Origin of the sequence: Bradyrhizobium sp. CCBAU 45394 (assembly GCF_028128655.1) — a bacterium.
Taxonomy (GTDB): Bacteria; Pseudomonadota; Alphaproteobacteria; order Rhizobiales; family Xanthobacteraceae; genus Bradyrhizobium; species Bradyrhizobium diazoefficiens.
In genome coordinates this window covers 1-56,564 of record NZ_LBIX01000172.1, presented here as the reverse complement: position 1 = coordinate 56,564, position 56,564 = coordinate 1, and the positions used below count along the sequence as shown (strand labels likewise).

General features: G+C 65.1%; 53 protein-coding genes and 2 pseudogenes (1 of these 55 running past the window's edge). 26 read left to right on the top strand and 29 right to left on the bottom strand.

Annotated features, from left to right (window positions below; all coding sequences use genetic code 11):
* Positions 1-177, top strand: the final stretch of a protein-coding gene (locus WN73_RS29905) for a class I SAM-dependent methyltransferase (protein WP_028172247.1). It extends 507 nt beyond the left edge of the window; 177 of the gene's 684 nt are visible here — the last part of the coding sequence; the start codon falls outside the window, past its left edge; the stop codon is at positions 175-177.
* A 1-nt stretch (position 178) separates the two neighbouring features.
* Here the strand turns inward: WN73_RS29905 and WN73_RS29900 are convergent, their stop codons facing one another.
* A complete protein-coding gene (locus WN73_RS29900) occupies positions 179-1,624 on the bottom strand; it encodes a hypothetical protein (protein WP_271555858.1) in 1,446 nt (481 codons plus the stop codon).
* 336 nt (positions 1,625-1,960) lie between these two features.
* Between WN73_RS29900 and WN73_RS29895 the strand changes: the two genes are divergently transcribed.
* The 5 genes and pseudogenes from WN73_RS29895 (at position 1,961) to WN73_RS29875 (ending at position 12,025) form a co-directional block, all read left to right on the top strand.
* On the top strand, positions 1,961-4,714 hold the full coding sequence (locus tag WN73_RS29895) for a beta strand repeat-containing protein (RefSeq protein ID WP_028172249.1): 2,754 nt from the start codon (positions 1,961-1,963) through the stop codon (positions 4,712-4,714).
* 234 nt (positions 4,715-4,948) lie between these two features.
* Positions 4,949-5,344 carry a hypothetical protein gene (locus WN73_RS29890; RefSeq protein WP_028172250.1) on the top strand — a complete coding sequence of 132 codons (396 nt, stop codon included), beginning with the start codon at positions 4,949-4,951 and terminating at the stop codon, positions 5,342-5,344.
* Positions 5,345-5,498: 154 nt separating this feature from the next.
* Positions 5,499-7,157, top strand: a pseudogene (locus tag WN73_RS29885) (thiamine pyrophosphate-requiring protein); the annotation flags it as partial.
* Positions 7,158-7,263: 106 nt separating this feature from the next.
* On the top strand, positions 7,264-10,302 hold the full coding sequence (locus tag WN73_RS29880; RefSeq protein ID WP_039184107.1) for a GAF domain-containing protein: 3,039 nt from the start codon (positions 7,264-7,266) through the stop codon (positions 10,300-10,302).
* A 79-nt stretch (positions 10,303-10,381) separates the two neighbouring features.
* Positions 10,382-12,025 (top strand): alpha/beta hydrolase, encoded by a 1,644-nt coding sequence (locus WN73_RS29875; protein WP_074077125.1) that lies wholly within the window; start codon positions 10,382-10,384, stop codon positions 12,023-12,025.
* A 3-nt stretch (positions 12,026-12,028) separates the two neighbouring features.
* On the opposite strand, the gene WN73_RS29870 is transcribed toward WN73_RS29875, so the two are convergent.
* Together WN73_RS29870 and WN73_RS29865 are read right to left on the bottom strand one after the other, a co-directional pair.
* A complete protein-coding gene (locus WN73_RS29870; RefSeq protein ID WP_271555857.1) occupies positions 12,029-13,615 on the bottom strand; it encodes an MDR family MFS transporter in 1,587 nt (528 codons plus the stop codon).
* A gap of 151 nt (positions 13,616-13,766) precedes the next feature.
* The gene (locus WN73_RS29865; protein WP_011085887.1) at positions 13,767-14,282 is read right to left on the bottom strand and encodes a YcgN family cysteine cluster protein; all 516 of its coding nucleotides are present in this window, start codon (positions 14,280-14,282) and stop codon (positions 13,767-13,769) included.
* Positions 14,283-14,576: 294 nt separating this feature from the next.
* Here WN73_RS29865 and WN73_RS29860 point away from each other — a divergent pair, with 294 nt between their 5' ends.
* From WN73_RS29860 to WN73_RS29850, 3 genes are read left to right on the top strand one after another with little or no spacing between them, the layout of a single operon-like run.
* On the top strand, positions 14,577-16,862 hold the full coding sequence (locus tag WN73_RS29860; RefSeq protein ID WP_011085886.1) for a transglycosylase domain-containing protein: 2,286 nt from the start codon (positions 14,577-14,579) through the stop codon (positions 16,860-16,862).
* A gap of 9 nt (positions 16,863-16,871) precedes the next feature.
* Positions 16,872-17,450: a DUF1214 domain-containing protein gene (locus tag WN73_RS29855; RefSeq protein WP_011085885.1), complete on the top strand. Its 579-nt coding sequence runs from the start codon at positions 16,872-16,874 to the stop codon at positions 17,448-17,450.
* Positions 17,447-18,031 (top strand): DUF1254 domain-containing protein, encoded by a 585-nt coding sequence (locus WN73_RS29850; protein WP_011085884.1) that lies wholly within the window; start codon positions 17,447-17,449, stop codon positions 18,029-18,031. Before WN73_RS29855 ends, WN73_RS29850 begins: the two co-directional genes overlap by 4 nt.
* Before the next feature lie 325 nt (positions 18,032-18,356).
* Here WN73_RS29850 and WN73_RS29845 read toward each other — a convergent pair whose 3' ends face one another.
* The 5 genes from WN73_RS29845 to WN73_RS29825 form a co-directional block, all read right to left on the bottom strand.
* Complete coding sequence (locus WN73_RS29845) at positions 18,357-19,127, bottom strand: amino acid ABC transporter ATP-binding protein (RefSeq protein ID WP_271555852.1); 771 nt, start codon at positions 19,125-19,127, stop codon at positions 18,357-18,359.
* Positions 19,128-19,147: 20 nt separating this feature from the next.
* Positions 19,148-19,843: an amino acid ABC transporter permease gene (locus WN73_RS29840; protein ID WP_011085882.1), complete on the bottom strand. Its 696-nt coding sequence runs from the start codon at positions 19,841-19,843 to the stop codon at positions 19,148-19,150.
* Positions 19,840-20,634: an amino acid ABC transporter permease gene (locus WN73_RS29835; RefSeq protein WP_271555850.1), complete on the bottom strand. Its 795-nt coding sequence runs from the start codon at positions 20,632-20,634 to the stop codon at positions 19,840-19,842. Before WN73_RS29835 ends, WN73_RS29840 begins: the two co-directional genes overlap by 4 nt.
* Positions 20,635-20,704: 70 nt before the next feature.
* Positions 20,705-21,613 (bottom strand): amino acid ABC transporter substrate-binding protein, encoded by a 909-nt coding sequence (locus WN73_RS29830; RefSeq protein WP_271555848.1) that lies wholly within the window; start codon positions 21,611-21,613, stop codon positions 20,705-20,707.
* A gap of 19 nt (positions 21,614-21,632) precedes the next feature.
* Positions 21,633-22,793, bottom strand: a complete 1,161-nt coding sequence (locus WN73_RS29825; protein WP_271555846.1) for an aminotransferase class V-fold PLP-dependent enzyme — start codon at positions 22,791-22,793, stop codon at positions 21,633-21,635.
* 181 nt (positions 22,794-22,974) lie between these two features.
* Between WN73_RS29825 and WN73_RS29820 the strand changes: the two genes are divergently transcribed.
* Positions 22,975-23,775 (top strand): IclR family transcriptional regulator, encoded by an 801-nt coding sequence (locus tag WN73_RS29820; protein ID WP_011085878.1) that lies wholly within the window; start codon positions 22,975-22,977, stop codon positions 23,773-23,775.
* Here the strand turns inward: WN73_RS29820 and WN73_RS29815 are convergent.
* The 4 genes and pseudogenes from WN73_RS29815 to WN73_RS29800 form a co-directional block, all read right to left on the bottom strand.
* Positions 23,761-24,968, bottom strand: a pseudogene (locus WN73_RS29815) (MFS transporter). The gene WN73_RS29820 and the pseudogene WN73_RS29815 overlap by 15 nt on opposite strands.
* Positions 24,969-25,092: 124 nt before the next feature.
* A complete protein-coding gene (locus WN73_RS29810) occupies positions 25,093-26,463 on the bottom strand; it encodes an NAD(P)-binding domain-containing protein (RefSeq protein WP_271555843.1) in 1,371 nt (456 codons plus the stop codon).
* Between the two features lie 48 nt (positions 26,464-26,511).
* Positions 26,512-26,829, bottom strand: coding sequence for an ArsR/SmtB family transcription factor (locus WN73_RS29805; RefSeq protein ID WP_060911193.1), 318 nt, complete (start codon positions 26,827-26,829; stop codon positions 26,512-26,514).
* A 90-nt stretch (positions 26,830-26,919) separates the two neighbouring features.
* On the bottom strand, positions 26,920-27,120 hold the full coding sequence (locus WN73_RS29800; RefSeq protein ID WP_074077126.1) for a GDCCVxC domain-containing (seleno)protein: 201 nt from the start codon (positions 27,118-27,120) through the stop codon (positions 26,920-26,922).
* A gap of 156 nt (positions 27,121-27,276) precedes the next feature.
* On the opposite strand from WN73_RS29800, the gene WN73_RS29795 reads away from it, so the two are divergent.
* The 7 genes from WN73_RS29795 (at position 27,277) to arsC (ending at position 31,959) form a co-directional block, all read left to right on the top strand.
* Positions 27,277-27,603 carry an ArsR/SmtB family transcription factor gene (locus WN73_RS29795; protein WP_028172265.1) on the top strand — a complete coding sequence of 109 codons (327 nt, stop codon included), beginning with the start codon at positions 27,277-27,279 and terminating at the stop codon, positions 27,601-27,603.
* A 4-nt stretch (positions 27,604-27,607) separates the two neighbouring features.
* On the top strand, positions 27,608-28,882 hold the full coding sequence (locus WN73_RS29790) for an MFS transporter (RefSeq protein WP_271555840.1): 1,275 nt from the start codon (positions 27,608-27,610) through the stop codon (positions 28,880-28,882).
* Complete coding sequence (locus tag WN73_RS29785) at positions 28,879-29,421, top strand: hypothetical protein (RefSeq protein ID WP_060911191.1); 543 nt, start codon at positions 28,879-28,881, stop codon at positions 29,419-29,421. Before WN73_RS29790 ends, WN73_RS29785 begins: the two co-directional genes overlap by 4 nt.
* A 121-nt stretch (positions 29,422-29,542) precedes the next feature.
* A complete protein-coding gene (locus tag WN73_RS29780; protein ID WP_060911190.1) occupies positions 29,543-29,905 on the top strand; it encodes an ArsR/SmtB family transcription factor in 363 nt (120 codons plus the stop codon).
* Positions 29,898-30,425 carry an arsenate reductase ArsC gene (locus WN73_RS29775; RefSeq protein ID WP_271555837.1) on the top strand — a complete coding sequence of 176 codons (528 nt, stop codon included), beginning with the start codon at positions 29,898-29,900 and terminating at the stop codon, positions 30,423-30,425. Before WN73_RS29780 ends, WN73_RS29775 begins: the two co-directional genes overlap by 8 nt.
* Entirely contained in the window at positions 30,425-31,480 is a 1,056-nt protein-coding gene (gene arsB / locus WN73_RS29770) for an ACR3 family arsenite efflux transporter (protein WP_011085869.1), read from the top strand. The genes WN73_RS29775 and arsB overlap by 1 nt, the downstream gene beginning before the upstream one ends.
* 77 nt (positions 31,481-31,557) lie before the next feature.
* The gene (arsC, locus tag WN73_RS29765) at positions 31,558-31,959 is read left to right on the top strand and encodes an arsenate reductase (glutaredoxin) (RefSeq protein ID WP_011085868.1); all 402 of its coding nucleotides are present in this window, start codon (positions 31,558-31,560) and stop codon (positions 31,957-31,959) included.
* 61 nt (positions 31,960-32,020) lie between these two features.
* Here the strand turns inward: arsC and WN73_RS29760 are convergent, their stop codons facing one another.
* The 3 genes from WN73_RS29760 to WN73_RS29750 are packed head-to-tail and all read right to left on the bottom strand — an operon-like array spanning position 32,021 to position 33,427.
* Complete coding sequence (locus WN73_RS29760; RefSeq protein WP_271555833.1) at positions 32,021-32,908, bottom strand: DUF1259 domain-containing protein; 888 nt, start codon at positions 32,906-32,908, stop codon at positions 32,021-32,023.
* Between the two features lie 37 nt (positions 32,909-32,945).
* On the bottom strand, positions 32,946-33,179 hold the full coding sequence (locus WN73_RS29755; RefSeq protein ID WP_271555832.1) for a hypothetical protein: 234 nt from the start codon (positions 33,177-33,179) through the stop codon (positions 32,946-32,948).
* A 14-nt stretch (positions 33,180-33,193) separates the two neighbouring features.
* Complete coding sequence (locus WN73_RS29750) at positions 33,194-33,427, bottom strand: hypothetical protein (RefSeq protein ID WP_271555830.1); 234 nt, start codon at positions 33,425-33,427, stop codon at positions 33,194-33,196.
* Between the two features lie 233 nt (positions 33,428-33,660).
* On the opposite strand from WN73_RS29750, the gene WN73_RS29745 reads away from it, so the two are divergent.
* Positions 33,661-34,740, top strand: a complete 1,080-nt coding sequence (locus tag WN73_RS29745) for a Cj0069 family protein (RefSeq protein WP_161535767.1) — start codon at positions 33,661-33,663, stop codon at positions 34,738-34,740.
* Between the two features lie 53 nt (positions 34,741-34,793).
* On the opposite strand, the gene WN73_RS29740 is transcribed toward WN73_RS29745, so the two are convergent.
* From WN73_RS29740 to WN73_RS29730, 3 genes are all read right to left on the bottom strand, one after another.
* Positions 34,794-35,774, bottom strand: a complete 981-nt coding sequence (locus tag WN73_RS29740; protein WP_271555829.1) for a tripartite tricarboxylate transporter substrate binding protein — start codon at positions 35,772-35,774, stop codon at positions 34,794-34,796.
* A gap of 170 nt (positions 35,775-35,944) precedes the next feature.
* Entirely contained in the window at positions 35,945-36,937 is a 993-nt protein-coding gene (locus WN73_RS29735; protein ID WP_271555827.1) for a zinc-dependent alcohol dehydrogenase family protein, read from the bottom strand.
* Positions 36,938-37,259: 322 nt separating this feature from the next.
* A complete protein-coding gene (locus WN73_RS29730; RefSeq protein ID WP_271555826.1) occupies positions 37,260-38,087 on the bottom strand; it encodes an MBL fold metallo-hydrolase in 828 nt (275 codons plus the stop codon).
* A gap of 93 nt (positions 38,088-38,180) precedes the next feature.
* On the opposite strand from WN73_RS29730, the gene WN73_RS29725 reads away from it, so the two are divergent.
* The gene (locus tag WN73_RS29725) at positions 38,181-39,053 is read left to right on the top strand and encodes a LysR family transcriptional regulator (RefSeq protein WP_271555824.1); all 873 of its coding nucleotides are present in this window, start codon (positions 38,181-38,183) and stop codon (positions 39,051-39,053) included.
* Here the strand turns inward: WN73_RS29725 and WN73_RS29720 are convergent.
* Entirely contained in the window at positions 39,037-39,798 is a 762-nt protein-coding gene (locus WN73_RS29720; protein ID WP_028172279.1) for a hypothetical protein, read from the bottom strand. The genes WN73_RS29725 and WN73_RS29720 overlap by 17 nt on opposite strands.
* Before the next feature lie 14 nt (positions 39,799-39,812).
* Positions 39,813-40,001 carry a hypothetical protein gene (locus tag WN73_RS29715; protein ID WP_028172280.1) on the bottom strand — a complete coding sequence of 63 codons (189 nt, stop codon included), beginning with the start codon at positions 39,999-40,001 and terminating at the stop codon, positions 39,813-39,815.
* 247 nt (positions 40,002-40,248) lie between these two features.
* Here WN73_RS29715 and WN73_RS29710 point away from each other — a divergent pair, with 247 nt between their 5' ends.
* Positions 40,249-41,226, top strand: a complete 978-nt coding sequence (locus WN73_RS29710) for a DUF2336 domain-containing protein (RefSeq protein WP_011085859.1) — start codon at positions 40,249-40,251, stop codon at positions 41,224-41,226.
* Here the strand turns inward: WN73_RS29710 and WN73_RS29705 are convergent, their stop codons facing one another.
* The 4 genes from WN73_RS29705 to WN73_RS29690 all read right to left on the bottom strand — a co-directional run bounded on the left by WN73_RS29705 (position 41,227) and on the right by WN73_RS29690 (position 44,628).
* A complete protein-coding gene (locus WN73_RS29705) occupies positions 41,227-41,571 on the bottom strand; it encodes a DUF1491 family protein (RefSeq protein ID WP_011085858.1) in 345 nt (114 codons plus the stop codon).
* 51 nt (positions 41,572-41,622) lie between these two features.
* On the bottom strand, positions 41,623-41,832 hold the full coding sequence (locus WN73_RS29700) for a hypothetical protein (RefSeq protein ID WP_028172283.1): 210 nt from the start codon (positions 41,830-41,832) through the stop codon (positions 41,623-41,625).
* 155 nt (positions 41,833-41,987) lie between these two features.
* Complete coding sequence (locus tag WN73_RS29695; protein ID WP_271555820.1) at positions 41,988-42,731, bottom strand: peptidoglycan-binding protein; 744 nt, start codon at positions 42,729-42,731, stop codon at positions 41,988-41,990.
* A complete protein-coding gene (locus WN73_RS29690) occupies positions 42,724-44,628 on the bottom strand; it encodes a PAS domain-containing sensor histidine kinase (RefSeq protein ID WP_083860042.1) in 1,905 nt (634 codons plus the stop codon). Before WN73_RS29690 ends, WN73_RS29695 begins: the two co-directional genes overlap by 8 nt.
* 389 nt (positions 44,629-45,017) lie before the next feature.
* On the opposite strand from WN73_RS29690, the gene WN73_RS29685 reads away from it, so the two are divergent.
* Together WN73_RS29685 and WN73_RS29680 are read left to right on the top strand one after the other, a co-directional pair.
* Positions 45,018-45,452: a DUF5330 domain-containing protein gene (locus tag WN73_RS29685; RefSeq protein ID WP_028172286.1), complete on the top strand. Its 435-nt coding sequence runs from the start codon at positions 45,018-45,020 to the stop codon at positions 45,450-45,452.
* Between the two features lie 68 nt (positions 45,453-45,520).
* Positions 45,521-45,949: a SufE family protein gene (locus WN73_RS29680; protein ID WP_011085853.1), complete on the top strand. Its 429-nt coding sequence runs from the start codon at positions 45,521-45,523 to the stop codon at positions 45,947-45,949.
* Positions 45,950-46,083: 134 nt separating this feature from the next.
* Here the strand turns inward: WN73_RS29680 and WN73_RS29675 are convergent, their stop codons facing one another.
* Both WN73_RS29675 and WN73_RS29670 read right to left on the bottom strand, forming a co-directional pair.
* Complete coding sequence (locus WN73_RS29675; protein ID WP_028172287.1) at positions 46,084-46,500, bottom strand: MucR family transcriptional regulator; 417 nt, start codon at positions 46,498-46,500, stop codon at positions 46,084-46,086.
* A gap of 157 nt (positions 46,501-46,657) precedes the next feature.
* The gene (locus WN73_RS29670; RefSeq protein ID WP_161535776.1) at positions 46,658-47,521 is read right to left on the bottom strand and encodes a DUF308 domain-containing protein; all 864 of its coding nucleotides are present in this window, start codon (positions 47,519-47,521) and stop codon (positions 46,658-46,660) included.
* A gap of 307 nt (positions 47,522-47,828) precedes the next feature.
* On the opposite strand from WN73_RS29670, the gene WN73_RS29665 reads away from it, so the two are divergent.
* Together WN73_RS29665 and WN73_RS29660 are read left to right on the top strand one after the other, a co-directional pair.
* The gene (locus tag WN73_RS29665) at positions 47,829-49,478 is read left to right on the top strand and encodes a glycosyltransferase family 39 protein (RefSeq protein ID WP_271555809.1); all 1,650 of its coding nucleotides are present in this window, start codon (positions 47,829-47,831) and stop codon (positions 49,476-49,478) included.
* A gap of 183 nt (positions 49,479-49,661) precedes the next feature.
* Positions 49,662-50,441, top strand: a complete 780-nt coding sequence (locus WN73_RS29660) for a class II aldolase/adducin family protein (protein ID WP_011085849.1) — start codon at positions 49,662-49,664, stop codon at positions 50,439-50,441.
* 302 nt (positions 50,442-50,743) lie between these two features.
* On the opposite strand, the gene WN73_RS29655 is transcribed toward WN73_RS29660, so the two are convergent.
* The 3 genes from WN73_RS29655 to WN73_RS29645 form a co-directional block, all read right to left on the bottom strand.
* On the bottom strand, positions 50,744-52,138 hold the full coding sequence (locus tag WN73_RS29655) for a M20/M25/M40 family metallo-hydrolase (protein WP_011085848.1): 1,395 nt from the start codon (positions 52,136-52,138) through the stop codon (positions 50,744-50,746).
* 54 nt (positions 52,139-52,192) lie between these two features.
* Positions 52,193-53,521 (bottom strand): glycosyltransferase family 87 protein, encoded by a 1,329-nt coding sequence (locus WN73_RS29650; protein ID WP_271555806.1) that lies wholly within the window; start codon positions 53,519-53,521, stop codon positions 52,193-52,195.
* Positions 53,522-53,653: 132 nt separating this feature from the next.
* Entirely contained in the window at positions 53,654-55,273 is a 1,620-nt protein-coding gene (locus WN73_RS29645) for a helicase HerA-like domain-containing protein (protein ID WP_271555804.1), read from the bottom strand.
* 347 nt (positions 55,274-55,620) lie between these two features.
* Here WN73_RS29645 and WN73_RS29640 point away from each other — a divergent pair, with 347 nt between their 5' ends.
* Complete coding sequence (locus WN73_RS29640) at positions 55,621-55,986, top strand: hypothetical protein (RefSeq protein WP_011085845.1); 366 nt, start codon at positions 55,621-55,623, stop codon at positions 55,984-55,986.
* Positions 55,987-56,010: 24 nt separating this feature from the next.
* Complete coding sequence (locus tag WN73_RS29635) at positions 56,011-56,418, top strand: DUF4332 domain-containing protein (protein WP_011085844.1); 408 nt, start codon at positions 56,011-56,013, stop codon at positions 56,416-56,418.
* The last annotated feature ends 146 nt before the right edge of the window (positions 56,419-56,564 follow it).

Sequence of the window (56,564 nt, the reverse complement as noted above, 5' to 3'; positions counted from 1 at the left end):
GCCGTCTTGCTCAGCGCCGGCACGACCCGAAAGTTGATGGCTGCGGACGGTCTACGCGAGATCGGCTCGCGCCATTTCCTGCTGCTCCCTTGGGACACCAAACCGGCGCGGCGCCTGGAAGGTGCCCTGAGCGGCGTGTCGCTCGGAGGCCAATACGCGGCCTTCGGGACCGCTTGACTTATCTCAGCGGCGCATCTCGCCGCTTGTGCACGACCGCCACATCGTCGCTGTAGACGCGCTGCCACTGAGGCAGCCGGTCGAGCATCGCGACCGCCGGCGTCCGCGGTGCGAGCAGCGTGGCGCCGATCTTGTATTCATCGAGCAACTTGAGAAGATCTCCGAGGTCGACCAGCGCTACGGCGCGATTGTAGCGGTCGATGAACGGTCCCCCGTACAGTTCGCCGCGACCATCGATAAAGGTGGGAATGCCGGCGAAGATCAAATAGCCGCCGAAGGAATAGTCGTTGAGCACGGGCCCCGCCTTGGCGAGGTCGGCCTGAGCGATGGCAGCCTGAGGTGTGATGATCGGAGCCGGCCGGATGTCATGCGCCAGGGCCGCCGCGCTCACCGCGATCAACCCGGCGAACGCGGCCAGAGTCAGGCCGCGCGACGAGCCGGCCGCATCGTCGCCGGTCGGTCCGCCGAACTTCCGACCCAGCGGAGCCGCGAGGTAAAGCGGCGCCAGCATGGCCAGCAGATCCGCATTGCGTATCTGCGCCAAAGCGAAATGGAGCAGGCCGATCACCACCAGGGCCCGCACGAGCGGCAGCGTCACGCCGCGCGAGAGCGCAAAGATGCCGGCCAGCAGCAGCAGCTCGAAGCCGCCGATGCGGCTGAAATCCTGCGGCCGCCATTCCGAGATCCAGGCGAGCGCGGGGCCGAGGCCGAGTGTCGTCAGCGGCATCAGCAGCGGTTCCGGCCCGTAGGGCGTCAGGCAAGACGCAGCGAGCGCGAGCGCCGCGAATGGCAGCCATCGCAACAGCACGTGCGACCATCCGCTTCGCCCCTCACGCAGCAGCGCCTCGAGCACCGCCGGGCCGATCAGCCCAAGCGCCAGCACCACGCTGCCGTGCAGATTGGCCCACAGAACCAGCAGCGGCAGGGCCCAGTAGGGCGGAGGCCCCCCACGATCCATACAGCGCACCAGGGCAGCCGCCCAAGTCACCATCACCGGCAGCACGAGGACGTGTGGCCGCGCCAGCATATGCGGCGCCGACAGGATGACGGCCGCGATCACCATGAGCAGCGTCAGGGTTGGCGAGAGCTCGCGCAGCAGGAAGAACGTCAGCAGGCCAAAGGCGAGCGCGATCGCCGCAGCGGCGACGACGACGACGCCCGGCCAGCCGGACAGCGCATAGACTCCGGCGTAGACCATCTCCGAGAGCCATTCGAAGGTGATCCAGGGCGCGCCGTGCTTCGAAAAGGAGAAAGGGTCGCTCGCCGGCAGGGCGCCATGCGCCATGATCCAGCGCCCGACCTCGATGTGAGAATAGCTGTCGGGATCATTGAGCAGCCGCTGTCCGAGGATCAGCACCGTGGCATAGACGCCAAGGCTCACCAGCCAGGGGAGCGCCGCACGCGCCGAAAACGGTTGAACCTCGCTGTGCACGACCTGCTCACTCATGGCGAGCGCAACTTAAGGCCCAAGCGTTAAATTCTTCTTTGGTGCTCACCGCGCTGGTCCAGCGCAGGGCGGGCTGGTTACGGTTTGTGAACCATGTTCTTGACGCTGGGCGGACGCATCCTACCGGCCGCGAAGATCCATCAGCCGGTAATGCGGCGGCTCTCCGGAAAATCAAGCTGTTCTCAAGACAAACAAAAGCCCTCCCGAAGGATTCCACCAAGCTGGAACTTGCATCTCGGCCTACAGCCGTCGTCCGTTCACCCCGGTGGCATCGCAAAACGCGTCATGATCCTGCCATACGGTTCGTTCCGACGATGACGCGAGCGAGAAGCGCACATGGCTGTCACAGCAAACTTTTCCGCCGGAATTCTCACCACCTTTGGCAACGGCCAGAACAACACAATCGCGTTGGGCCGCAATGCGGCCGGAACGATCGTTGTCAACGGCGGCGCGGTCGCGATCAAAGGCGGACCCGCGACGGTCGCCAACACCAAGTTGATACAGGCCTTCGGCCAAGACGGCAACGACACCATCACGATCGACGAGAGCAACGGCGCGATGCTTGCGGCGAATCTGTTCGGTGGCGCCGGCAACGATACGCTGACCGGCGGGTCCGGCGGCGACATGCTGTTCGGGCAGTCCGGCAACGACACGCTGCTCGGCAAAGGCGGCAACGATCTGTTGTTCGGTGGCGCCGGCAATGACGTGCTGATCGGCGGCGACGGCAACGACCAGATGTTCGGTGAGGCCGGCAACGACCGCATGATCTGGAATCCCGGCGACGACAGCGACCTGATGGAAGGCGGCGAAGGCATCGACACCGCCGAGGTGAACGGCGGCAACGGCAGCGAGACCTTCTCCATCACGGCCAACGGCACGCGCGTGCGCTTCGACCGCGTCGACCCGGCGCCGTTCTCGCTGGACATCGGCACCACCGAAAACCTCGTGGTCCATGCCGGTGGCGGCGACGACACCATCACCGCCAGCGGCAACCTCGCCGCGCTCATCACGCTGACGCTCGACGGCGGCGCCGGCAATGACACGATCCTCGGCGGCAACGGTGCCGACTACCTGCTGGGCGGCGACGGCAACGATTTCATCGACGGCAACCAGGGCAACGACACCGCCATGCTCGGCGCCGGCAACGATACCTTCCAGTGGGACCCGGGCGACGGCAGCGACAAGGTCGAAGGACAGGCCGGAGCCGACACCCTGTTGTTCAATGGCTCGAACATCGGCGAGAACATCGTTGTTTCCGCTGGAAATGACGGACGCACGCTGCTGACCCGCGATGTCGGCAACATCACGATGGACCTGAACGGCATCGAGACCGTCACGATCAATGCGCGCGGCGGCAGCGACAACATCGTTGTCAACAATCTCGCGGGAACCGATGTCAAACAGGTCAATGTCGATCTCGGATCGACCGGGACCGGGGACGGCGCGGCCGATACGGTGACGCTCGACGGCACGAGCGCAGCCGATACGATCCAGGTGTCCGGCTCGGGCACGTCAATTTCGGTCACAGGATTGCCCGCCGCTCTCGCCATTACCAACGCGGAAGGCGCAAACGACGCGCTCGTCATCGACGGCCTCGGCGGCAACGACACGATCTCGGCGGCGACGCTTGCCGCGGGGGTCGTGCACCTGACGATCGACGGCGGCGCCGGCAACGATACGATCGTTGGCAGCGCCGGCGACGACACGCTGATCGGCGGCGACGGCAATGATTCCGTCGTCGGCGGCCGCGGCAACGACCTCGTGCAGCTCGGCGCCGGCCGCGACGTGTTCCAGTGGAATCCGGGCGATGGCAGCGACACCATCGAAGGCGGCGCCGGTGTCGACACGCTGCAGTTCTCCGGTGCCAACGTCGCCGAGAACCTCATCATAACGGCGAACGGCGATCACGCCCTGCTCACGCGCGACGTCGGCAACATCACGATGGACCTGCACGGGGTCGAGCACGTCGATATCCACGCGCTGGGCGGCGCCGACCATATCGTGGTGGGCGACCTGACCGGGACGGATGTGACGCGGGTGAACATCGACCTCGGCGGATCGGCCGGAACGCCGGACGGCGCCATCGACACCGTCACGGTCGATGCGACCCAGGGTGCCGACACGTTCGGCGTCGCAGGCAATGCCGGCGGCGTGACGGTCTTCGGCCTCCACGCGGCCACCAACCTGGCCTCCATGGACGCAACCGATCAACTGACACTCAATGGCCTCGGCGGCGGCGACGTGATCGATGCGAGCGGGCTTGCGGCCGGCGTGCTGCAACTCACGATCAACGGCGGACTTGGCAACGACACCATCCGTGGCAGTCAGGGCGACGACTTGATCAATGGCGGCGACGGAAACGACGTCGCGCTGATGGGTGCGGGCAACGACACCTTCGTCTGGAATCCAGGCGACGACAACGACACGATCGAGGGCCAGGGCGGCACCGACACGCTGCTGTTCAACGGCGCCAACATCGCCGAAACCATCAACATCTTCGCGAATGGAGGGCGTGCCGAGCTCACGCGGGACGTCGCCTCGATCACGATGGACACGCACGGCGTCGAGACGATCGCGTTCAATGCCCGCGGCGGCGCCGACACGATCAATGTCGGCGACATGAGCGGCACCGACGTGACGGAGGTCAAGATCGATCTGGGCGGCGTTCCCGGCACCCCTGGCGGCGACGGCGCGGCCGACAAGATCGTGATCAACGGCACGGGCGGGGACGACGTCATCTCGCTTTCGCTCAACAGCAATGGCGCGCTGGTGATTGACGGTCTCGCAAGCCAGATCGTGATCGAGAACTTCGACTTCAACGACACCATCACCATCAACGGCCTCGGCGGCGACGACGTGATCGAGGCGTCGGGCGTCGGCCCCGGCGGGCCGCACCTCGTTTTCGACGGCGGCGCCGGCGACGACCTGCTCCTCGGCAGCGCGGGCAACGATACGCTGCTTGGCGGGCTCGGCGACGACGTGCTGATCGGCGGCGGCGGCGTCGACGTGCTGGACGGAGGGCCCGGCGACAACGTCGTGATTCAGTCGTTGCTCGCCCATGCGAGCATCCACTCGGGGACGCTGATCTGAGGCCGACGATCGCGGTCGCCCGGCGATCGTGTGTTTTGCCTGTCGGGCGCAGCCCGGATGGCGCGGAAGGCAATCGCGGGCCCGCGAATCGATGCGGTCGTGTCCCGGATTGGGCCGCTCACCATCTGGGCTACGGCGCTTTGACGGCCATGTGAGTCCTGATACTCTGCACGCCGTCGTGGCTCGGCGGGCCATGCCATCGATCGTTGAACCAGAGCTGCCGAGAGGATGCGGATGAGAAGCGTGACGCTCTTGGCTCTCGGCCTCATGCTTGTCGGCGCATGGTCGTACGACAGCGCGAGAGGCCAGACTTCGCTCGCGCCGCCGGTTTCGCTTGCTCCACCCAAGGAATCGCCGCCGCGGGCGAGCGCCAAGAATTCCCCGGCAGCGTCCGACAGGGTGTCGTCGACACCAGCGACTGGCGGCCTTCCACAATCGCCGAATCCTGCCGCTGACTATGACGGCTTTAGCGCCGTCGACGACAATGACACTCCGGAGCAGGCGACGCGCCCCATGACGTCGCGCGCAGCAAAGGGCTCCAAGCCCAATCCGGATACGGCGCAGCAATCGATCGATCAAGAAGATGAGGCGTTAAAACGTAAGCTGACGATCTGCAAAAGCTGCAAGTAGAGGCCACGGCACCGAAGCGCTGATGCAATGGCCTTGCGGGTCCGTGCGGCTGGACGCCGGCGCTGCATACCTGACCTACCGCCTCCTTCGCAGTCCCGCGCTTTACCCTTCCCCAAATTCCTGATCCTCTCTCCCTCAATCGGCCGGAGCAACCGGCCTCGCCAGGGAGAGAGACGCCATGAAGCTCGGCACCGCCATTGCGGAAATCATGAGGCGCGAGGGCATCGAGATCCTCTGCGGCTATCCGGTCAACCACCTGATCGAGCATGCGGCGAAGGCCGAGATCCGTCCCGTGATGGTGCGGCAGGAGCGCGTCGGGATCCACATGGCGGACGCGATCTCGCGGGTGACGTCGGGACGCACGATCGGCGCGTTCTGCATGCAGCATGGGCCGGGCGCGGAAAATGCAATGGGCGGAGTCGCGCAGTGCTTTGGCGAATCCGTGCCCGTGCTGGTGCTGCCGATGGGCTATCCGCGCCGGCTGGCGCACGTCGAGCCGAACTTCAATTCGAGCGAGGCGATGAAGCCGTTCGCGAAGTCCTCGGAGCCGATCATCCTCGCGGCGGAAGTCGCCAACATCTTCCGCCGCGCCTTCACGAAGCTCAAGAACGGCCGCGGCGGGCCCGTCATCGTCGAAATCCCCTCCGACATGTGGAACGAGGAGGTCCCGGAGCCGCTGAACTACACGCCGGTGCTGCGCACCCGCTACGGCGCCGATCCCGTGCATGTGAAGGGAGCGGCCGCCCTGCTCGTCAACGCCAAACGGCCGGTGATCTATGCCGGCCAGGGCGTGCACTATGCGCAGGCGTGGCCGCAACTGAAACAGCTCGCCGAGCGGCTCGCCATTCCCGTAACCACCAGCTTGGGAGGCAAGTCGTCGTTTCCGGAGACACATCCGCTCTCGCTCGGCTCCGGCGGTCTTGCGGTGCCGCGCGCGGTTCCGAAGTTCCTCAGCGAGGCCGACGTCATCTTCGGCATCGGCTGCTCCTTCACCGAGACCAGTTTTGGCGTCGCGATGCCGAAGGGCAAGACCATCATCCATTCCACGCTCGATCCGAACCATCTCAACAAGGATGTCGAGGCGAAGATCGGCCTCGTCGGCGATGCCGGCCTCGTGCTCGATGCGCTGCTGGAGGAGATCGGCAAGACCGTCACGAAGGATCGCGATGCCTCGGCCGTCGCGGCGGAGATCGCCGCCTCTCACAGGGAGTGGTTGGCAAAGTGGATGCCGAAACTCACCAGCAACGACGCGCCGCTGAGCCCCTATCGCGTGCTGTGGGACCTTCAGCACACCGTCGACATCAGCAACACCATCATCACGCATGATGCCGGCAGCCCGCGCGACCAGCTCTCGCCGTTCTGGAAGGCCGTGGAGCCCCTCTCCTATCTCGGCTGGGGCAAGACGACGCAGCTCGGCTACGGCCTTGGCCTCGCGATGGGCGCCAAGCTCGCAAAGCCCGACAAGCTCTGCATCAATGTCTGGGGCGATGCCGCGATCGGTTTCACCGGCATGGATTTCGAGACCGCTGTGCGCGAGCGCATCCCGATCATGTCGATCCTGCTCAACAATTTCTCCATGGCGATCGAGTTGAAGGTGATGCCGGTCTCGACCGAGAAATATCGCTCGACCGACATTTCCGGCGACTATGCCGCGATGGCGCGCGCCTTCGGCGGCTATGGCGAGCGCGTGACCAGACCAGAGGACATCATCCCGGCGATCCAGCGCGGCATCCAGAAGACAAAGGAAGGCGTGCCGGTGCTGCTGGAGTTCATCACCAGCAAGGAGACCGAGGTGTCGCGGCCGGGCACGTGAGGCAGCCCGGTCTCAGCGGCAGGGCCGCGGGCGCTGGCTCCGGCCGCAGGAGATGTGATAATCCGGCCGGGTGCGGCGCCCGTCGCGGCACCAGGCCGGATTGCGAATGACCACCCCTTCCAACGATGTCGCCAGGATCGACGAGCTCAAACGGCAATTGCAGTCGGCCGCGGCCGAGAATGCGCGGTTGCGCGATCGGGAAAGCGCCAGCGCCGAGATCTTGCGTACCATTGCGGCATCTCCCTCGGATGCCCGGCCGGTGTTCGCCGCGATCGCGTCCAGCTCGAAGCGCCTGCTCGGCGGTTTTTCGGCGACCGTGCTCCAGTTTATCGGCGACGAGCTGCATCTCGTGGCGTTCACGCCGACCAGCCCGGACGCGGACGAAGGGTTGAAGGCATCGTTCCCGCGCCGGATCGAGGATTTTCCGACCTTTGCCCTCGTTCGCGGCGGCGAGACGATCCAGTTTCCCGACAGCGAGGCCGAGCACGTCCCGGAGCTGAACCGCAATCTGGCGCGGCTGCGCGGCTTCCGCAGCGTGCTCTTCATGCCGCTGATGAACCGGGGCGCGGCGGTCGGCATGATCAGTGTCACACGCGCTGAGCCCGGCGCGTTCGCGCCCGATCTCGTACAGCTACTCCAGACCTTCGCCGACCAGGCCGTGATCGCGATCGAGAATGCGCGGCTGTTCAACGAGACGAAGGAAACGCTGGAGCGCCAGACCGCGACCGCCGACATCTTGAAGGTGATGGCCGGCTCGCCCTCGGACGTGCAGCCGGTGTTCGACGCCATCGCCGCCAACGCCAACCGGCTGATCGGCGGCTTCTCCACGGCGGTGCTGCGCTATCTCGACGGCGCCGCGCACCTTGCGGCGTTCACGCCGACCGATCCGGCCGGCGATCTCGTGCTCCAATCCTCGTTCCCGGTGCCGTTCGCACGGTTTCCGCCCTACCCGCTTGTGGCCAATGGTGCGGCGGCGCAATTGCCCGACACCGAGCTCGAGCCGGCCGCACGCGACATCGCGCGCGCCCGCGGCTACCGCAGCATGCTGTTCGCACCCCTGATGAGCGAGGGCGAGGCGATCGGCGTCATCATCGCCACGCGCCGGGAGACCGGCGCGTTCGGCGAGCACCATGTCAGGCTGCTCCAGACCTTCGCCGACCAGGCCGTGATCGCGATCGATAACGCGCGGCTGTTCAACGAGGTGCAGCAGCGCACGAATGAGCTCACCGAAGCGCTCGAGCAACAGACAGCGACGGCCGAAGTCCTGAGCGTCATCTCCAGCTCGGGCGGTGACCTCGTTCCGGTCTTCGATGCGATGCTCGCCAAGGCGATGCAGCTTTGCGGCGCCAATTTCGGCGTGCTCAACACTTTTGACGGCAAGTCGTTCCACAGCGCTGCGACCTACGGCTTGCCGCCCGCCTACGACGAATACCGGCGCATGCAGCCGCTCGAGTACGGTCCGGGCACGGCGCCGGCTCGCCTGCTGCTGGGCGAGCCGTATGTCGAGATCGACAATCTCGACGATACGGCGGCCTATCGAAGCGGCGACGCCAATCGCCGGGCATTGGTCGATCTCGGCGGCGCGCGCTGCCTGCTGACCGTGCCTCTGATCAAGGACGACCGCGTCGTCGGCAATGTGATGATCTTCAGGCAGGAGCAGCGCCGATTCACCGACAAGCAGATCAGGCTGCTCCAGCAGTTCGCCGCGCAGGCCGTGATCGCCATCGAGAATACCCGGTTGCTCCGCGAATTGCGCGGGAGCACCGAGGAATTGACCGAGGCGCTGAGACACCAGACCGGCAGCGCCAACATCCTGAAGGTGATCGCGTCCTCGCCGACCGATGTCGGACCGGCTCTGAAAGCGATCGTCGAGAGCGCCTGCGAGCTCTGCGATGCCTATGACGCCGCCGTAGCGCTGAAGGACGGCGACAGCTTGCGCTTCAGCGCCCACCATGGGCCGATTCCGATCAACCTCGAGAAATGGCCGATCAATCGCAACTGGACCGCGGGCCGTGCCTTCGTCGACCGGCTCCCCGTGCATGTCGCCGATCTCAGCGAGAGCGATGAGTTCCCGGAAGGACGCGCACACGCGCTGCGCATGGGCCACCGCAGCATTCTGAGCGTGCCTCTGTTGCAGGAGAACGAGAGCATCGGCGCGATCGTGCTCCGCCGCAACGAGGTGCATCCGTTCACCGACAAGCAGGTCGCTCTGCTGCAGACCTTTGCCGACCAGGCCGTGATCGCGATCGGCAATGTGCGGCTGTTCGAGCAAGTGCAGGCCCGCACCCGGGAGCTTGCAAAATCGCTCGACGACCTGCGCGCCGCGCAGGATCGCCTGGTGCAGACCGAGAAGCTTGCTTCGCTGGGCCAGCTCACGGCCGGCATCGCGCACGAGATCAAGAACCCGCTGAACTTCGTCAACAATTTCGCGGCAGTTTCCGCGGAGCTGATGGACGAGCTGAACCGGTCGCTTGCGGACACAAAGCTCACCGACACGACCCGCGAGGAGGTCGACGAACTGTCCGGAATGCTCAAGGGCAACCTGCAGAAGATCGTGCAGCACGGAAGGCGCGCCGATTCCATCGTCAAGAACATGCTGCTGCATTCGCGCGAGGGCGGCGGCGAGCATCGGCTGAGCGACATCAACGCGCTGGTCGAGGAGAGCCTCAACCTCGCCTATCACGGCGCGCGTGCCGAGAAGCCGCTCTTCGACGTGACGCTGAAGAGCGAGCTCGACCCGGCGGCAGGTTCGGCAGAGGTGTTTCCGCAGGAGATTTCCCGGGTGCTTTTGAACCTGATCTCGAACGGCTTCTATGCGGTGACCAAGCGCCAGATGGGCAGCGGCGCCGCCGGTTACGAGCCGGTGGTGATCGCCACGACGCGCGATCGCGGCGATAGCATCGAGATCCGCATCCGCGACAACGGCACCGGCATCGCGGACGAGGTGAAGGAGAAGATGTTCAATCCGTTCTTCACGACCAAGCCGGCCGGCGAAGGTACCGGTCTCGGGCTGTCGATGAGCCACGACATCATCGTGAAGCAGCACGGCGGCACGATCGACGTCACGACAGAGCCCGGCAAGTTCACGGAATTCACGATCCTGCTGCCGCGCAAGAGCAGCTTTGCGGAGAACAACAAGGAATAGCATCACCCCGGAGGATGTCTTGAAGAGTCTCGCGTGGTTCATTCGGCGACAACTCCTCTCGCTATCAGGTATCGGCCTCATGCTGGGCGCGCTGTTCTTCGCGGCCGCGCTGACGCCGACGCTGATCCCGCGCAGCTATCTCACGCAAGGTGCCCTCGCCGGTGGCTGCTTTGCGATCGGCTATTTCGCTGGAATCCTGTGGCGCCGGCTGTGGCATTATCTCGAACTGCCCGAGCCTTCGGCGCGGGCGCGATCGATCGCGAATGCGCTGGCCGCAGCAATCTGCCTGCTCATCGTCATCGTCTTCCTGTGGCGCGCCGCCGAATGGCAGAACTCGATCCGCACTGTGATGAAGATGGCGCCGGTGGAGACCGCCCATCCGCTCAAGGTCTGCGTCATCGCCCTGATCACGTTCGCAGTGCTGCTGGTGCTGGGGCGGCTGTTCGCGGTTGTCGTCCGCTTCCTCGCTGCGCGCGCGAGGCTCGTGATTCCGCGGAAGGTCGCCAACGTCCTCGGCGTGCTGGTCGCAGGCCTGCTGTTCTGGTCGATCGCCAGCAATGTCCTGATCCGCACGGCGTTCAACGCGCTCGACTCCTCCTTCCGCGAGCTCGACGCCTTGCAAGAGCCCGAGCGGCCGCAACCGGCCGCCCCGGATCAAACAGGAAGTTCTGCGTCGCTGGTGAGGTGGACGGAGCTCGGGCGCATGGGGCGCAGATTCATTGCCTCGGGTCCGACCGCAGCGGAGATCAGCGCCGTTACGGGAGGGCCTGCGCATGAACCCGTGCGCGTCTATGTGGGCCTCGCTAGCCGCGACACGGCGCAGGCGCGCGCCAAGCTTGCGCTCGAGGAGCTCAAGCGCCAACACGGCTTCGAGCGAAAGATTCTGATCGTCATTACACCGACCGGCACCGGCTGGATCGATCCGTCCGCGATGGACACGGTCGAATATCTCCACCATGGCGACGTCGCGAGCGTCGCGATGCAATATTCCTATCTCAACAGCCCGCTGTCATTGATGTTTCAGCCCGAGTACGGCGCGGAGGCGGCCCGCGCCCTGTTCGCGGAGATCTACGGCTACTGGACGAGCTTGCCGAAGGACAAGCGGCCAAGACTGTATCTGCACGGGCTCAGCCTCGGCGCCATGAACTCGGAAAGATCCGCGGAACTGTTCGAGACGATCGGCGATCCCATTGCCGGCGCGCTGTGGAGCGGGGCGCCGTTCGAGAGCCGCATCTGGCGCTCGGTCACCACGAACCGCAATCCGGGTACGCCGGCCTGGCTACCTGAGTTCCGCGACAGCCGCTTCGTCCGCTTCATGAACCAGAACGGACCTACGGTGCCAGCAGATGCGCCCTGGGGTCCGATGCGCGTCGTCTATCTGCAATATGCCAGCGACGCGATCACCTTCTTCGACTACCGCGATGCCTATCAGGCTCCAGCCTGGATGAGCGCACCGCGTGGACCCGACGTGTCGCCCGAGCTGCGATGGTATCCGATCGTGACGATGCTGCAGCTCGCGCTCGACATGGCGGTCGCGACCAATACGCCGATGGGCTTCGGCCATGTCTACGCGCCCGAGCACTACGTCGATGCCTGGGTGGCGGTCACCGATGTCCGTGATTGGTCTGCCGACGCGCTGGCGCAGCTCAGGGAGCAGCTTGCTGCGAAAGCGCGGAAGACCGGCGCAGGCAATGCCGACGATGATCCCGATCGCGGCGGCTAGCCGCTACTCCGCCATCTCCACCTGCTGCGTGACGGTCGGGCCGGCCAGCGGCCGCTCCTCCATCATGATCAGGCAGAGCGAGGCGGTGGTCATCAGCGCGGTCGCGGCGCCGAAGACGTAGCGGAACGCGTGCCGCATGTCGTCGGCGGGGATCGCGGGGATGCCGCCGGCCGCGTGATGCTCGCCCGCGAGCGGAATGTCGGTGCCGAGCGCGATCAGCAGGATGGCGGCGAAGGCCGCGACCGTGAACGAGGACATCAGCGAGCGGAAGAAGTTCATCGCGCCGGTGATGGTGCCGACCTGCGGACGCGCGACCGAATTCTGCAGCGAGACCACGCAGACCGGGAAGGTCGTGCCGAGCCCGAGCGCGAACGCGGCCATCAGCGTCAGCAGGCCCCAGAGCGGCAAGGTGGTGAGCGTCAGGCCCAGCGCGCAAATCGCGGCCCAGGACGTGCCGACAATGGCGACGCGCTTGTAGTGCTTGGCGCGCGCCATGGTGCGGCCGGCGATTGCTGCGCCGCAGGTCGAGACCGCCGCGAGCGGAATCAGCGCAAGCCCCGCCTCGCTGGCGCTGAGATGGTAGACCGACTCGTAATAGAGCGGGAGCTGCACGGTGAGGCCCGTGATCGCGCCGAGACCGCAGCCGCCGGCCGTCAGCGCAAACGGCGCCACCGATCCCGTCAGCAGCTTCAGCGGCAGGAACGGCTCTTCGGCGCGGCGCGCGTGCCAGACGAAGGTGACCGCGAGCGCGACAGCGCCGCCCACCATCGCAAGCACGGTCGGCGAGAGCCACGGATAGCGCGTGCCGCCCCAGGTCAGCACCAGCATGAAGACGACCGCGGAGGCCATCAGCAGAACGCCGCCGAGCCAGTCGACCTTGCGCTTGCGATGGAACACCGGAATCTTCTTCATCTTCGGCAGCAGCATCGCGATCGCCGCGGCGGCGAGCGGCAGATTGATCCAGAAGATCATCGACCAGTGCAGATGCTCGGCGAACACGCCTCCGATGACCGGGCCGAGGATGCCGCCCACCATCCAGACGCTGGAGAAATAGGCCTGGTACTGGCCGCGCTCGCGCGGGCTCACGACGTCGGAAATCACCGTCTGCACGACAGGCATGATGCCGCCGCCACCCAGTCCCTGGAGACCGCGCGCCAGGATCAGCATCGGCATGTTCGGCGCGATCGCGCACAGCACCGAGCCGGCGACGAACAGGCTGAGCGAGATGATGATCATGACGCGGCGGCCGTAGATGTCGCTCAGCGTGCCGAACACCGGTGCGACCGCGGTCGAGGCGAGCAGATAGGCCGTGATGACCCAGGACAGATTGGAGACGTCGTTGAACTGGCGTCCGATGGTCGGCAACGCGGTCGCAACGATGGTCTGGTCGAGGGCTGCCAGGAACATCGTCAGCATCAGGCTGATCACGATGGTGCGGACCTCGTCGGAGGTCAGCGGCACCGGCGGCGCGATGGACGGCGCGTCATCGACGCTGATGACCTCGCTCGGAAGGCGGGACAGCTCTTCGGCAATGTCGTCGGGCAACGCCTGGATGTCGGCAGAACTGCTCTGCCGGTCGAACTTGTTCATCTCGATCGGAAGCCGTGAGGCGGCGCAACGCCGCGAAGGATTCGTTCTATGCAGTCCAATGTAGACAGCAAAGTTCTTCCCAGGCAGGCACCGCGGCGCATGGGTGCATCCCGCCGCCGGGTCATCCCGAACACGTGATCCGTGCGGCGGATCAGTCCTTCGGACGTCGCTTCAGGCGTGCCCGTTTCGGCAGCAGGGCCGGCCATTGCACGATGTGGTCCTCGAGGTCCGCGTCCGGGATCTCCTCCTCGCTGCCCTCGACCCGGCCGCGCACGGAGACGCCCGCCTCATGCACGGTGTTGGGATCACCCGATACCAGCGGATGCCACCAATAGAGGTCGCGGCCCTCGGCGACGAGCTTGTAGCCGCAGCTCGGCGGCAGCCAGTTCAGGGTGCGGACATTAGCCGGGGTCAGGCGGACACAGTCCGGAACCTTGTCGGAACGATTCGGGTAGTCCTTGCAGCCGCAGGTCCCGGCATCGAGCAGCTTGCAGCCGACATGGGTGAAATAGATGTCGCCGGTGTCCTCATCCTCGAGCTTGTTCAGGCAGCAGCGGCCGCAGCCGTCGCACAGGCTCTCCCATTCAGCCCCCGACATCTCTTCCAACGTCTTGGTTTTCCAGAAGAATCCTTCCTGGCCTGAAGGTCGTTTGGGAGCTGCGGTCATGCGCCTCAACAAGAGTTCGAAAGAGCTACGGTTAACCCATCTAGGCCGTGTGCCTGCGATGCTGCAAGCAACGCCCCCGGGAGGCCCGTAATGACCCGGGGTCAATTAGGCCTGTTGTTCAAAATCGCGAGCCTGACCATTGGTTTATAGGCCCTGCTCGGCTAGAAGGAACAGCAAGTCCCCGAAGGACGCGAACCGGGCGCCTTGGGTTTGCCGCAACATTCCCTCAAGACGTCCCGATGCCGCCCCGGCCGGGTGCTTGAACGGTTTCGAACCGAGCCTCAAGGGTTCTAGGTGCGCCAGATCATACCACCGCATTGGAAGCAGAAGGTCCGGAATTTCTTCCTGGATCTCGATGCGCGCATCGACTCCTCGCTGTTCTCCTCGGCCAAGGGCATCCGCGAGCTCTACGAGCGCTACTCGACCTTCATGGACCGCTTCTATGTCGGGCGGTGGAAGCGCTGGGTGTTCATCGAGCCGCTGTCGGAAGCCGCGACTCTCGGGCTCGGCGGCCTCGTCGTGATGCTCACGCTCGCCATCCCCGCCTTCCGCGAGACCGCGGACGAGGACTGGCTGAAGAAATCCGACCTCGCGGTGACCTTCCTCGACCGCTACGGCAACCCGATCGGCAGCCGCGGCATCAAGCACAACGACTCGATCCCGCTGGAAGATTTTCCTGACGTGCTGATCAAGGCGACGCTGGCGACCGAGGACCGCCGCTTCTACGAGCATTTCGGCATCGACATCGCCGGCACCGCGCGCGCGCTCGTCACCAACGCCCAGGCCGGCGGCGTCCGCCAGGGCGGCTCCTCGATCACCCAGCAGCTCGCCAAGAACCTGTTCCTGAGCAATGAGCGCACCATCGAGCGCAAGGTCAACGAAGCCTTCCTCGCGGTCTGGCTGGAATGGCGCCTGACCAAGAACGAGATCCTCAAGCTCTATCTCGACCGCGCCTATATGGGCGGCGGCACGTTCGGCGTCGACGGCGCGGCGCATTTCTACTTCAACAAATCCGCGCGCGACGTGACGCTGGCGGAGGCTGCGATGCTCGCCGGCCTGTTCAAGGCGCCGACCAAATACGCCCCCCACATCAACCTGCCTGCCGCGCGCGCCCGCGCCAACGTCGTGCTCGACAACCTCGTCGATGCCGGCTTCATGACCGAGGGCCAGGTGTTCGGCGCCCGCCGCAACCCCGCCTTCGCGGTCGACCGCCGCGACGAGGCTTCGCCGAACTACTATCTCGACTACGCCTTCGACGAGATGCGCAAGCTGGTCGACACCTTCCCGAAGTCCTACACCGAGCGCGTCTTCGTGGTGCGCCTCGCCATCGACGCCAACGTGCAGAAGGCCGCGGAAGACGCGATCGAGAACCAGCTGCGCCAGTTCGGCCGCGACTATCACGCGACCCAGGCCGCGACCGTGGTGTCCGATCTCGACGGCGGCATCCGCGCCATGGTCGGCGGCCGTGACTACGGCGCCAGCCAGTTCAACCGCGCCACCGACGCCTATCGCCAGCCCGGCTCCTCGTTCAAGCCCTACGTCTACACCACCGCGCTTCTGAACGGCTTCACGCCGAACTCGATCGTGGTCGACGGCCCGGTCTGCATCGGCAATTGGTGTCCGCAGAACTATGGCCATTCCTATTCCGGCGCGGTGACGCTGACGCAGGCGATCACGCGCTCGATCAACGTGGTGCCGGTCAAGCTCTCGATCGCGATCGGGCAGAAGGAGCAGCCGAAGGCGCCGAACCCGGCCAAGATCGGCCGCGCCAAGATCGTCGAGGTCGCCCGCCGCTTCGGCCTCAAGGCACCGCTGCCCGACACGCCGTCGCTGCCGATCGGCTCGGACGAAGTCACCGTGCTCGAGCACGCGGTTGCTTACGCGACCTTCCCCAATCGCGGCAAGTCGGTGACGCCGCATTCGGTGCTGGAGGTGCGCACCGGCGCCGGTGATCTCGTCTGGCGCTGGGATCGCGACGGCCCGAAGCCGAAGCAGGCCATTCCGCCGAACATCGCCGCCGACATGGCCGGGATGATGAGCCACGTCGTCAGCGAAGGCACGGCGCGCCGCGCCGCGCTCGACGGCATTCCGACCGCGGGCAAAACCGGCACGACCAATGCGTATCGCGATGCCTGGTTCGTCGGCTACACCGGCAATTTCACCTGCGCGGTCTGGTACGGCAACGACGACTATTCGCCGACCAACCGCATGACCGGCGGCTCGCTGCCGGCGCAGACCTGGCACGACATCATGGTCGCGGCGCATCAGGGCGTCGAGGTCCGGGAAATCCCCGGCATCGGCATGGGCCAGAAGCTGCCGCCGCAGCCGATGGCCGCGCAAGCCAATGCCGCGCCGAAGGTGCTGGAGACCAAGCCCGGTCCGCCGCCCGTGCTGACCAAGCGCGGCGCCGACATCCTGGTGCGCGTCGAGAAGCTGCTGGATGAAGCGGCCAAGACCGCGAACAAGTCGGCCGCGAGCGACGGCAAGCCCGCCAGGCCGGCCTCATCGACAAGCGCGCTCGCCTTCCCGCAGAACTATGCGGAAGAGAATGCGAACGCATCCGCCCCGCGTAAGAACTGATCGAAACCCGTGCGGCTGATCCTGACCACATTGACTGCCCTCCTGCTCGCGACCGTGGTGGGCGTCGGCGCGACCTGGATGACGACGACGCGCGGCACCGAGATCGGCGCGCTGACCATCGGCCCCTGGACCGCGCGCCCGCGCACCGGCACCGCCGACGTCGACCCCTATTCGCGCGCCACCATCGTGCGCAACGGCGAGCTGCCGATCGGCACCGGCGACGGGGTCGCCTTCACCGCCACCGCCGACGACAAGAAGAAGGCGCTCGACGGCCGCTGCGATGTGATCGTCTCCGGCGTGACGCCGCCGGCGCGGTTCTGGACGCTGACGCTGTACGACCGCAAGGGGCATCTCGTCGCCAATTCGCTGCAGCGCTACGGCTTCACCAGCCAGGAGATCGTGCGGCAGTCCGACGGCACATTCGAGATCCGCATCGCCTCGCGCTCGCGCTCCGGCAACTGGCTGCCGACCGGCGGCATCGAGCGCTACGCCCTGATGCTGCGCCTCTACGACACCCCGGTCGGCGTTGCGACGCGCACCCAGCGCGATGCGCCGATGCCGACGATCTCGACGGTGGGCTGCTCATGATCCGGCTCGCCTTCACCATCGTTGCCGGCGTGGTGCTCGGCCTCGTCGTCCATCTCGTCAGCGTGCTGGCGCTGCCGCGCATCGCGACGCAGGACGCCTATTCGCGGCTGACGCCGATGACCAAGCTCAACGGCGTCACCCAGCTTCCCCTCGCTGATCCCAACACCTCGCCGATGCCGTTCATGGACCCGGCCTTTGCGCTGGCGATCTGCCGCTATGACCTGTCGGGCGGGCCGATCAAGCTCACCGTCCCCGTCAGCCAGGCCTACACCTCGGTGTCGTTCTACACCCGCAACGAGATCGCCTATTACGCCATCAACGACCGCTCGGCGGGCAAGAAGGTGATCGAGCTCGACCTGATGACCGAAGCGCAGCACAACGAGCTGCCCGAGGACGAGGAGATCACCGCGGCCGACCGCCTGATCATCGATTCCCCTGCTACCACCGGCCTGATCGTGATGAAGGCCCTGGCCGCCGAGCCCGGCCTGATGCCGCAGGCGCAAGCGACGCTTGCGGCCGCGACCTGCGCGCCGCAGACCGAGGTGCCGGCCAAGGCCGAGACGCCGCGCGGACGGCGCTGAGCACGATTGCTAAGGCACGCTCAAAACAAAAACTGAAAAAACAACCCCATGCACAGTAGCGGGGGCATTGAAACTGTTAGCTAATTTAAGCGACCCATCAGCAGCCGCGCGACCTCAGCCACGCGACCATTTTGCCGCCTTTGACTTGTCGGGCAAAACACTGGCAGAATGGCAAGATCGAAAGTTCGTAACACCCGCGCGGAGCAATCCGCCGCGGGTGTTTTCATTTCGGAGCCTAGAGTTGGATTTGGATGCCAGGCTCCCGCAAGCATACGAATTCGCAGTCGCGTGCCGCCATCTTCCTGAAACCTGACGCCGCTCCCGATCAATGAATGATCTGGCCGAGGAACGCCCTCGCCCGCTCCGTCCTCGGCGCGCGGAAGAAGGTTTCGGGATCCGCCTCCTCGACGATGGCGCCGCGATCCATGAAGACCACCCTGTCGGCGACTTCGCGGGCAAAGCCCATCTCGTGCGTGACGCACACCATGGTCATTCCGTCGCGCGCGAGCTCCACCATGGTGTCGAGCACCTCCTTGACCATCTCCGGATCGAGTGCGGAGGTTGGCTCGTCGAACAGCATGATCTTCGGCTGCATGCAGAGGGCGCGGGCAATGGCAACGCGCTGCTGCTGGCCGCCGGAGAGCTGTCCCGGATATTTGCTCGCCTGGTCGTGGATGCGTACCTTGCGCAAGACGCCGATCGCACGCTCATGCGCCGCCGCGCGCGACAGACCGCGCACCTTGATCGGGGCCAGCATGCAGTTCTCGACGACCGAGAGATGCGGAAACAGGTTAAAGCTCTGGAACACCATGCCGACCTCGCGGCGGACGTCGTTGATGTCGCTCATCCGGTCCGACAGCTCGATGCCGTCGACGACGATGCGGCCGCCGTCATGCTTCTCGATGTGGTTGATGCAACGGATCAGCGTCGACTTGCCCGAGCCCGAAGGTCCGCAAAGCACGATCTTCTCGCCTGCCCTCACGCTGAGATTGACGTCACTCAGGGCCGTGAAGCCGCCGAACCGCTTCACCACGTTTTCCACGGTGACGATGGCCGCGGGTCGGCCCGTCTCGTTCGCGGCAATCTCCCGAGCCATCTTCTTCTCCCTAAGGTTTCTCATCGGCGCACCCCGGCGATGGCATAGCGCTTGCGCAGCAATGCGACGCCTTGCGATGCCGCCGAACTGATGGCGAGGTAGACCACGACGACCACGAGATACATCTCGACGAGACGACCGTTGAGCTGCGCGAGCTTCGAGGCCGCGCCGAGCAGGTCGGTGAGCGAGAGCACGTAGACCAGCGAGGTATCCTGGAACAGGATGATGGTCTGGCTCAGGATGATCGGGCTCGCCACGCGGAGCACCTGCGGCAGGATCACGCTGCGATAGGTCTCGAAGGTGGACAGTGCGAGCGCCTGGCACGCCTCGAACTGTCCGCGGTTCACGGCGCGCAATCCGACGCGGATGATTTCCGAATAATAGGCCGCCTCGAACAGGCCGAAGGTGATGAAGGCGGTCCAGGTGGCGCCGATCGGAATCGGGCGACCGTTTCCGCTGAGGTGGCCGAGCACGATCGGCACCAGGAAGAAGAACCAGAACAGGACGAGGATCAAGGGGATCGAGCGGATCAGGGCGATGTAGCCGCGCACGACCTTCCCGATCACCGGCACCTCGAAGTGCTGCAACAGCGCAAGGCAGGTGCCCAGGATCATGCCGACCACGAAGGCCACCGCGGTCAGCGCCAGCGAAAACAGCAATCCGGACCAGAGATAGGGCCACGCCTGCAGAACAATCGAGAAATCGAGGCTGTTCATTTCACGACCTCCATCCCTGAGGGCAACGAGCCGGCCTGCCCGACGTCGTCGGCCAGGCTCGGCTCGATCGCATCCTCCGCACGCCCTGTGCCCGGAATGCGCACGGCCCTGTCGATCAGCGCCATCCCCTGATAGGCGATCAGCGCCAGCGCGAGATAGATCAGGGTCGCGGCGCCGAAAGCCGTGAAGGTCTGGAACGTCGCCTCGCTGATCTGGCGCGCCTGAGCCGTGAGCTCCATCAGCCCGATCGTCAGTGCGACCGAGGTGTTCTTGTAGATGCCCATCACCTCGCTGGTGAGGCTTGGCACGATCAAACGCAGCGCCTGCGGCACGATGATATGGCGGTAGGTCAGATAGGCGGTGAGTCCGAGTGCGCTTGCCGCCTCGGTCTGCCCTCTCGGCAGGGCATCGATCCCGGCCCGAACCTGCTCGGCGATCCGGGCCGCGGTGTAGAGGCCGAGGCACAGAAGTGCGGGGACGAATGATCCCCAGGGCGGCGGAATCTGCTTGATGGCATTTCCGAGCGTGACGGGAAGAATCTCCGGCAGGACGAAGTACCAGAGAAACATCTGCGCCAGGACGGGGATGTTGCGGAAAATCTCCACATACAGGCGCGCAAGCGCAGCGATGGCCCGGTTCTGCACGGTGCGGCCGATCCCGACGACGATCCCGATCGCAAAGGCAATCCACCAGCCGAAGAACGCCAGGGCCAGGGTCCAGCCGAGGCCCGACAGAAGCCAGTCGATGTAGCGCTGGCCATCCGCCGTCTGTTCAAAGAGCACCGCGAACATGGCGAACCTCGAAGCTCCGGATACAAGAGAGGATCAGCGTGCGGAAAGATTCCGCGATATGGTTCTCCGACTAATCGACGGCATCGCTGGGATGCGCGATCCGTTCCTTCAGTTCGTCGGTCAGCGGAAAGGCAAGATTCTCGCCCTTTGGCGGAATCCCCCGCGTGAACCACTTCGCGTAGGTCTTTTCGAACTGCCCCGACGCCATCTGCTTCGACAGGACGTCGTCGACGAGCGCCTTGAAGCCGGCATCGCCCTTCGTGAACATCAGACCATAATAGATCTTCGCGTAACCCTCGGGGAGAAATATCAGCGCGTCCGGCTTCGGAGCCGCGGCCTTGAGGCCGGCGAGCAGGATATCGTCCTCCATGAAGGCGGCCGCGCGGCCGGTGTTGAGCATCAGGAAGGATTCCGCGTGGTCTTTCGCCTGGACGATGTTGAAGCCGAGCTGCTCCTTGGCATTCACGCCTTGCGCGAAGCCGACGGCATTGGAACCCTGGGTCACGACGATCGTCTTGCCCTTGAGATCGCCGGCCGTCTTCACGCCGCTGTCGGCCTTGACCAGCCAGCGCGGCTGGCTGACGAAGGTGGCGACGGAGAACGAGACCTGCTCCTGCCGCTTCCTGTCGTTCGCCGTGCCGCCACACTCGATATCGACGGTGCCGCTTTGGATGAGCGGAATCCGGTTGGACGAGTTCACCGGCGTATAGTTGACGGCGAGATTGGGCAGGCTGAGCTCCACCTTGATGCGCTCGACGATGCCGGCGCAGAGGTCCAGTGAAAAGCCGATCGGCTTTTGATCGGGACCGAGATACGAGAACGGAATGGAGGCCTCGCGGTGGCCGATGGTGATGGCACCGCTCGATTTGATCTTGGCGAGCGTGGGGCTGTCGGCCGCGATCGACGGCCCAGCGAGGGTGCCGACGGCCGCAAGGCCGATTAGGCCGCCCCATACACGCGCAAAACTCGTCATGTGCATCTCCCCTCTGAAGAACAGCCTAGGCGGCCCTGGACGACGGCTTCACGCCGCGCCGCTTGATGATGTCGATCAGGCGATCGACATCGGCGAAAGTGTTGAACATCCCGAACGACACGCGAATGCCATCGCGCTCCGGCGACACGCGGACGCCATTCTGCTCGAAATGACCGAGCCATTCGCCCGCAGGAAGCGCGATGACGTAGATGTGCGGCGCGCGGTGCTGCCGATCGCGGGGACCGACGAGACGAACGTCCAGCGCGTCGAGCCCCGCGATGAGATGATCGCCGAGATCGAGACAATGGTTCTGGATGTTCTGCACGCCGAGCGCTTCGATCATGTCGAGGGAGGCACCGAGCGCATGGATCGCCGGAAGATTGAAATTGCCGAGCTCGAAGCGGCGCGCGCTCGGGGCCAGCTCGAGCTGGTCGGGCCGGGCGATGAGATCGGCCGGGACCTCCGCAAGGCTGGCGGCGGCGAGATAGGCGGGCTCGAGCTCAATCCTCGATTTGTCCCAATACAGCAGCCCAAGCCCCTGCGGCACAAGCAAGCCCTTGTGGCTGCCCGACCCGATGAAGGTCGCCCGCATGGCTTTCGCATCGATCGGCACGACGCCGATCGCCTGCATGACGTCGACGACGAAATAGAGCCCCTTCTCGTCACAGAGGGCGCCGATGCTTTCGACGTCAAAACGATGACCGGCGTGGAAGGTCACCTGCGACATCGAGATCGCCCGCGTGCTCGCGTCGATGTGCGGACGAAGGCTGTCGGCGTTCACGATCTCCGTCATCGGCACGAACTCGACCGTCACGCCCTTGCGCCGCAGATTGAGGAACGCATAGGCGTTGTTGGGATGATCGCCATGGATCATCAGCACCTTGTCGCCGGCGCGCAGGGGCAGCGCGTTGGCGGCAATGTTCATGCTTTCCGAGGTGTTCTTGGTGAAGGCGATCTCGTCGGCCGCTACGCCGAGAAACCGCGCCAGCTTCTCGCGGGTCTGCTCGACGCGATCGAGCCACACGCTCTTGGGGCCGGCCGTCTCAAGGCCCTCGCGGAGGAAGAGATCGATCGCCGCCTTGACCGGGCGCGCGAGCGGCGTCTGGAAGCCGGCGTCGAGATAGGTGATGCGCTCGACAGCCGGAAATTCCTTCCGCACGGCACCGACGTCGTAATGGCGAGACATCCCACTCTCCTGATGAGCGCGCCCGGCAGGGCTCTGGCTGCGCTGCACAAATCCTGATCACCTTTCGGCGGCGCCAACGATATGAGCACTCCGCCGGTGCGGCCAAGAGTAATTTTCATATTTCAATAGTATTTATTCCGAAAAATGATAATTATATGGGATGTCACGCAAGGATGAGTAGATGCCGCAAACCAATTCCGACGGACCGCTCGACCGGGCCTTCGCCATCGTTGGCCATGTCGCCGGTCAAGTCAGAGCTGTCTCGGTTGCGGAAATCGCCAACGCGCTGGCTCTCCCGCTGCCGACGGCGCATCGCCTGATCGGCAATCTGGAGCAGCGCGGGCTTCTTCAGAAAGCTCTGGGAACGAAGCGCTACGTGGTCGGCAACCAGCTGGTCACGCTGTCGGCCAAGGTCATCGGCGCAGCTTTCCGCACCGCGCGCCGGCACGCCGTGCTCCGCGCAGTCGCGGCCGAAATCGGCGAGCAATGCGAGATCGGTGTCGTGCGGGACAATGTCGTCGCCTACGTCGACAGCGTCCGCGTGTCGCAACCGCAGGGGCTCCAATTCAATCCGGGCGAAGCGGCACCGCTCCACTGCACGTCGACCGGCAAGATCTACATGAGTCGATTGCCGGAGCGAGCGCGCGAGAAGCTGTGCCGCGCACTCACGCTCACCAAATACACCGAGACGACGATCGTCGACGTCGAAAGCCTGATGAAAGTCCTCGACGAGACGCGCAAACGCGGCTGGGCCAAGACCAACGAAGAGTACGTGCGGGGGGTCGTCGGCTGCGCCGTTCCCATCCTGTCTCCGGATCGCGAACTGATCGCGTGCCTCGGCGTCTCCGTTCCCGTGGCCCGCGTGAGCTTCGCCGAGCTGGATCGGTTCATCGCTCCGCTGCAGAAAGCCGCTGCGCTGCTGTCGGAGACCATCCTCCAGGCCGACGATGACGGCGCGAGCGAGGCATCAGAGACGTTCTAGTCCTGCCCGTTTGATTGTCCGCTTCCGGCCCCCGTCGGCGCCGCTCCGCGCCCACAGCAGCGCGAGCGGCCCCAGCGCGATGCCGGCGGCGAGGACGATGAACGCCAGCAGCCAGCCGGTCGCGCTCTGCGGGCCTCCGGCCGCGTCGAGCGCAGCGCCGGTCCCCCACGCGCCAACCGCTGACAGGCCGAAACCAACCGTCGAGTGCAAGGCGAGCGTCGCGCCGCGATGTTCGGATGCGGCGGCGGCCGACATGCCCGCGGTCAACGCGCCGGAATCGGCCGGCACGGTCAGGCCATAGAGGAGCAGCAGCAGTGCGAGCAGCCATGCCGGGGCCGTCGCGTTGAGGCCAATGACCAGCGCGACGCAAGCCGACGCAATCATCACGATCGTGATCGCGCGATGGCGGCCGAATTTCAGCGCCGCCTCGTTGCCAAGGATGCTAGCGGGCATCGAGATCACCGCGAAGCAGAAGCTCAGCACAACGGGGCTCAACCAGGCCGGCGCGCCCTGATGAGCGACGACGAAGGTCCAGAACCCCACCAGCCAGGCCGGATGCCATAGAGCTCGAAGCAGTGCGCACCATAGCCGAGGATGTATCCGAGCGCCTCGCGGTTGGCGAAGACGGGAGCGAAGTTCAGCAGACGCCCGGCTTTCGGCACGGGTCGCCGCGGGTCGATCAGGAGGCACGCGCCGACCATTGCGACCGGACCGAAGCCGGTCACGAGGAAAGCCGTCCGCCAACCCCACCTGTCGGCGATCAGTTGCGCCACCAGGAACGAGAGGCCGACACCCACCGAGAAGCTCGACGTGTACAGCGTGACGGCCCGCGAGGTGTCGCCCGCGGGAAGCCGGTCGGTCAGGGCTTTCAGGCCGGGCATGTAGGCGCCCGCAAATCCGAGCCCTGCAAGCGACCAGATCGCCGTGCCCGACCAGAACCCCTGCGCGAACATGCCGAACGCCGCGGTGGCGAGCCCGCTGACGATCGAGCCCCAGAGCAGGACCAGCCGCGCATCGATCCGGTCGGTCAGCGTCGTCAGCACCGGCACTGCGAGCATGTAGCCGAACGCATAGCCGCTTGCCATCAGGCCGCCTTCGGCCGCGGAAAGTCCCCACGCCGGCATCAGGTGCTGCGCCAGGTTCGCGGACAGCGTCACATGCGGCAGCAGGTTGCCGACCTGGCCGATGCACATCACCGCAATCAGAGACCGGCCGCTCAAGCTTCGAATTTTGCCCTCCATTGCGGGGAAGACAGCGCCGGGGTTGGCAGGGTGCCGAGCGCCGGTCCTTCGGCGAGCGGGTGCGGAGCGGAGTGCCTCATGAGCAGCCACACCCCGAAGCGCCCGACGTCTTCGCGGTTTCGTCGGCGGCGCAGCAGGCCGACGAAACGTCCTTCGCCGGTCCGCCGCAGCATCCCGACGCGGCGGCAGCGGTCTCAAGGCCGCCGCGCGTACAGACGCCGGTCTCGGGCAACACAAGCTCGACTCTCGCCGCGGCGCGCTTGTCGCCGGCGATATCGGCCACGATCGAGCGGACCTGCTCATAACCCGTCATCATGAGGAAGGTCGGCGCTCGGCCGTAGGACTTCATGCCGGCCAGGTAGAAACCCGGCTCATCATGCGCGAGCTCGCGGGCGCCGTGCGGGCGCACCGTGCCGCAGCTATGTTCGTTGGGATCGATCAGCGGCGCCAGCGCGACCGGTGCCTCGATGGCGGGATCGAGCCGCAGGCGCAGCTCGGACAGGAACGAAAAGTCGGGACGGAAACCGGTCGACACGATCAATTCGTCCGCGATCACCTGTCGCGCACCGCTCAAGGCGCCCGCGGCGATCTTGAGCCGGCCTTCGGAGTCCGAAAGGTGCGTGACGCCGAATTCGGTTTCGATCCTGATCTTCCCGGCGGCAACGAGCGCGGCGAAGGCGGTGCCGAGCTCGCCGCGCGCGGCCAGCTTGTCGTTGCGGCCGCCGCCGAAAGCCTTGGCGGGATCGGCGCCGCGCAAGAGCCAGACCGGTTGCGTACCTGGCACCTCGCCCGCGAGATGCACGAGATCGATCAGCGTACCCACGGCGGAATGGCCGGCGCCCAGGACGGCAACGGTCTTCCCGGCATATCTGGAACGAGCGGCGCCTCGCACATCCGGCATGCCGTAGGCGACGCGGCCGGCGCACTCGGGCTCGCCGATCGCCGTCAAACCGTTGCTCCCGGCCGGATTGGGGGAGAACCATGTGCCTGACGTATCGATCACGGCATCCGCGCGCAGTACCTCGGGGCCGCGGCCGTTCCGGTAGCGGATCTCGAACGGCGCCTGCTCGCGTCCCCTGGTCCTGGCCTTGTCGAAGCCGACACGGCTGATCGCCGAGACGCGGCTGGAGGTCCGGATCGCCTCACGCAGCGGCGTTCGCGTCGCAAGCGGCGTGAGATATCGATCGAGCAACTCGCCGCCGGTCGGATAGGACTGAGGGTCCGGCGAATTCCATCCCGTCGGCGCGAGCAGACGCGCGGCGGCCTTGTCGATGTTGTACTCCCACGGCGAGAACAGCTGCACGTGCTGCCACTGGCGGATCGCATGTCCAGCCTCCGGCCCGGCCTCCAGCACGACGGGCGACATGCCCCGTGCGAGCACATGCGCGGCCGCAGCGAGGCCGACGGGCCCTGCCCCGACGATAGCTACCATCTTCCCATCACGCATCTTGTCATCCTATAATTCTAGAAATTTCGAATAACCGAGCCGAAAAAATCAGGCCGCCGTCCGGGCGCCCTTGCATCCGGCTTCGTCCGCACAGCACTCCGCCGCCAGGAAATCGACCAGGCCCCGCATCAAGTCATAGTTCGCGTGACAGACCAGGGTCGTCGATTCGCGGACCTGGCTGATGAGTCCGACCGCGACCAGAGACTTGATGTGATGCGACAGCGTCGAGGCCGGGATCTTCAGCTTGTCCTGCAAGCGGCCGACGGGCATGCCCGACCGTCCGGCCCGGACCAGGGCCCGATAGATCTGAAGCCGTGTCCGGTTACCCAGGGCTTCCAGGCGTGCTGCTGCGTCGTCGATCTTCATGACGAGACAATGCACCGAGCCGCCGGCGCGGTCAACTGTATTTCTAGAATATTGGAAATACAGTTGAGACCGCTCCGGCAGAGGCTGGCATCAACAGCACTTTCCGTTCTGCTGGATCGGCGGACAAGGGACCGATCCGTACGAACAAAAGACGCAGCAATCGCCGCTCTTGGGCTTGAGCCGGGCCCCGCACCCCTTGCAATCGTAGAAGAACTGGCAGGCGTCAGTCGGCATGGTCTCGGCTGACGCGTGATGACAGACCGGACACGTAATAACCGATTGCGTTTGCATTGCCGGCTTTCCTCGATCGCAAGACAAGACCCATTCTAGTCGTTTGGCGCCAACGCGCCAACAAAGGTCGTGTTACTTTCGGAGCTCGACCTCCATCAGACCATAAAACTAGCATTATAGTTGTAATTCCCTAGGGTTTGCGGTATCGTGGAACCCATGAACCGGAAAATCGCTGCGCGCTGTCTGGCGGAACTAGGCAATTTGACGCGCCTGGACATATATCGGCTGCTGGTTCGAGCCGGGCCGCCCGGCCTTAGCATCACCGATATCCAGACCCGCCTCGACGTACCGGCCTCGACGCTCGCCTTTCATCTCCGCGGGCTGGTCACCGCTGGCCTCGTCGCACAGGAAAAAAACGGGCGCACGGTGATCTGCCGCGCTCGATACGATCGCATGGACGGAGTCATCGCGTTCTTGCGCGAGCATTGCTGCGAGGGATTTGCGAGTGACGCGCCGGCGGCGGCGACACGCCGGGCGAGTTGATCAGATGCGGATGGTGAGCCCCCGAACGTCGGCTCTCCATTATGGCTGGATCGTACTGGGCGCGGGCACATTCGGCTCGTTCATGACGCTGCCCGGCCAAACGGCAGGCGTTTCCGTTTTCTTCGACCCCATCACCGCCGATCTCGGAATCTCTCGCACATCAGCCTCAATCGCTTATGCAGTGGGAACGCTTGCGGGAATCCTGCCGGCACCCGTGATCGGTCGCTGGATCGACCGGCGCGGACCGCGCCTAACGGCGACCATCATCGCCGGTGGCCTCGCCCTGGCCTGCACGCTCATGGCGGCTGTTCAAACAGCAATGATGTTGCTCATCGGCTTCGCGCTGTTGCGCGGCGCTGCGATCGGCGGCCTCAGCCTCGTCAGTCAGCAGGTCGTCAATCTATGGTTCGTACGTCGGCGCGGGATTGCCGCTGCAGCAGCCAGTCTCGGACTCGCGGCCGGTTCCATGACCTTCCCGAAGCTGATCGATAGCCTGATCTCGCTCTACGGCTGGCGAGGCGCCTATCTCGCCCTCGCCGGACTTGTTGCACTCACCATTCTGCCGGTTGCGGCTGCCCTGTTTCGCGATCGGCCGGAGAAATACGGCCTCAGCACGGACGCCGGGCTACCGCCGACTACGCAAGATCTACGGGAGGAGCCTTCGTTTACGCACAAGCAGGCGCTCCGTACCGGCGTATTCTGGCTGCTGTGCGCGGCAGGCTTTCTCACCAATGCCATCGGCACCGCGCTCTTGCTCAATCACTTCTCAATCATGCGGACGGCCGGGATCGCACACAGCGACGCGCTGCTACTGCTGTCGCTTCTTGCCGGCGTTCAAGCCGTTGCGACACTCGGCACCGGATTTCTGGTGGATCGCTATGAACCCCGGCACCTGGTTCCGCTCGCGATGTTCATGCTTGCGCTGGCGACGGCTCTTCCGGCGTTTAGCAGCGGCGTCGCCATCAGTGTGCTGTACGCGCTGAGTCTGGGAGGGGCGTACGGTTCGCAGCAAGCCATCAACGCCGCCGGCTATGCGCAGTATTTCGGCCGCGACCATCTCGGCGCAATCAGGGGCGCGTCGTTCGTCTTCGGCATTGCCGGCGCAGCATTCGGCCCACTGCCTTTCGCGGCAAGCGTCGATTGGGCCGGAAGCTATGCGGCCGTCCTGATCGGTTGCTGCATGCTTTGCATTGTCTGCGGCGCCGGCGCATTCGCCGTCAAACGACCGTTCTCGTCGGCCGAGTCGATGATGAACTGCAAGATGGGAGCAACGCCATGACAGGCGGAGAAACGACCATCGTGGCTGGCATCGAAATTCCTTCGACCGACGCCTTCTTTCTGGCGGTGGTCCTGGGGCTGCATATTCCCCTGGGCCTTGCGTGCGTTGCGATCGGCGCAATCGCGATGTTGAGTGAGAAGCGTCGCGGGCGTCATTCGAGGCTTGGGACGACCTATTTCTGGTCCCTGCTGGCGCTCGTCGCGTCCGCGACGTTACTGTCACTTATGCGCTGGGCCGAAAACTATCACTTGTTCGTACTCGGTGTGTTGTCATTCACTTGCGCCTGGATCGGGCGCACCGCGCTCCGGCGCCGCTGGTGGTATTGGGTCAGGCTGCATATAGCTGGGATGGGCCTGTCGTACATACTGGTGCTGGTTGCTTTCTACGTAGACAACGGAAGGCAGCTTCCGCTTTGGAAGGACCTGCCCCATTTCATGTACTGGCTGATACCGCTGGCCGTTGGTATTCCGCTTATCGTTCGCGCGCTTCTGTGGCCGCCGTTGGCACCCGCCCGCCATGATTTCCACTTGATGCGGTAATTTGCGATGCGCGCCAATCGATGCCCTCAAGCCAATGCGGCCGAATAGCTCCTTCCGACGCTTGACGGGCCCTCCGGATTTCGGATTGACGAGCATCTAATAATTCCATAAATCTGGATATATGGAAGCTGAAGAAGCCGTTCTCGCCCTCGCGGCGCTGTCCCAATCGACCCGTCTGGAGGCCTTCCGGACGTTGGTCAAACATGAGCCCGATGGCCTTGCGGCAGGCGACCTCGCGCGCCAGCTGGAAGTGCCGCCCAACACGCTTTCGGCCCATCTGTCGATCTTGACGCGCGCGCGCCTCGTGACCTCCGAGCGGCGCAGCCGTTCGATCGTCTATCGCGCCAACCTCGCCGAGTTTCGCGACGTCGCGGTTTTCCTGCTTCGGGATTGCTGCGGCGGGCGACCGGAAGTTTGCGAGCCGGTCGTCGAAAGCCTCCAAGCCTGCTGCTCTCCAAAGCGAAAGGGGCGTATCCGTGCCTGATCAAATCTACAATGTCCTGTTCCTGTGTACCGGCAATTCAGCACGCTCGATCCTCGCCGAGTCGATCCTCAGGAAGGACGGAGCCAGCCGCTTTCAGGCATTCTCCGCCGGAAGCACCCCGAAAGGCGCGGTCCACCCGCTGGCGCTGCGCACGCTGGAAAGCATGGACTATCCCACCGACGGGATGCGCTCGAAGAGCTGGCTGGAGTTCGCTGCTCCCGATGCGCCGGTGATGGATTTCGTCTTCACCGTTTGTGACAATGCCGCCGGCGAGGTCTGCCCCATCTGGCCGGGGCAGCCGATGACCGCGCACTGGGGCATCGAGGATCCCGCCGCAGCCGAGGGCACCGATCTGGAGAAGCAGGCGGCGTTCGTCACCGCGTTCCGCTACCTCAAGAACCGGATCGACACCTTCGTGAATCTTCCACTGAGGAGCATCGACAAGCTCTCGCTCGGCACCAGGCTGCGCGAGATCGGCCGCGCCGATGGTGCGAGCCATTCAACGCCGAAGGCAGGCTGATGGGACTGTTCGAACGATACCTGACCCTCTGGGTCGCGCTCTGCATCGTTGCCGGCGTGGCGCTGGGACATATCATGCCCAGCTTCTTCGGTGCGGTCGCGACCGCCGAGATTGCCAAAGTCAATTTGCCGGTCGCGGTGCTGATCTGGCTGATGATCGTGCCGATGTTGCTGAAGATCGACTTCGGCTCGCTGGGCCAGGTCCGTGAGCATTGGCGCGGCGTCGGCGTCACCCTTTTCATCAACTGGGCTGTCAAGCCATTCTCGATGGCGCTGCTCGGCTCGTTCTTCATCGGCCATGTGTTCGCACCCATGCTGCCGGCGGGCCAGATCCCGTCCTACATCGCGGGCCTGATCCTGCTGGCCGCCGCGCCCTGCACCGCGATGGTGTTCGTATGGTCCAATTTGTGCGAGGGGGAGCCGCACTATACGCTGAGCCAGGTCGCGCTCAACGACGTGATCATGGTTTTCCTGTTTGCACCGCTGGTCGGACTGCTGCTCGGGGTCGCCTCCATCAGCGTTCCCTGGGGCACGCTGCTGCTCTCGGTTTTGCTCTACATCGTGGTCCCCGTGATCGTCGCGCAAGCGTGGCGAAGGGTGCTGCTGCAAAAGGGCGGCGATGCCTTCGCCCGCAGCCTGCGGACGCTGCAGCCTCTTTCGCTCGCCGCGCTTCTGGCGACATTGGTTTTGCTGTTCGGCTTTCAGGGAGAACAGATCGTCAGGCAGCCCGGCGTCATCGCGATCCTCGCCGTCCCGATCCTCGTTCAGGTCTATTTCAATGCGGGCCTGGCCTATTGGCTCAGCCGGCGGTTCGGCGTGGCCTGGTGCGTTGCCGCTCCAGCCGCCCTCATCGGCGCGAGCAATTTCTTCGAACTGGCGGTCGCTGCCGCGATCAGCCTGTTCGGCCTCGACTCCGGCGCGGCGCTTGCGACCGTCGTCGGCGTCCTTGTCGAGGTCCCGGTGATGCTGTCCGTCGTCCGCATCGTGAAGGCGACCAGAGGCTGGTACGAAGCCGGTGCCGGCAAGGTCTCCACGCCGGCGGAGGCCCGCCAGTGACGTCGCCATAAGCCGCCAACCGCGCGCAACACAACGATCACGAGCCAGACCCCGGTCCCAATCGCGGAGACATTCCGATGAGCGTCACGATCTATCACAATCCTGAATGCGGAACCTCGCGCAACACGCTCGCGATGATCCGGCAGAGCGGTGCCGAGCCCACCGTTATTGAATACCTCAAGACCCCACCATCGCGCGAAACGCTCAAGCAACTTATCGCAGCGATGGGAATATCGGTCCGCGCATTGCTGCGCGAGAAGGGGACGCCGTACAAGGAGCTCGGCCTTGCCGACCCCAAATGGACGGACGATGAACTGCTCGACGCGATGATGGCACATCCCATTCTGATCAATCGTCCGATCGTGGTGACGGCGAAGGGCACGCGACTGTGCCGGCCCTCCGAAGCCGTCGTCGACCTCCTGGACAATCCCCTCGGCCGGTTTGTGAAGGAGGACGGCGAGGTGATCGAAGCCAGGTAGGCACGAACGAAGAACGCATTTCGCCCCGACGGCCCGATCAGAGACCGATACAGATCGGACATCAGTTCTTCGTACTCGCCGTCTTGTCGAGCGCGGCACGCACGCCATTGGCGAGCTTGATCGCGTCGTCGTTCGCCCAGAAGTGCATGAAGAAAAGACGCGGCTGCTCGTCCAGCATGTGGCTATGAAGCGCCGTTACGGAGATGCCATGGGACCGGAGCGCCATGATCACGGGATTCACCTCGTCGCCGATCAGCACGAAGTCGCCGGTGATGGCCGCCCTGCCGCCGCCGGTCGGCTGGAAGTTGACACCGGTCGCAACGCCCATGGGGCCGACGGGACTTAACTGCATTCCGTGCTCGGTAATCGGATCGCGGCGGGGAACGTTGAACTGATAGACACCGCCGTTGGCCTGCCCCTTGACGCCGATGATCTGATCGAGCTTGGCCGTGTCGAGATCAATGGCAGGCGGCGGGACCGCCGGAGCCGGCGCCAACATAGGCGTCTTGCTCTCGGCAAGCGCGGTCCTGATGGCGGTCGCGATCTTGAGCGGATCACCGTGCCCGGCCACATGCATGTAGAATGTCGCCGGGACCGCGCCGAGCAGATGGTTGTGAACAGCCGTAATCTCCAACCCGCTCTCGATCATCTTCTGCATGACCGGGTTGATTTCCGATTCGAGCAGCACCAGATCGCCCATTGCCATGACGGCGCCATGCGCGGGCTTGAACGCGACCCAGCCGCCCAGCGCCAGCGAAGGCTTGATGGTGACGCCGTCGAGCGTCACCGTGAGGTCGGTGCGGGGAAAGCCATAACGATGCACGTCGCCGGCGACGGCCGGCTTTCGGCCCAGCGCATCATCGACCTTCTGCCAGTCGACATCCTGCGCGTGAGCGGTCGCGACGAAGCATGCGCCGATGCCCATCAGCGGCAGAATTGCACTTCGCATTGATCTGCTCCCTCGAGCGAAATCCGGTTTCCGGAGTTCAGTTCTGCTCTTTGATCTGGCCGGCACCGTCGATAAGGAGCCGCACCGGCTTGCCGTTCTTGACCGCCTTGGCGGTCGTCCCCTCCGCCGTCGACTTGATCTCGCTGACCTGCGTGTAGCCAGCCGCCTGGATCCTGGCGATCAACTCGTCTTGAGTCAGCGCGCGTGCGGTCGGCACGCCAGCCGCGATCGCCAGAAACAGGAAGGTGAAAAAGATTGTCCATGTTCGCATGGTCGTTCTCCCGGTCATGTCCCGCCCCAGGTGAAGTCCGCTTTTGCGACGCTGCCCTTCCAAATGGCGCAGATCGAGAGGTCACGCCCCTGACGCAGGTCCGCCGGGACGCCCTTGTCGGTATGCGCGCCGACAGGCTCCGGCGCGCCGCGCGGGAGCGATGAGCCGAAACGATCTGTCAGATGAATTCGGAGTGTGGGGTGACATGCTGCGCCCTTGGTGACGATCAGGACGCGATTCTTGGGCATGACGCCTCACGGGGAGATCGCACATCCCCGTTGCCTGAAATAGAAAACCCGGAACGCCGAGCTGTCAACCTGCGCGTCGCGCGAAAGCACCGGGTAGGCCCCGGGTGGAACCGCGCGACCGTCTTGAAAGCCGAGGCCGATCTCACGTAAGGTCGTCCGCATGGGGGCAATGCAGACCCCCCATGAGACTTCGGTCCAAGCTCTGCGCAGCACGCACTTCGTGGAGCTTGCGCATGGATACCGAACAACACTTTCCTCTCCGATCCACCGTTGCCATCCTCTCACGCGGCGATGCCGCCGCGCGGGCGGATGCCACACCGCAGAACAGCCGCTTCGTCCGCGTCTTCGAGGCACTCGCCGCCGCCGGCATCGAAGCCCGGCCCGTCATCTACGACGAAACCTTTGCCGACGCCGTCCGCGATCAATTGCTTGCGGTCGACGGCGTGCTCGTCTGGGTCGACCCGATCCATCAAGGCAAGACACGCGCTGACCTCGATCCCCTGCTCCGCGACGTCGCGGCGCGAGGGCCATGGGTGAGCGCGCACCCGGACGTCATCCTGAAGATGGGCGTCAAGGAAGTCCTTTACAGAACGCGCCACCTGGGCTGGGGCGCCGACACGCATCGCTACGACACGGCCGCAAGCTTCCGCGCCGAGTTTCCGTCGCGCCTTCAGACCGACGGACCGCGCGTGCTGAAACAAAACCGCGGCAATGGAGGCCAGGGCGTCTGGAAAGTGGAGGCCATTGCAGAGGCGAGCGCCATGGTTCGCGTCCTCCATGCAACGCGCGGCAGCCTGCCTGAGGACATGCCGCTCGATGCCTTCATCGCCCGGTGCGAACCCTATTTCGGCTGGGGCGGCTGCATCATCGATCAGGCATTTCAATCGCGCCTGCCCGACGGGATGATCCGCTGCTACATGAGCGGCTCCAAGGTCGCGGGCTTTGGCCAGCAACGGATCAAGGCCTTGATCCCGCCGCCGCCGGAAGGCCCCGATGCAGCGGAGGCGCAACCCGGCCCGCGCATCATGCACGGACCCGATGCTCCACCGTTCCAGGCGCTGCGAAGATCGATGGAGAACGAATGGACGCCGCAGATGATGGACACGCTCGACATCGATGAATCCTCGCTGCCGGTGATCTGGGACGCGGACTTCCTCTACGGACCTCGCAACGCGGCAGGCGCCGACACTTACGTCCTGTGCGAGATCAACGCGAGTTCCTGTTTTGCGATTCCCGAAGAGGCACCTGCGGCGATTGCGCGGACGGTGAAGCACCGCCTGCTGACAACCCAGGAGGCCGGCTCCGGCAGATAGGAGAAGACGGCATCTGACGGGGGCCGCAGCAGCGGCGCTGCGGCCCCCGTGGATCAGATCTTCGGGATCTTCGCCCGCTCGACCACGCCCGACCATTTGGTGATCTCGGTTTCGATCAGCGCCTTCATCTCCGCCGGCGAGCCGCCACGGACCTCGCCGCCGACGGCCGTCTCCAGACGTTGCCTGAGGTCTGGGTCCTTGAGCGCATCGAGCGTCGCTGCATTGAGCGCGGCGATGATGGCGGGCGGCGTTCCCTTCGGGGCCAGCAGGCCGGCCCAGGTGCGCACGTCGTATCCCTTGATGCCGGCCTCCTGAACCGTCGGGACGTCAGGCAATAGCGCAGTCCGCGTCGGCGAGGTCACCGCAAGGCCGCGGATCGCGCCGCTCTGGATTTGCGGCGCGAGCAGGACCGGCGTGCCGACGATGACCGGAACCTCTCCGCCGAGAAGCGCGGTGACGGACTGCGAATCGCCGCGATACGGCACATGCACGATCTCGATGCCGGCCGTTGCATTCAGCAGCTCGCCCGCAAGGTGATGCGTGCTGCCGAAACCGACCGAACCGAAGCTGAGCGAGCCGGGCTTCTCCTTCGCCATGGCGACGAGCTCGCCCAGCGACTTCGCCGCGTAGTCACTGCGCACGGCAATGACGAGCGCGTAGTAGACCAGCGTCGAGATCATCTCGAAACTGTCCGCGGGCTGGTAGGCGAGGCTCTTGTAGGTCGCCGCGGAAATCGCGTGGGCGCCGGTGACGAGCCCGAGCGTGTAGCCGTCAGGCGCCGCCTTGGCGACGGCATCCGCCGCGAGGTTGCCGCCGGCGCCCGGTTTGGCCTCGACGATGATCGGCTGCCCGAGCCGTCTCGCGAGCCCGTCGGCGATGATGCGCGACAGCGTGTCGGCCGCGCCGCCTGCGGCAAATCCGTGCAGCAGGCGGATCGGGCGCGACGGATAATTGTCCGCAAGTGCCACTGTGCCGGCGGCGAGAAACCCGCCAAGCAGAAACGTTGCCGCAGCAAGCCGTCTCATCCATCGCATGGATGCGTTCTCCCTTTTTTGACCGTTCTATCGTTGGCCGCAGCGAAGGCGACGTTCTCCAGGCCGGGCCGCCTGACGGGCGAACCCGGCGCATTCAGAAGATGGCGGCATGCTCCGAACGGGCGCACGAGCGAAGTTCGGCGTGTGATGTCATCGTGCCGTCCATCCCCTCATGGCGTCATGATGATCTTGCCGAGCGCCGAGCCCTGCTCGAGCAGCGCGTGGGCCTGCCTGACCTGGTCCAGCTTCAGGACCGCCGAGACGGCCGGCTTGATGGCATTGCGGCTCAGGGCCTCGATCACGCTGCGCATCAGGGCGCGGCGGCCGTCGCGATCGTGGTCGTAGATGTGGAAGGAGAAGCAGCGCACGGCGGGACAGATGTCGAGGTGATTGCGCATCGCCGCCATCAGGTTCTCTTCCGGAAGGCCCGCGAAGGCGTTGTAGGAGAGCAGCGTCCCCCATTTGCCGAGCGCGCCGAGATAGGCGGTGAACTCCGGCCCGCAGACGTGATCGAGCACGAGGCCGACGCCCTCGCCGTTGGTCAGCTCGCGGGTTCGCGCCACGACATCCTCGCGGCGGTAGAAGATGATGTGATCGGCACCGTTCGCCTTCGCGAACTCCGCCTTCTCTTCGGTCGAGACCGTGCCGATCACGGTCATCTGCGCGAGCTTGGCGAGCTGCACCAGCGCGGTGCCGACGCCGCCGGCCGCGCCGATCACCAGCACGCTTGCCGGCGCGCGTGGGTGGCGGCATTCGTGCAGGAGTGCGTAGGCCACCTGATAGTTCGACAGGCACACGGCGGCTTGCAGATCGACATGGTCGGGCAATGCGTGAACGGCGTCCGCGGGGGCAACCACGTAGTCGGCGTAGCAGCCGCCACGTTGCGACAGGTCGCGCGCGCTCAGCAGCACCTTCTGGCCGACGGCAAGCCCCTCCATGCCGGGCCCGAGCGCGGAAATGCGGCCCGCGACATCATTGCCGGGATTGGCCGGCAGCGGCGGCATCCATTTGTAGACGCCGCGCCGGATCAGCGCGTCGGGCTGCCCGACCCCGAACGCCTCGGCCCGGATCTGCACCTGCCCGGCGCCCGGCACGGGCACCGGGAGCTCGACCAATTCGAGTGCATCCGGCCCACCCGGCTGACGCACCAGCACCGCCCTCATGATTTCGCCCCGCCTCCCCAAACTGCATTTTCGAAAATAATACTGTTTACGAAAATTATTGCAAGGCGGTCGTCGCGCGAAGATCTCTCCTGAAGTGGAATCGGCCGGCTACCATCGGAAGGACGAAGATAGGAAATCGCCGTGATCCCGACGCGCGGCGGCTGGCGTCCCGGTCATTTTCGAAAATAACACGCCAGCCGGAAAAAGCCGGCGCGCCGTTCGGGCTTGCGAGGGCGGCCGGCGGCCGCCTCACGCGCGCGCATCGGGGGACCTAAGCGTCGGACGTCTGCGCGCATGAAGCGTTGACGGGTCCGGCGCGCACTCAGTGCGTCCCGCACCGGCAGTTCTCGTAATCGACGGGATCGTGGCTGTTGACGATCCTCACGCGGCCGCCGTGGGAGAGCTTCAGCGCGCGCAGCCGCGCCTGGTTGGCGATCCGCTGCGTGCGGTCCATGTCGGCGCGGCGCTGGAAATAGCCGAGCACCAGCGGCATGCGCGGGGATGCCGCGAGCTGGCCGTGATGGAAATAGCTGTCGCCGGCATGCAGCAGCCATGTGTCGCCTGATCGGACCGCGATGCCGCAATGGCCGAGCGTATGGCCGGCGAGCGGGATCATCAGGATGTCCGCCTCCTTGTCGCCGAGCGCGCGCACGCCCTTGAAGCCGAACCAGTCTTCGCCGGCTTCGCCATAGAACGTCCAGCTCGGTCCATGGCTCCACTGCCCGGTGACATAGCGCCCTTGCGGCGGCGCCGGCCTGCTCTGCACCGCCATGTCGTATTCGGCGCGATGGACGTGGATCGCGGCATGGGGAAAGTCGGGCACGCCGCCGGCGTGATCGCGATCGAGATGCGTCAGCAGCACGTGGCGCACGTCTTTGGGCGAATAGCCGAGCGCCTTCACCTGCTCGAGCGCCGTCTCGGACGGATCGAGCCTTGGCGCGGTCTGGCGCAGCCATCGCCGTCCGAGCCGGTCAGGGGCTGCGATATCGCCAAGCCCGATGCCGGTATCGACCAGGGCAAGCCCGTCACCCGTTTCGACCAGCAGGCAGTGGCAGACCATGCGGGCACGCTGGAACAGGCCGCCGGTGCCGTTTACCAGGCGGCGGCCCATCGGGCACATCGTCCCGGTGTTGAGATGATGGATTTTCATGGAGGACCTCGCCCGTTGTGAACAGGGCGTTCTTGTCATCGTCCGATCCATAGGTAAAATATTGAATATTGATCATATCTCTAGGCTCATCCTATGGACATCCGCGAGCTCCGCTACTTCGCCGCCGTCTATCGCGCGCGCAACCTGACCGCCGCGGCGCGGGCCTGCTTCGTGTCGCAGCCGTCGATCTCGACCGCGATCACCAATCTGGAAGCCGAGCTCGGCACCACGCTTTTCATCCGGCACAAGAAGGGCGTCGCGCCCACCGCCTCGGCCGAGCAGTTTCACGCACTGGCCCGCCGCATCATCGACGAGGCGGACGCCGCGCGCGGCCTGTTCAGGAAGCCGGCGACCAGGACGACGGTCACGCTCGGCCTGATGCGCACGCTCGACGTGCCCCGAACGATCGCGCTGCTGAAGCCGCTGACGGCGCGCAGCGACATCGCGCTGCGCCTCGTCGGCAGCGACGAGCGCGCCGATGCGCGGATCATCTCGAAGACCATGCTGCGCGCTGACGAGCATTTCGTCGCGCTGTGGAGCGAGCGCTATGTCGCCGCGCTGCCGCCGTCGCATCCGCTGACGCTGAAGGAGAAGCTCCGTGCCGCCGATCTCGCCGGCGCCGCCATGATCGACCGCTGCCATTGCGAGCAAAGCCAGTTCTTCGGCCGCGCCGCGCAGCGGCGCCAGACCGCGGCGATCGCGCAATCGGAAGACTGGGCCATGGCGCTGGTCGCCGCCGGCGTCGGCATCGCCATCGTTCCCGAGGGCGTGGCGCGCTGCAATCCAGACGTCGCGGTGCGCGAGATCGAGGTCAAGGTCAAGCGCGAAGTCGGCCTCGCCTACCGCGCATCAGTGCCGCTGGCGGATGCGCTGAGGGATCTTGTCGGGAAGCTTCAGAAGCAGCGCAAGCCCGATCGGACTGCGCGCCAGCGCAGTGCGCGCAAAACGCTCAGCCCTTCGAGATGACCGCGCGGCCGTAGGGCGGCTGCGCTTGGACCGGCGGGTTGGCGGTCTGGGCCGCGAGCTCGCCGATCAGGCGGTCGGCGTCGGCGGCCATGCCGTCGGGCGCCTGGATCACCAGGCGCTCCAACGCCCAGCGATAGGAGGAGACGCGCTGCTCCAGGCACTGCTGCACCCACTGGATGATCAGCGAGTTCTCCTGCATGCGCGCGACCGCGTCGTCTCTCTCCCTCGGAGAGAGGCCGGAGACGCGCGCCATGCTGGCATCGCGCTTCCTGTCGAGGTCGATGACCTTGATCGCGGAGGCGAAGAACGGCTCGAAGCGGGTGGTGTCGTTGCGCACGTCCTCGATCAGCTGCGCATAGCGCGAGGAGTGCGAGCGGTGCGGCTCGTCGATCAGCGTGCGCCCGTACATGGTGCGGTCGAACACGACCTTCTGCCGCCACGGTGACGGCAAGGCCTTGTAGTCGCCGAACACGCTCTTCCATGCGGGGCGCGACAGCGGCGGCTCGATCAGGGGATAGGCGAGGTCGCGAAGCTGGCGCTCCTCGTCGGTGAGCTGGAATTGCGACGGTCTCAACCCGACGCTGCCGGTGGCCTCGGTGCCGAGCCAGCGATGCATGTCGTCGCTGCGCATATCGGCGCGGGTGCGGCCGAAATCGCCGCCGCTACAGGCCCCGAGCGTGGCGCCGAGCAGCGCGAGCAGGACGGCCGATACGAAGGGCCGGATCTTGTGGATGGTGTCCGGCATTGCAAAAGCCGGATCTAGCGGCGACGACGACGGCGCCCCGGCGCTGTGCCCGCTTCCGGCCCACGATCGCCGCTGGTTTCGTCCGCCTCGCGCTCGATGCGGATCACGGGAAGGATCAGAATCGTCCCCATGTCCGCGCGCGGTGCGACGTCCCCCGACGAGCCTACCCGGCGACCGGCCGGAAATTCGATGATGGTCCCCATGTCAGCTCTCTTCGCGACCGAATGCGCCCCTGCAACATGCGGATCATTAAGATCAGCTCATGGTTAACGGGGTGTAAAGATGTGCTCTGGACCGTAACCGCACGGAACCCGCCGCGCCGTCCCGTTGCGGCACGACAATGCCTTGAATTGCGGGGGCGGCTTCACGCCTCGTTTTCCTTAACGAGGCTTTAAAAGAACCTGCGCTAGGCTCACTCGCAAGTCTCTTTTCCGAGTTGCGTACGCCTCCATGACCAAGTCGCTGTTTCCCGGATTCGACGGGCTGATGACCCTCTCCCGTCGCGAAGGCGTCGATGTTCGCCCGACGCTGCTGCGCGTGCTGACCGACCTCTATGTCCAGACGCGCGTCCACAGCGAGGACGAACAGCGGCAATTCGTCGAACTCGCCACGCGACTGATCGACCAGGTCGACGATGCGACGCGCGCCGCCGTCAAGGCGCGGCTTGCGGTCTATCCGCAGACGCCCGTCCCTATCCTGCAGAAGCTCGGGCTGGTCGCCGCCCAGGAAGGCCGCAGGGTTCCGCTCGCGCGCGAAATCGCGGCGCCCCCGCCCGCGCCCTCCCCGGTCCGCGCGCCGACCGAGGCCGAGCAGCGTATGGCCTCGAACATGGCGATGCAGCCGACGGACGCCGCCGAAATCCACGACATGTTCTTTCACGCCGATGCGTCCCAGCGCGCGCTGATCCTGCACAATCTGGAGCAGACGCCGCTGAAGGCCGCGCCGCGGATTCCGACCGTGCGCGCCAAGCGCGCGATCCAGATCCTGGAGATGGCGGCGATCGCGGGCGACGTCGAGAATTTCACCTACGAGCTCGGCGACAGCCTGATCCTGCCCTCGCGCGTCGCGGCAGAGATCGTCGACGATCCCGGCGGCGAAGCGCTCGCGGTCGCCGCGCGCGCGCTCGACATGCCGAGCCCGAACTTCCAGCGCATCCTCTTATTCTTCAAGCCGGAGATCGGCAACTCCGTGAACAACGTGTACCGGCTGTCGCGGCTCTACGATCGCCTCGGCGAGCGCTCCGCGCTGGTGATGCTGGCCGCCTGGCGCGGCTCCGCGCTCGCGGTGACGCGGGCAAAGTATCAGTCGTCGCTGCACGATGGGGAACGCCAGCGTGCGCGTGCGGGCGCAAGCCAGACGCGGCCCGGCGTGCAGCCCGGCTCCAGCCCAACGGTGCGGACCGGCACCGGCGGGTCGTCGGATCACTAGTCAGGTCTTCGCCAATTCCAGGAAGTGCCGCCCGGCGCGGTCTTCGGTCTCGACGATCCAGGCATCCGAATCGAAGCGGATTTCCTTGGTCAGCCGTTCCTCGACCGCGGGCTCCGGCAGCGGCTGCGATGCAACCGGCACGAAGAAGCGGTCGACGGGCCGGCCGTCGTCATAGACGGTCTGCGGCGCCGGCACGTAGAGCATCGCATTGCCGTCGAGCAGCGACACCTTCACGAACACCGCGCCCGCCTCCTCGGCGCCGCGACGGCGCACCGCCCCGAACACGCCCTCGCTCTGGCACCGGCGCAAATAAGCCGCGACCCATATGTTGGATTTCAAACGCATGAGTCGGACGATAGGCCAGTACGACGCGTCCCGCCAGTCTCGGCGCGCGCGCTACGCCTTGCCTGCACCCTGTCCGCCGCCGATCTGGCGTGCGACGAGATATGACAGCGGCATCGCAAGCGCAAACCCGATGGCCGCGGCATAGGGGATGTTCTTGATCGCCTCCGCGGCAAGGCTCGGCACCATCAGCACCACGATCAGGCTGACGCCCGCCAGCACGGTACCCAGCATGATCCAGACGAGAATCGAGACCTTGAACATGATGACCTCTCTTCCTTGATGAGGATGAGCGATCATCTTCCCTGACGCCGCCGACAGTCATTGATCCCGGACAAATCACGCCGGCGCAGGGCTGGCATCCCCTTGCGGATCACGCGCGGCCAATTGATCCGCGTCAATGACGACGACAAATGTCGCTATTCGACCGGATGACCGATCGCGGCGGCGAGCTCGCGCAGCAGGCGATCGGACACCTGGCCGGTGACCTGCATCTTGTGCTCGCGCTCGAATTTCTGGATCGCGGACTGGGTCTCGCCGCTCATCGCGCCCGTGACCTTCAAATTGCCGTAGCCGTATTCGGACAGCGCGCGCTGCACGCCGGCGATACGCCGTACGGCCGGGCTCTGCTGCGCCGGGATCGGGGCCGGCGGACGCGCGACGGCAACGGAGGACGGCGTCGACGTCGTTTGCTTGACCAGGTTGGTCAAAGGATCGGCCGAGCGCGGAGTCGATGCGGTCGCCTCGACCGGCTTCTCCGGCGCCCTCTCGGCAACTCTCTCGACAGGCTTGGGCTCTACAGACTTGGGCTCTACGGACTTGGGCTCGGCGCGGAACTCCGTCGCTCTCGGCTCGAGCGGCGAGGTATCGGCGCCGACGGGGCGCGGACGCGGCAAGGGGTTCGACAGCGGCACGGACGACGGCGCGGGAAGATTGATCACGGTGCCGAACATCGGTGCCGGATGCCTTCCGGTCTGGAGGAACAGCGCATTGGCAACGATCGCGCTGATGGCGGCAACGGCGACGAGGCCGGCCAGCGTATCCTTGGGACTGTGCAGCAGCACGCGCATCACGAGGTTGCGCTCGGTCTCAACGTCGACAGCCGCAGCCTTGGCGCCACGACGGCGCGGAGCAGCTTCGCCCTTTGCAGACTTCTTAGGCACTTTTCTTCACCAGAGCAGGTTGGTCCTGAAGTTGGTCGTGATGTTGGTCGTGATGTTCCTGGCGCGGCACCGGCGTCAAAGTCGCGATCTTGCTCTCGGCCGGCATTCTATCGGCAGGTTTGGCTTGCGGCGACGTGTAAACCAGCGGCAGCTTGACGGTGACGGCGGTGCCCTCGCCGAGCCTGCTTTGTACCGTCAAATCGCCGAGATGCAACGCCACAAGACTCTTCACGATCGAAAGTCCGAGTCCGGTGCCTTCGTGACGGCGCTGATAGGTCTTGCCGGCCTGGAAGAACGGCGCACCGATACGCTTGAGGTCGTCGGGCGCGATGCCGACGCCGGTATCGCTGATACGCAGCGTGAGGTGCGACCCCGACACCGCGGCTGATACGGAGACCTGGCCGCCGCGCTCGGTGAACTTGATGGCGTTGGCGACGAGGTTGAGCACGATCTGCTTGAAGGCTCTGGGATCGCCGGTCATGACAGGCAGGTCCTGCGGCGCGTCGGTGATGAGGTCGATGCCGTTCTCCCGCGCCTTCAGCGCCAGCAGATTGCAGCAATGCATCAGCGAGGCGCGCGGCGCGAACGGCTCCGACGCAATCTCGAAATTGCCCGATTCCATCTTGGACATGTCGAGGATGCCGTTGACCACCGACAGCAAATGCTGGCCGGAATCGTTGATCAGTTGGGCATATTCCTTGCGCTGGGCCGCACCCAGCATCAGGGCCTGCTCCTGCGCGATCATGTCGGAGAAGCCGATAATGGCGTTGAGCGGCGTGCGCAGCTCGTGGCTCATGGTGGCGAGGAAGCGCGTCTTGGCGGCGTCGGCCGCTTCAGCGGCGCTGCGGGCCTGATCGAGCGCCTGCTCGGAGAGCTTGCGATCGGTGACGTCGCGCATCACGGCGACGACTTCCGTCTCGCGTGCGACATCACGGTCAATATCCTGGCGGCCGAGATCCTGGTCGAGCGGCCGGCAGCGCATCTCGACCCAGATGAAGTCAACCTGGCCGCGCTCCGAGCCGGTCGGCTCCCGCCGCAGCCGGAACTCGACGCTGCGCACATTACCGCGCGCGGCATCGGACAAAGCGGTGAGATAGGCCGGCCGGTCGGCGACATGGACGCGATCGAACAGACCGTGGCCGTGCAGCTGCGCGACGGGCATTCCGAGCATGGCCTCGGCGGCCGGCGAGATGAACTGCACCGCGCCGTTGCGCCGATGCCGCGAGATGACGTCGCTCATGTTGCGCGCAAGCAGGCGATAACGCTCCTCCTCACGCGACAGCAGCGCAACGCCGGTGCGTGCGAGCGACTCCGCGCCGAAAGCGAGGCCTGCAGCATAGAGGGTGGCCGAGGCGACGCCGAACGCCATCAGCAGGCTACGCTCCGCGGCACCCGGCGCGTCCAGCGGCAGCCAGCCGAGCTGGCCGACGAAAATCAGTATCCCCGCGCAGGAGAGCGCGAGCAGCGAGGCAAAGGCGGCGACGCGGCGCGAGGCCGACAGCGCAGCCTCGAGGGGAACGACGATCAGCCACACCGCGGCGAATGATTCGATGCCGCCGGTCGTGATTGCGACCGCCATGATCAGGCCGGCGAGCGCCAGCGACGACAGCACATGCGCGCCTTCGTAGCGGCCGGTGCGCGACAGGAACCAGGACAACATGATCGGCGCGATCAGCCAGGCAAAGGCCGCGACCTCGACCGCGCTCGGCGCGCCACGCATGGCGAGATAGATCGGGAATGCGGCAAATGCTGCCAGGCTGCCGAGCAGGCGCGGCGCCATGAAGGCACGATGGCGCGCTCGCGTCAGCGCGTCGTAACGCGCGGAGGGATGCAGCAGCGCATCGAGACAATCGCGGATGATACTCAAAACTGTCACGGGTCTCGCGCTTCGGCTCATTCGTCGGAGAGACGCGCCGGAACGCCTCCTTGTCGTTGAGCCACCGTGTCAGAGCGACCTTAAACGAGTGCTAAGGCGGCACGGCCCGGCGCCGGACAGCGTGTCATCGCGGAGCTTTTTAGACGATTTGACGACGTCTTCGGCGAGGATGGTGAACACAGGGTTTCACCCCGGCCGGCATGGTTTCGAATTAGTAGATGCGGAAGACCGCAAGATCACGGGGGCTCGGCATCAATGGAAAATTTACGAGGCCGCCATTTTCGAAGTTTTTTGCGTAAAAATTCCGCGAATTAAGCTCAAGGCAATCACTTGCGATTTATCGAGAGTTGCTAGGTCCGACGCGCTCTGCGGAAATCGCCGCGGCGGGATCTAACATACAGGTCGATAAGATGCGCTTTCTGCTCCGCATCACATTCTGGCTCGGGCTGGTGCTGGTGCTCCTGCCGCGAGACAAGACGCCCGAATCGGAGAAGCTGCCGCAGATCGGCGCCGCCGACGCGGTGCAGGCTGCGACCGCGGCCGTCTCCGACATGACCCAGTTCTGCAAGCGCCAGCCGGCGGCCTGCGAGGTCGGCGGACAGGCCGCGTCGATCATTGGCCAGCGCGCCCAGGACGGCGCGAAGAAGATCTATCAGATCATCAACGACAAGAAAGAGCAGATCACCAACGAGAAGAACGAGAAGAGCGACAAGAAGGCGCCCGACCACACCGGCTCGATCACGCTGGCCGGCGAAGGCGACACCGCTGCGAGCGAGGCGCCGCGCGACACCCTGACCCAGGACGACCTCGCGCTGGAATGGCGCGGACCGGGGCTCGCGAATTAGCCCCCAAACCCTATCGATTTCACGGCTTCGCGTCCTTATATTGGGCTGAACGGGAACGATAGGCCAGCATGACGACGATCGACGAAATCAGGGACAATTTCGAGATTCTGGACGAGTGGGACGACCGCTACCGGTACGTCATCGAGCTTGGCCGCACCCTGGAACCGATGCCCGAGGCCGAGCATTCGGCCGCCAACAAGGTGAATGGCTGCGTCAGCCAGGTCTGGCTCCAGAAGCTGGTCGAGCGCGATGGCGGCGCGCCGATCCTGAAATATCGCGGCGACAGTGACGCTCATATCGTGCGCGGCCTGGTCGCGATCGTGCTCGCGCTCTATTCGGGCCGCACGCCGCAGCAGATCCTCGCGACCGACGCGATCGCGGTGTTCGACGAGTTCGGCTTTCGCGATCACCTGACGCCGCAGCGCTCCAACGGCCTGCGCTCGATGGTCGAGCGCATCAAGACCGACGCGAAAGAGGCGCTGGCGGAAGCCACCTGAAGATCCTCATGGTGGGAAGCGCTGCGTAGGGTGGGCAAAGGCGCACTTGCGCCGTGCCCACCATCTATCAACAATTGTGAGCCGGATGGTGGGCACGCTTCGCTTTGCCCACCCTACGAGATTCGAGGCCGGCTCTACTTCCGCTTCCGCTGCTGCTGTCCCAAACCCATCTGCTTTGCCAGTTGCGAGCGCGCCACCGCGTAGTTCGGCGCGACCATGGGATAGTCGGCCGGCAGGCCCCATTTCTCGCGGTACTGATCGGGCGTCATGTTGTACTGGGTGCGCAGATGGCGCTTCAGCGACTTGAAGCGCTTGCCGTCTTCCAGGCAGACCAGATAGTCCGGCGCGATCGACTTCTTCAGCGACACCGCCGGCTTGGCCGGCTCGAGCGGCGCCGCCTCGACGCGGCCCGACGAGACCCGCACCAGCGCGCCGTGCACCTGGCTGATCAGGTTCGGGATCTCCGCGGCCGGCGTCGGGTTGTTGCCGAGATAGGCCGAGACGATGCTCGCTGTCAGCTCAATGAAATTCTTAGCCCCGGCATCCGACATGGGCCCGACCTTTCTCCACCTTGCGTCTCACGGGAGAGACGACTTCGAAGTATTCCGTGTCAACAATACGTTCGGCTAAAATACAGGACTGACGACTATGGGCTGATGACTGGCGAAGTGACAAGAAAGCTGGCGCTTTACTTGGCCCCGGCAGTCCTCAGGAGCGCTGGTCAAGATGCGCGCGCAACTCGTCGATCGAGGCAAAGCGCATCATGCCTTCCGGCATCTGCGCTTCGATCGAGCCGTCGGAATAGAGCGAATAGGCCATGCCGTCGACGACACCGGATTTGAGCACGGTCACGGGCGCCTGCTCGACCGCCGGCTCCGACTCCGGCTCGGGTGCAGGCGGCGGGGTAGCCTCGACAAAGGTCGAGGGCGAGCGCGGTGGCGGGCGGCGCGAGGCGGCCGGCGGTTCCGGCGGGCGCATACGATCCGGCTTCGGCCAGGCGTCGTCGAAGCTTGCAGGCGGCGTGTCCGGGCCGGCAGGCGCCGCGGGCTCGGCATGCGGCGGCGGGCCCTCGGTGGCCTTGGCCTCCGCACGCTCGCGTTCCTTTCGCGAGGTCGAGGCGAACAGCAGGTTGCGCCGGCGCGGCGCTTCCGGAGCTGCGGGCGGCGCCGGAGGTTCCGGCTCCGGTGGCGGCTCGACGCGCGGCCGCTCGCGCATCGGTGCCTCGCCTTGCCATGGCGGCGGCGCGGCCGGCGATGGCGGGGCCGTCGGCTCGGCGCGCATCGCCGGAGCAGGCTCGGGCGCAGGCGCGCCGGGCAGCGCGAGACCCGGCAGCACGGGCCTGACGCGCACTTCGGACGGTGCAGCGGCACCGGCCAGCCGGCGGGCAATGCCCTTCAGTTCCAGCACCACCAAATGGAGGCCCGCCAGTAACATTCCGGAGCAGACGCCGATCGTGCCCGAGATTATGAGGGTACTGCCGAGGCTGAACTCCCTGACGGTGAAGCCAAACAGGATCGCAAGGAGGCCCGCCAGGACGGCGACAATCCCCGCGATCAATAATGCCAACGTCATCGAACTCACCCCCGGCCGCGCATCCATACGCGACACACGCCACGATACCGTCTTCCTGTGTTGCTCGCCAACGACGAATTGCGATCAGCGTTCCTAAAGGGAAGGAAATCAGGGACTTATTCACATTCCCTTCAGCTACGGATCGCTACTGCTAGAGTGCTCTTGAGTTTCTGGATTTGCTGCGTCGCATCAGGAATTTAGCCATAATGCCCAATTACTTGGTAATGGAACTGCGCTATACGGAGTCCGGGGAGCAGGCCCGCGCGCACCAGCAGGGCCGAGAGGGGATTCCGGGTCACCAATAGCCATGACATCCATCACGACTTCGGCGATCGAAACGCCTCTGCGGCGCTCGGTCGAACGGACTTGCGACGATCTCGCCATGCTGGTGCTGGCCGCGGTCGCCGTCATCGCAGGCCTGACCTTCCGCGATTACGGGCTCGGCTGGGACGACTACACCCACGCTGAATATGCCGATCTGTTGCTGCGCATGTTCGGTTCCGGCTTCAAGGACACCGCGGCGCTCTCCTTCGCCAACCTCTATATGTATGGCGGCGGCTTCGACATGGTCGCGGCCCTCCTGCACAAGGTCATTCCGCTCGAACTGTTCGAGACGCGCCGCCTGGTCGGCGCGATCGTCGGCGTGATCGGGCTTGCCGTGACGTGGCGGCTCGGCCGCCGCATCGGCGGGCCGCTCGCAGGCCTCGCTGCGCTGCTTCTGCTCGCGCTCTGCCCGATCTTCTACGGCCACATGTTCATGAACCCGAAGGACGCGCCCTTCGCGGTCGCCATGATCATCCTGATGCTGGGCCTCGTCCGGCTCGCGGAGGAATATCCGCAGCCTTCGCCGCGCACGATCCTGATCGTCGGCTTAGGTGCCGGCCTGTCGATCGGCTGCCGCATCCTCGGCGGGCTTGCGCTGGTCTACGCCCTGATCGGCTTCATCCCGCTGTTCCTGGAGGAACTGCGCACCGAAGGCGTTCGCGAGGCGGCCCGCCGCTTCGCCCATGTCGTCTACCTGCTGCTGCCCGGCCTTGTGTTCGGCTATCTCGTGATGGGCCTGATCTGGCCGTGGTCGATCATGGAGCCCGGCAATCCCTTCGAGGCGCTGACCTACTTCTCGCACTTCTTCGAGAAGCCCTGGAAGGAGATGTTCGACGGCGCGATCGTGTCGGTCCCCGACATGCCCTGGTCCTATCTGCCGACGCTGTTCGCGCTTCAGTTGCCCGAGGTGATGCTCGTGCTGATGACCGGCGCCGTGGTCAGCACCTTCGCGCTGCTGCCGCGCGGCGAGGTTCCGGCCCGCCGCAAGACCATCCTGCTGATGCTGACGCTCGCCGCGACCCTGCCGCTCGCGATCGCGATGGTGAAGCGGCCCGCGCTGTACAACGGCATCCGCCATTTCGTCTTCGTGATCCCGCCGATGGCAGTGCTCGGCGGCGTCGCCTTCGCCTGGACCATGGAGCGCCTGCGCGCCAACCACCGCACCTGGCAGCCGGTCGTGCTCGCCACCTTCTGCTTTGGCCTCGCGCTCCCGCTCGCCGAGATGATCCGGCTGCATCCCTATCAATACACCCACTTCAACCACATCGCCGGCACGGTGCGCGCCGCCGACGACCGCTTCATGCTGGACTATTGGGGCCTCGCGCTGAAGCAGGCCTCCGACGAGCTGCGCGAGCAGCTGGTCGAGCGCCAGGAAGTGCCGCCGCGCAACCGCAAATGGAAGGTCGCGGTGTGCGGTCCGCAGCGTCCGGCGCAGGTCGCGCTCGGGCCCGACTTCACCATCGGCTGGGACTCCAATGCCGCCGATTTCGCCATGACGCTCGGCGAGTTCTACTGCAAGGGCCTGACCGCGCCTGTCATGGTCGAGATCAAGCGCGACGACGTGGTGTTCGCCCGCGTCTACGACATCCGCGGCAGCAGCATTTCCAGCCTGCTCTCGATCCCGGCACCGTAAGATCATTGTCCGATCGGACGGCCGCGTAGACGAAACGTCGCGTCGGACGGTTCTGAAATCCGGAACCTCAAACGCGCACTCCATGCGGGCGACGCTGAACTGCCGCGCTTTGAGCGCCTTGCCGCCGACCTCACCCGAGACTAGGCTCTCGCTCCGCAACAACGAGGTTCGGAGAGATTTGCCATGTCACCAGCGGAAGCGCGCCTGAAGGAAGTGCCGTCGAACATGACGGAGGCCGAGTGGCAGCAACGGGTCAACCTCGCCGCCTGCTATCGCCTCGTCTCGCTGTACGGCTGGGACGATCTGGTCGACACCCACATCTCCGCCCGCGTGCCCGGCCCCGAGCATCACTTCCTCATCAACCCCTACGGGCTGATGTTCGACGAGATCACGGCCTCGAGCCTCGTCAAGGTCGACCTGCACGGCAACCAGCTCTCCGAGAGCGAGTACAGCATCAACCCGGCCGGCTTCACCATCCATTCGGCGATCCACGAGGTGCGCGAGGACGCGATCTGCGTGCTGCATCTCCACACCCTCGACGGCACCGCGGTCTCGAGCAGCGCCGAAGGGCTGCTGCCGCTGAACCAGACCGCCCAGCTCGTCACCCACGACCTTGCCTATCACGACTATGAAGGCATCGCGCTCGACCACGACGAGCGGCCGCGGCTGCAGAAGGACCTCGGCGACCACAACCACATGCTCCTGCGCAACCACGGTACGCTGACGGTCGGCCGCTCGGTCGCCTCGGCCTTCGAGCGCATGTATCACCTCGAGCGCGCCTGCTCGATGCAGGTGCGCACGCGCGCGCTCGGCACGCCGGTCTATCCGGTCGAGGAGATTGCGATCGAGAAGAACACCGAGCTGCTCGCCAACCGCGACCGCGCCGAGCTGCGTGCGACCAACCTCGTCTGGCCGCCCCTGCTGCGCAAGCTCGACCGCGAGCTGCCGGGCTATCGGTCTTGAGATTTTCGGGATTTCGTGTAAGGTAGCTCTCAACTACCTCTGCACGTTCTGGAATGAAACGCCGCCCAATTCCGGGCGGCGTTTTTATTTGGCCCCGCTGTCATTGCGAGGAGCTCTTGCGACGAAGCAATCCAGACTGTTTCCGCCGAGGGATTCTGGATTGCTTCGCTCGCAATGACGAAGATAGAGATTTCGTAGGGTGGGCAAAGCGAAGCGTGCCCACCCCTTCGATCGCAATCGCGGAGAGATGGTGGGCACCGCGCGCGAAGAGCGCGCCTTTGCCCACCCTACGGCACCGTGTGCTACTTCACCTCGGCCAGCGCGGCGAGGATGCGCGCCCAGGAGCGGATCCCCTTCTGGAAGCTGCGGAGGTCGTACTTCTCGTTCGGCGAGTGGATGTTGTCGTCATCCAAGCCGAAGCCGACCAGCAGCGAGTCCAGTCCCAGCGTGCGCTTGAAGTCGGCGACGATCGGGATCGAGGCGCCCGAGCCCATCAGCACGGTCTCCTTGCCCCATTCCTCGGTCAGCGCCTTGCTGGCGGCGGCGAGCGGCTTCATGTTCCAGTCGAGCGCGACCGCGGGCGCGGCGGAATGGTCGCCGAACTCGACCTTGCAGTCGCCCGGAAGCCGTGCCGTCACGTAGTCGCGGAAGGCCTTACGGATCTTTGCGGGGTCCTGTCCCTCGACCAGACGGAACGAGACCTTGGCGGACGCATGCGACGGGATCACCGTCTTGGAGCCTTCGCCGATATAGCCGCCCCAGATGCCGTTGACGTCGCAGGTCGGACGCGAGGAGGCCTGCTCGATCAGGAGCCGGCCCTTCTCGCCGGCCGGGATCGACAGGCCGATCGGCTTCAGGAACATCTCCGGCGTCAGGTTGAGCTTCTTCCACTGCTCCAGGATATCAGGCGGCAGGTCCTTCACCCCGTCATAGAAGCCGGGGATGGTGATGCGGTTATCGTCGTCGAACAGCCCACCGAGAATTTTCGTGAGCACCCGGATCGGGTTCATCGCGCTGCCGCCGAACACGCCGGAATGCAAATCGCGATTGGCGGCGGTGATCTTCAGCTCTTCATAGAGCAGGCCGCGCAGCGACGTCGTGATCGCCGGCGTGTTGCGGTCCCACATGCCGGTGTCGCAGACCAGCACGTAATCGGCTTTGAACTCGTCCTTGTTGGCCTCGATGAAGGGCACGAAATTCTTCGAGCCGACCTCCTCCTCGCCTTCGATCAGGAAGGTGACGTCGATCGGCAGCGAGCCCGTCACCTTCTTCCAGGCGCGGCAGGCCTCGACGAAGGTCATTACCTGGCCCTTATCGTCCTCGGCGCCGCGGGCGACGATGATCTTGCGGCCATCGGCATGATCGGTGACGGCAGGCTCGAACGGCGGACGGTGCCAGAGGTCCAGCGGATCGACCGGCTGCACGTCGTAATGGCCATAGAAGATCACATGCGGCCGCCCGCCCGCTCCGGTCTTGCCGACGATGGCGGGATGGCCGGCGGTCGGCCTCACTTCGGTGGCGACACCCAGGCTCGCGATATCCTTGGCGAGATGCTCGGCCGCGGCCTTGCAGTCGTTGGCAAAGGCCGGATCCGCCGAGATCGACTTGATCCGCAACAGCGAGAACAGGCGCTCAAGGCTGTTGTCGAAATCCTTGTCGATGTGGTCGAGCACGGATTGAAGCTGGGCATTGGCCATGGTCGGATTCCTGACTTTCGAGTCTCAAGATGGCTTCTCAAGAGGTCTTGGGTTTCAAGAGGTCTTGGGTTTTAGCGCTGCCGCGGCGCCGGAGCCAGCCGCAACCGGCGGATGCCGGATGTGCCATGCGAGGCTCCCCGCGAGGATGGCTGTGGCGAGGAGGTTGTTGCCCCAGGCCTGGAAGGCATTGGGAAACCACGGCAGTGCCAGCAGCATGAGACATCCGGCCGCGCCGAGGGCAAGCCAGGTTCCCAGCCGCACATTCGCCCGCTCGTCGAAGGCGGCGCGATGCATCAGCACCGTCATCGGGAAGAACAGCCACATGAAGTAGTATTGCCGCGCCAGGGGCGATGCCACCGTCATCAGGCAGAACAGAATGCCGAGCTCCTCGGCATCCGAGCGCGCCGTTCGAAGCCGTTGCGGCGGCATGACCGCGACGAAGCCGAGCCCGAGCAACGCCGACAGCGCGAGCACGATCCAGTTCGCCGTCCTGTAATCGACGTCGATGATATTCATCATGCGCGGCGGCTTGCTGGGATCCTCCTGATTGTAGTTGATCGGACGAACCAGGCGGTGCGTGACGGCAATGATGGATTGGTTGACCCACGACCAGTTCTGCTCGTCGCGCTGGCCAAAGCCCTTTTCCGAGCTCGCCCCGACCATGCCCTGATACCAGATCGCAAGCTCGGCCGCGTTGCGCTCGAAGCCGCGAATGGGCGCCGGCACAACATAGAGAAGGATGCCGGTGAAGGCGACCGTAGCGACGGCAGCCGCCCACTTCCGCCGCCAGACCAGATAGGGCAGCACCGCAATCGGAAACACCTTGATGGCGGTGGCGAGCGCGAACATCAAGCCCGCGAGCCAGACGCGCTGATGCTGCAAGCACCAAAAACCGTAGAGCATCATCGCCAGCAGGACGAGGTTCGGCTGGCCGAGGTCGAACATGTCGAACACGAAGGTCACGGTGACGAAGGCGGGCAGTGCCTCCAACCAGGGGCCGGGCTTGCGGCCCGAGCCGGTCATGACATTGGAGAGTGTCCCGGTGTACCACCACGCCAGCGCATTCAGGACCGACAGCACGATGTAGAGCGGGATCTTGCCGAACCAGCTCGGGATCGCCAGCAGGATCGCCGGCAGGGGTGGATAGATGAATTCGAACGGATAACGGAAGTCGCTCGGATAGAGCGAGCCACCATGCAGCACCTGCTGCCCGGCCCAATACCAAAGCGCATAGTCCTTGGTCTTGCCGTGGCCGAAAATCTCCGGGCCGAGGACGTCCGCGATCAGGATGAAGCAGCAAAAGAGGAAGAGCAGGTCCAGCGGCGCGCGCAGCGACAGGCGTCTCGGCGCATCAGGTTTGGCTAGCGGGTCGGTTGAGGTCACGATAGGGTCCAGTCCAGCGTCGACATAGCACGTAGCAGACCGACGAACGGTTGGAGAGCACCTCACCTGAAATTGTACCCGTGACGAGGCGGCCGCGCCAGCACGCGGATTGCCTCCAATCGGGCTTTCTGCCTACCGACGCAGCAAGCCGCCGAGCGCGCCGCGGACCAAGGTGCGGCCGATCGAGCCGCCGAGCTGGCCGCCGACCGACTTGCCGAGATTGGCGGCCATCCCTCCGATCACCTGGTTGGTCACCGATCGCGTCACGTCGCGCGCAATGACCTGGCCGGCCGACAGGCGGCCGCGCTTGACATTGGTGCCGAAGATGGTGCCGACGATCGAGCCGATCTGGCCGAGGATGCTGCCGCCTCCGCCCGCCGGAGCATCCGCCGTCGCCGCGGTGCCGGCGATGCGCTTCTGGATCATCTCGTAGGCGGACTCTTCGTCAACGGCGGTGTCGTATTTGCCCTTCACCGGGCTCGCATCCATGATCGCCTTGCGCTCTTCCGGCGTGATCGATCCGATCCGGGCCGACGGCGGCCGGATCATCACCCGCTCGACCATCGCCGGCGTGCCGTTGCCTTCGAGGAAGGACACCAGCGCTTCGCCCTTGCCGAGCTCCATGATCACCTTGGCGGTGTCGAGCTTCGGGTTGGGCCGGAAGGTCTGGGCCGCGGCAGCGACCGCCTTCTGGTCGCGCGGGGTGAAGGCGCGCAGCGCGTGCTGCACCCGGTTACCGAGCTGACCGAGCACGCGGTCGGGCACGTCGATCGGGTTCTGCGTCACGAAGTAGACGCCGACGCCCTTGGAGCGGATCAGGCGGACCACCTGCTCGATCTTGTCCATCAGCGCCTTGGGCGCGTCGTTGAACAGCAGATGCGCCTCGTCGAAGAAGAACACCAGCTTCGGCTTCGGCAGGTCGCCGGCCTCGGGCAGCTCCTCGAACAGCTCCGACAGCATCCACAACAGGAATGTCGCGTAAAGCCGCGGGCTCTGGAGCAGCTTGTCGGCGACGAGGATGTTGACCATGCCGCGGCCGTCGCGGTCGGTCCTCATGAAGTCCTTCAGCGTCAGCGCCGGCTCTCCGAAGAACTTGGTGGCGCCCTGGTTCTCCAGCACCAGGAGCTGGCGCTGGATGGTGCCGACGGTGGCCTTGGTGACGTTGCCAAATCCCTGGGCGGCCATGCGGATGTCGGCAAGCGGATCGTCGGCGGCGTCCGGCCCCTTCTTGCTGCTGTCGGGCACGATGGCATCGAGCAACGCCCGCAGATCCTTCATGTCGATCAGGACAAGGCCGTTGTCGTCGGCGACACGGAAGGCGACGTTGAGCACGCCCTCCTGCACGTCGTTGAGGTCGAGCATGCGCGCGAGCAGAAGCGGCCCCATCTCGGTGACGGTCGCCCGCACCGGGTGGCCCTGCTCACCGAACACATCCCAGAACACCGTCGAGAACTGGTCGGGCTGGAACGTCAGCCCCATCTCGGTGGCGCGCTTGACGATGAAGTCCGCGGGCACGCCGACCTCGGAGATGCCGGAGAGGTCGCCCTTGATGTCGGCCGCGAAGACCGGAACACCGGCGCGCGCAAATCCCTCTGCCATGACTTGCAGCGATACCGTCTTGCCGGTTCCGGTTGCACCTGTGACGAGGCCGTGGCGATTGGCGAGCGCCAGCGTCAGCCATGCCTGCTCGTCTCCCTTGCCGACGAAGATCTTGTCGTCGGTGTCGCCGAGCTTGCTGTTCTGTGCGGTCATTATTCTCTCTGATCCGTCTGCCGTATTTCGCGTATTGAAACTCAAATGCCAGTTCCGTAGTTTAATGCATGTCGCGCGCCGATTGAAACCGTTCAACGCGACCTGATCATGCGACATTGTCGGAAAACAAGTGCACGACATCCGCCGAAAGTAGGAACTGCGCGTTCGCACCGCGGTAATTTACTGCTGATTTCGTCTCCGCTCTTGCATCGCTGCAACACTTTTCGCGCGTTCTAAGCTGAATCGCATGTTCGCCTCCGTTCATAGCTTGTATTTCACACCACACCGGCTCAAGATCATTTTGAAAACAATACTCCGGCATGTGAACCGGCTGAGGGGCAGGCCATATGGACGAGCTGATCGGGCGGCTGGCGACGAACGCCAGCATAGATAGTGCTGTCGCTGAAAAGACGGTCGGCATTATCCTGGGCTTCCTTCGCAACGAAGGCCCTTCCGAGAACGTCGAAGCCCTGATCAATCATATTCCCGGCGCGGAAGCGGCGATCGAGGCGTCCAAAAGCGGTGGCGGACTGTCGCGGCTGATGGGCGGCGGCCTGATGGCGGTTGGCACGCGCCTGATGGGCTTGGGACTTGGCATGTCCGAGATTCAGACTATTGCCCGTGAACTTTTTCGCTTCGGCCGAGACAAAATCGGAGCGGATCAGATGGGCAAGATCATCGCAGGGACGCCGGGCCTCAGCCAATTTGCCTGAGCTACGCTTTTCATATCGAGCATCATGACATATCCGATTTCCGAGATTGAGGGCCTGCCGGCCTTTGCCGCCAACAAGTTGAAGGCGCAAGGAATCCGCACGACGGACGCGCTGCTCGAGGCGGCCTCAACCGTGAAGGGCCGCAAGGCGCTGTCCGCCAAGACCGGCATCAGCGAGCAGCAGCTTCTGGAATGGGCCAACGTCTCCGACTACATGCGCATTCCCGGGATGGGCCGTGCCAAGGTCGGCCTGGTCCGTGCCGCCGGCGTCACCACCGTGCGCGAGCTCGCCTATCGGAATCCGGCAAGACTCGCCCAGAGCATGCGCGAAGCCAACGAGAAGAAGAAGCTCCTCCGCATCCTGCCCTCGGAGAAATCGGTCGGCGACATCATCGCCAAGGCCAAGAAGCTGCCGCCGAAGATCACGTATTAGGCCTGTTGCTCACCGAATACGAGCGCTGACGCCACACCTTCGCCGGGACGACACCGGGGGTAAGAGTGGACGGCTGTCTCAACAACGTCATTGCGAGCGCAGTGTTTAGCCCGGAGACATGACTGACGGGTGTTCGGGGACATGGT

Coding starts and splice junctions, on each gene's coding strand:
- WN73_RS29900 (WP_271555858.1), bottom strand. CDS start 1,624: ATGAGTGAGCAGGTCGTGCACAGCGAGGTTCAACCGTTTTCGGCGCGT.
- WN73_RS29895 (WP_028172249.1), top strand. CDS start 1,961: ATGGCTGTCACAGCAAACTTTTCCGCCGGAATTCTCACCACCTTTGGC.
- WN73_RS29890 (WP_028172250.1), top strand. CDS start 4,949: ATGAGAAGCGTGACGCTCTTGGCTCTCGGCCTCATGCTTGTCGGCGCA.
- WN73_RS29880 (WP_039184107.1), top strand. CDS start 7,264: ATGACCACCCCTTCCAACGATGTCGCCAGGATCGACGAGCTCAAACGG.
- WN73_RS29875 (WP_074077125.1), top strand. CDS start 10,382: ATGCTGGGCGCGCTGTTCTTCGCGGCCGCGCTGACGCCGACGCTGATC.
- WN73_RS29870 (WP_271555857.1), bottom strand. CDS start 13,615: ATGAACAAGTTCGACCGGCAGAGCAGTTCTGCCGACATCCAGGCGTTG.
- WN73_RS29865 (WP_011085887.1), bottom strand. CDS start 14,282: ATGACCGCAGCTCCCAAACGACCTTCAGGCCAGGAAGGATTCTTCTGG.
- WN73_RS29850 (WP_011085884.1), top strand. CDS start 17,447: ATGATCCGGCTCGCCTTCACCATCGTTGCCGGCGTGGTGCTCGGCCTC.
- WN73_RS29845 (WP_271555852.1), bottom strand. CDS start 19,127: ATGGCTCGGGAGATTGCCGCGAACGAGACGGGCCGACCCGCGGCCATC.
- WN73_RS29840 (WP_011085882.1), bottom strand. CDS start 19,843: ATGAACAGCCTCGATTTCTCGATTGTTCTGCAGGCGTGGCCCTATCTC.
- WN73_RS29835 (WP_271555850.1), bottom strand. CDS start 20,634: ATGTTCGCGGTGCTCTTTGAACAGACGGCGGATGGCCAGCGCTACATC.
- WN73_RS29830 (WP_271555848.1), bottom strand. CDS start 21,613: ATGCACATGACGAGTTTTGCGCGTGTATGGGGCGGCCTAATCGGCCTT.
- WN73_RS29825 (WP_271555846.1), bottom strand. CDS start 22,793: ATGTCTCGCCATTACGACGTCGGTGCCGTGCGGAAGGAATTTCCGGCT.
- WN73_RS29820 (WP_011085878.1), top strand. CDS start 22,975: ATGCCGCAAACCAATTCCGACGGACCGCTCGACCGGGCCTTCGCCATC.
- WN73_RS29810 (WP_271555843.1), bottom strand. CDS start 26,463: ATGCGTGATGGGAAGATGGTAGCTATCGTCGGGGCAGGGCCCGTCGGC.
- WN73_RS29805 (WP_060911193.1), bottom strand. CDS start 26,829: ATGAAGATCGACGACGCAGCAGCACGCCTGGAAGCCCTGGGTAACCGG.
- WN73_RS29800 (WP_074077126.1), bottom strand. CDS start 27,120: ATGCAAACGCAATCGGTTATTACGTGTCCGGTCTGTCATCACGCGTCA.
- WN73_RS29795 (WP_028172265.1), top strand. CDS start 27,277: ATGAACCGGAAAATCGCTGCGCGCTGTCTGGCGGAACTAGGCAATTTG.
- WN73_RS29790 (WP_271555840.1), top strand. CDS start 27,608: ATGCGGATGGTGAGCCCCCGAACGTCGGCTCTCCATTATGGCTGGATC.
- WN73_RS29785 (WP_060911191.1), top strand. CDS start 28,879: ATGACAGGCGGAGAAACGACCATCGTGGCTGGCATCGAAATTCCTTCG.
- WN73_RS29780 (WP_060911190.1), top strand. CDS start 29,543: ATGGAAGCTGAAGAAGCCGTTCTCGCCCTCGCGGCGCTGTCCCAATCG.
- arsB (WP_011085869.1), top strand. CDS start 30,425: ATGGGACTGTTCGAACGATACCTGACCCTCTGGGTCGCGCTCTGCATC.
- arsC (WP_011085868.1), top strand. CDS start 31,558: ATGAGCGTCACGATCTATCACAATCCTGAATGCGGAACCTCGCGCAAC.
- WN73_RS29760 (WP_271555833.1), bottom strand. CDS start 32,908: ATGCGAAGTGCAATTCTGCCGCTGATGGGCATCGGCGCATGCTTCGTC.
- WN73_RS29755 (WP_271555832.1), bottom strand. CDS start 33,179: ATGCGAACATGGACAATCTTTTTCACCTTCCTGTTTCTGGCGATCGCG.
- WN73_RS29750 (WP_271555830.1), bottom strand. CDS start 33,427: ATGCCCAAGAATCGCGTCCTGATCGTCACCAAGGGCGCAGCATGTCAC.
- WN73_RS29745 (WP_161535767.1), top strand. CDS start 33,661: ATGGATACCGAACAACACTTTCCTCTCCGATCCACCGTTGCCATCCTC.
- WN73_RS29740 (WP_271555829.1), bottom strand. CDS start 35,774: ATGCGATGGATGAGACGGCTTGCTGCGGCAACGTTTCTGCTTGGCGGG.
- WN73_RS29735 (WP_271555827.1), bottom strand. CDS start 36,937: ATGAGGGCGGTGCTGGTGCGTCAGCCGGGTGGGCCGGATGCACTCGAA.
- WN73_RS29730 (WP_271555826.1), bottom strand. CDS start 38,087: ATGAAAATCCATCATCTCAACACCGGGACGATGTGCCCGATGGGCCGC.
- WN73_RS29725 (WP_271555824.1), top strand. CDS start 38,181: ATGGACATCCGCGAGCTCCGCTACTTCGCCGCCGTCTATCGCGCGCGC.
- WN73_RS29720 (WP_028172279.1), bottom strand. CDS start 39,798: ATGCCGGACACCATCCACAAGATCCGGCCCTTCGTATCGGCCGTCCTG.
- WN73_RS29715 (WP_028172280.1), bottom strand. CDS start 40,001: ATGGGGACCATCATCGAATTTCCGGCCGGTCGCCGGGTAGGCTCGTCG.
- WN73_RS29710 (WP_011085859.1), top strand. CDS start 40,249: ATGACCAAGTCGCTGTTTCCCGGATTCGACGGGCTGATGACCCTCTCC.
- WN73_RS29705 (WP_011085858.1), bottom strand. CDS start 41,571: ATGCGTTTGAAATCCAACATATGGGTCGCGGCTTATTTGCGCCGGTGC.
- WN73_RS29700 (WP_028172283.1), bottom strand. CDS start 41,832: ATGTTCAAGGTCTCGATTCTCGTCTGGATCATGCTGGGTACCGTGCTG.
- WN73_RS29690 (WP_083860042.1), bottom strand. CDS start 44,628: ATGAGCCGAAGCGCGAGACCCGTGACAGTTTTGAGTATCATCCGCGAT.
- WN73_RS29685 (WP_028172286.1), top strand. CDS start 45,018: ATGCGCTTTCTGCTCCGCATCACATTCTGGCTCGGGCTGGTGCTGGTG.
- WN73_RS29680 (WP_011085853.1), top strand. CDS start 45,521: ATGACGACGATCGACGAAATCAGGGACAATTTCGAGATTCTGGACGAG.
- WN73_RS29675 (WP_028172287.1), bottom strand. CDS start 46,500: ATGTCGGATGCCGGGGCTAAGAATTTCATTGAGCTGACAGCGAGCATC.
- WN73_RS29670 (WP_161535776.1), bottom strand. CDS start 47,521: ATGACGTTGGCATTATTGATCGCGGGGATTGTCGCCGTCCTGGCGGGC.
- WN73_RS29665 (WP_271555809.1), top strand. CDS start 47,829: ATGACATCCATCACGACTTCGGCGATCGAAACGCCTCTGCGGCGCTCG.
- WN73_RS29660 (WP_011085849.1), top strand. CDS start 49,662: ATGTCACCAGCGGAAGCGCGCCTGAAGGAAGTGCCGTCGAACATGACG.
- WN73_RS29655 (WP_011085848.1), bottom strand. CDS start 52,138: ATGGCCAATGCCCAGCTTCAATCCGTGCTCGACCACATCGACAAGGAT.
- WN73_RS29645 (WP_271555804.1), bottom strand. CDS start 55,273: ATGACCGCACAGAACAGCAAGCTCGGCGACACCGACGACAAGATCTTC.
- WN73_RS29640 (WP_011085845.1), top strand. CDS start 55,621: ATGGACGAGCTGATCGGGCGGCTGGCGACGAACGCCAGCATAGATAGT.
- WN73_RS29635 (WP_011085844.1), top strand. CDS start 56,011: ATGACATATCCGATTTCCGAGATTGAGGGCCTGCCGGCCTTTGCCGCC.